We start from the raw sequence: 50,554 nt of genomic DNA, 5'->3' as shown, positions 1-50,554 counted from the left end.
GATGCTCAGGCCGAGATCCGCCGTCTCCAGAAAGAGCTGAAACGGGTTACCGACGAACGGGACATATTAAAAAAAGCCGCGGCGTACTTCGCAAAGCTGTCCGACTGAGGTACGCCTTTATCCGTGACAACTCCTGTTGCTGGCCTGTTCGCCTGCTCTGTCGGGTGCTGGATGTTCATCCCAGTGGTTTTTACGCCTGGCTTCAGCAGCCGCATTCACAACGCCATCAGGCAGACCTGAGACTGACAGGACAGATTAAACAGTTCTGGCTGGAGTCGGGATGCGTCTATGGTTATCGCAAAATCCATCTGGATCTGCGTGACAGCGGGCAACAGTGCGGAGTAAACAGAGTCTGGAGACTGATGAAACGTGTCGGAATAAAGGCTCAGGTCGGATACCGAAGCCCGCGGGCACGTAAAGGCGAGGCCAGTATCGTGTCACCCAACAGGCTCCAGCGACAGTTCAATCCGGATGCTCCTGATGAGCGTTGGGTAACGGACATAACCTACATCAGGACCCACGAAGGCTGGCTGTATCTTGCCGTTGTTGTTGATCTGTTCTCACGCAAAATTATCGGCTGGTCCATGCAATCCCGGATGACAAAGGACATTGTCCTGAACGCACTGCTGATGGCTGTATGGCGGCGTAATCCCGAAAAACAGGTGCTGGTTCATTCGGATCAGGGCAGTCAGTACACAAGCCATGAGTGGCAGTCGTTCCTGAAATCACACGGCCTGGAGGGTAGCATGAGCCGTCGCGGTAACTGCCATGATAATGCGGTTGCAGAAAGTTTTTTCCAGTTGTTGAAACGTGAACGGATAAAGAAAAAGATCTACGGAACGCGGGAAGAAGCCCGCAGTGATATTTTTGATTACATCGAAATGTTTTATAACAGTAAGCGTCGGCATGGTTCTAGCGAACAGATGTCACCGACAGAATATGAAAACCAGTATTATCAACGGCTCGGAAGTGTCTAGATTATCCGTGGCGATTCACCCTTTCCCTGTAATTGATACCTCGTAGTCTTCAGGGCTAGCTGTTGGAATGAAATCACCACCACTTAAAGCAACTCTTATTTCTTCTTTTAGTGCATTAACTTCAGGGTAATCATCTGAATGTATCCAGCCATATACGTAGAACTCAGCTTCATCTCCTCCATCCTGTGAAGGGCGATAAACTAACGTAATTCCTGTTTTACCTTGCCCCCAGCATCCAGGCATCAGATGAATTGCCTTATAGTAACCCTTCCAGTTATTAATACCTGTTGCAATATGAATATCAGGTAATACCTCTGAGACAACCGATTTAGCTTCCTCGGTGATAGCATTTTGGTACATTTCCAGCAATTGAACCGATTTTATCAAAGCCGTGAAATTTTCAGTGACAAACTCCACATTTTTACCAGATACCTTATCCATACTAACCTCACTCAATTTTTTAAGATGACTTAAAAACTCCTGATAAAAAACAGTCCACTTGCTGAACTCTTGATTCATCATCTCCAATCCCAGACGTCGGATGGCGGTTTCCAGCAGCAGTGAATAATTGATAAGTTGCCAACCGTCAACGCCTTTAGCGCAGTTACCATCAGGCTTTAATATACAACGAAATAGATTTTGATTGTTGCCGCCGTAACTATCAATGAGACTTACATAGCTGGGAAAAGGATTATATGTATCAGCCAAAACTTTATGCTCAATACCTATGATGAATTCATCATGTCTGATAAGAATATCAAGATATTTCCCATCCTCTGTTCTGGCTTCTCTCATTAATTCCAGAGAGGTGAAATCAATTTCATCAACATCGAGGGAATCATCCAGGCAACATAACAATGCTTTTAGCAACCATGGCGGCACCATTTTCTGGGCTCCCATAAACAAAGCCATCAAATCCGTTGTTGGGTTTTCGAGATATCCGGAACCTCCCAATTCAAAAAAATTGAATTCAACATCATCCTCAACCGAGATGCCTTTCAGTTGTTCAATAAATTCGATAGCCAACGCTTCAGAATGCAATTCAACCTCCCTTTAACAATCATGTTTACTATGCCATTTGTTTGATATTTTAGTTATTGAAAACTGTCACTGTTAATCAATATCCATGCAGAAAACTCAAACATTATTCATTAATCCTCTTGCGGGCAATATCTATCTCTATCGCCATTTTAATTTCATCTTTCTGGGATTCTATAATCCTGATATCTTTTTCCATACTTTCAATTAAAGCATTAAGTGTTTTTCTTTTTTCAGGGTCACTTTCATATTTTAACTTTACCTCCGGCTCAATCATTTTCATTCTTATTGCATGAATTTGTTCGTTAAGAGGTTTTGTTTTTTCATTTATGATTCTGTTTTTCTCATTGAACCAGTGCATGCCTTCATTAAAACGTTCCAGCCCGGCATTTGTATCATTTAGCACCCTGGCTACAACATTTGATACTTCTCCTGATTTACTCTTTCTTTTACCGAGAAGTTTCATTAATAATCCAGAAACAACAATCACCGGAATAGCCACATAAGTTAAATAGACACCAACATAGCTGACAGTTAGTAATGTCAGGACATAAAGAATCAGAGTGGTATAAAAAATATACTTTGATACTGAATACATAACTTCCCCGATTAGTTTCTAAATTAGAATAAGCCCCAAAATCACATATCAGCCAACAACATCCCCGCCATTCCGTCGAGCCGTTTCTTGACCTTTTCCCAGCCCGGCATAACCTGCCCCATCAGACGGTAAAACTCCTCGCTGTGGTTGTGCTCAGCCACATGGCATAACTCATGCAACAAAACATAATCGATGCATTCTGAGGACGCTTTCACCAACCATGGATTCAGGGTCAGACAGCCTTTTGCTGAACAGTTACCCCATTGCGTTTGCATCGCCCGCAGACGTATCGGCGGACGCTCACTAACCCAAAGGGTCTGCGGTATCAATAAATCAAGCCTGCGTTGAAAGACATCTCTGGCGCGTTCCCGATACCATTCGGCCAGCAACACTTTAACCTTTTCTGCCGATTTGTGTCTGACAGTCACTTCCAGACGCCCACGCAACATTTTCACTCGTTGCGGTACAGTAGCGTCTTCTGTCACTTTCAACTGATACTGCTTGCCAAGATAGTAATGGCTTTCTCCGCTGACATACTGACGCGGGACAATGTGTGTCTGTTGCTCCCTGAAATCACGCAGTTGCTGGTATATCCAGCGTCCTCGTTTTTTCAGCGCAGACAGCACTTCGTGCTCCGGTGTTTCTGGCGGTACAGAGGCTACAACCCGACAGTCCGGATGCACCTTGATGAGCACCCTGCCCTTAACAACCTGACGCGGAACACACTGTACGACGATGACCTCATCACCATAGACAATGCGTAACGCTTTCATTGCTGGCGATTCTTTTTCAATCATGATTTCATCAAACCAACGCGCAGGATCTGGATGATGGTTTCCACAATGCGGTTTACCTGAATCATTCCGGCACCAATATCCCGGCAGGCCGTAAACAGCAGTGGTAACAGACTTGTCTTAACGGCCTTCTCAATGTCCTGAGGGTTGAGGGAATTTTCTGCCACTGCTTTGACGATAATGCTGTCCACCTCAAAGGCTAGCTTCGTCCACTTCTCCTGCACCTGAACATCGTTTACCGCAAAAACCTCAGGTAGCTCTTTTTTAAATACACCGTAATACGCCTGAGCATGCTTGTTTGCCGCAAGGGCATCCGGGATATCGCTGAGCTTACGGGCTTCAACCCGTTCTTCAAACTCACGGAATAAGAGGTACTGTTTCAGTGGATGGTCGAACAGTTTTTCTGCTTCTTCGATAGCCATACGCAGGAGTTTGGAAAATGCCTCCTGAGCATACGGGTCATCACGCAGCTCCTGCTCAATCATCTTCGTCACGCGGGTTTTAATGATGTCGGTTTCATTGCGGGTTTTATTGTTGTCCCACTCTTCGGGCTTTTCACTCTTGCCCATTTTACCGACTTCATACACGCCATCCGGTTCACGAACCTCAACGCCGGTGACATGCTTATCCAGCAATTTTTTCACCTGCTCCGCGTAGTCGTCATAATTGACCTGCTCGCCGCTGACCTGCATTGCCCACTGGCGCAGGCTGGACATCTGTTTTACGGTTTCTTTATAGAGATTTCGGTCTTGTTCCGTAAAGCTCTTGTCGGTGAAGAAGGTAGCGGACTGCAGTGCCACTTTCAGGCATCCGGCAAAGGCCGTTAACGCCTCGAAGAAATCATCACGGGTTTTCTGATGGATATCGACCATCTCTCCGTCACGTTCTTCCATTTTAGGCACCAGTACCGCACGTAACTGCTCAGTATCATTTTTGTTTTTAACACCAGCAAATATGGCCCACAGCTGGTTATACAGATGCGGCAGGCGCTTGTATTCAGAGCTCATGGCGCTGTACAGCCCGTCAATATCCTTGATGTCGTATCCTCCCTGAGTTCGGGAGGCGAGATCCTGATATTTGCCGATAGTCGTGTCCAGTTCAGCCAGAATGCCGCGATAATCAATTAGCAGGCCAAACTTTTTCAGTGGATGCAGTCGGTTTACCCGGGCAATCGCCTGGATAAGGTTATGGGATTTAAGCGGTTTGTCGATATACAGCACGGTATTCTTCGGTTCATCAAATCCGGTGAGCAGTTTATCAACGACGATCAGCAATTTGAGCTTAGCATCTGTATCGAAACGGCTAATGATATTGCGGGTATACACAGACTCATCCTGCGTGCCGACATTATCCTTCCACCATTTCGTCACTTCTGGCAGTTTGCTTTCATCCACCTCGGTATTCCCTTCCCGGGTATCCGGAGGGCTGATCACCACCGCTGATTCAAACAACCCAGCCTCATCAAGATACTTTTTATATTTGATGGCGGAAATCTTGCTGTCGCAGGCAAGTTGTCCCTTCAGCCCGTCATTAATATTTTTCGAGAAGTGCGTGGCGATATCGAGTGCAATCAGTCGGATGCGGTCATCTGCGCTATAGACCTCGCCCTTACGGGCGTATTTACGCTTAAGGTCGGCTCTTTGCGCCTCGCTCAACCCATCAGTAATGCGGTCAAACCAGGCATCAATCGCCCGATCATTCACTTCCAGATCCGGAATACGTTCTTCATACAGCAGAGGCGTAACGGCTTTATCTTCGACAGCCCTCTGCATAGTGTAGGCGTGGACAATCGGGCCGAATTTATTGGTGGTCTTATCTTCTTTCAGCAATGGCGTACCGGTAAATGCCACAAAGGCGGCATTCGGCAGGGCCAGTTTCATACGTACATGGTTTTCACCGCCCTGACTGCGGTGTCCTTCATCAATCAGAACGATGATGTCGGGGCTGGTGTTGACGCATTCAGGAAGTTTTGTCGCTGAGTTAAATTTCTGGATAAGGGTAAAGATTATACGTTCTTTACCGGAGCCAATCTGCTGTGCCAGCTTCTGGCCTGAGGTCGCCATCGCTTTGACCTTATCATCCTTCCCTGCCAATTCGCCACCAGAAGCGAAAGTACCGCTGAGCTGCCCTTCAAGGTCGACACGGTCCGTCACCACCACAATACGACACTGCTTCAGGCTGTCATGAAGAATCAGCGCCTTGCTGAGGAACACCATGGTGTACGATTTACCTGACCCCGTGGTATGCCAGATCACCCCACCTTCCCTGCCCCCATCCGGTCTGCGGGTACTGATGCGCTCCAACAGCCTTTTAATCCCGAACACCTGCTGATAGCGGGCGACAATTTTCCCGGTCTTTTTATCAAACAGGGTGAAGAAACGGGTCATCTCCAGCAGACGTTCCGGCGAAAGCAGACTGATAAGCAGTTTATCCTGCCCGCTGACGGCCAGTTCACCAGCGGCTATTAACTGTTGGTACCAGTCGAGATCGGCTGGTGGACGATGCTCAAACAACGCATGAATTTGTTCAGAAGATAACTGATGGTTGCGCAGAGCATACATCTGCGCGTCAGTAATATCTTCTTCGCGCCATGCTGCCCAAAATTTCATTGGCGTATGGCAGGTACCGTAGCGCCCATCATGCCCGTTAATCGACAGTAATAGCTGGCTATACGCAAACAGCTGCGGGATTTCGTCATTAAGCTGGTTGCGGATACTCTGGGATATCCCTTCGTCAATGGTTGGTCCTTTCTTGCCGTGGCCTGCCGGGCTTTTCGCTTCAATAACAGCCAGCGGAATACCATTAACAAAACACACAATATCTGGCCTGCGGGTTTCGACACCGCCTGAGCGCAATACCGTAAACTCTTCAGTAAAGTGGAACTGGTTATTTTCCGGATGCTCCCAGTCAATCAGCGCTATGGTGGGGTTGACCTTCTTGCCATCGACAAATTCGGTGACGGCGATACCGTAGAGCAGATGGTTGTACATCCGCTCATTGGCTTTCAGCAGCCCTTCATTCAGCGCCGGAGAACAAACCTGCGATATCAGGTTATCCAGTGCCTTTTCCGATAACTGGCAAGTTTTACCGCTCGCCATAAAGGAACGCTTCGACAACGCCTCACGCAGCACCGGACGCAGCACCACCTCATCCTGTTTATAGCCCCGGTAATCCATAATCTGTTTCGGAGATAAAAACGACCAGCCAAGGCTGGACAGTAGCGTCAGCGCCGGGATTTTGGCGCTGTATTCTTCCTGGAATTTTGGTACGTACGTCTGGTTCATTAGCTTTCCTTGTTCTTCGCGTTAAGCGCTCACAGCTTCTTCAGCGTCTACTTTGACACGACGTTTCCCGGTCAGTAATTGCTGCATCAGAGCTTTTTTCTCATCTTTCAGGCAGGTGAGTTTTTTCTTCAGGATGGAGATTTCGGCGTCGGCAGCGGACAAGACGGCGGCGATCTTTTGTTGTTCTTCAAACGTTGGTGGGCATAAAAACTTGGTCTTCTTTGCATTCTGAATGGTATAAGTCCCGACAGTGGTTATAGATGCTTGGGCTTTAATTTGGTCTTGTATAAAATCAGACTGGAAACAATACTTAAAATAGTCTGAATCGATACCATCCTTGAGTTTAAACCAAAGCACATTTCCATCTTTAAAGTAGAATTTATCGCCACTCTTAACTTGATAATGTATACCTAAAGTACCAACACCACTGACTAAAAAATCGCCTGACTTAGGAGTTTGATATTTTTGAGAAATTTCAAAAAATAACTCGTCTGATATAAATATTTCACTTCGGAACGGTTCATTTCTACTTAGTGAGACTAACTCTCTGGTCCGATAGAATGGAACTCCTTCTGTTTGCCAATTTTCTTGTAGTACACGCTTACTTGAGCCAACATCAAAATAATCGCTTACAAGGCATGAATTCCACTTCCCACTAAACCTAACTTCATTCTCATCCAGCAAGCGTTTCTTCCCGGTAAGCAATTGCTGCATCAGGGCTTTTTTCTGCTGTTGACTGTTGGTGAGAAGCTTTTCCGTCACCGAAATCGCCTTATCCCAGGTTGATAGGATCTGGGCGATTTTCTTTTGTTCGAGGAAAGGCGGTAGATTGATCAATATCTCACCGCAATCTGGAACTCTCATATGAGCTACAGTACCGCCATTGCTAAAATCTTCAATTTGTTTCTGGCAGAAGGGACTTGATAACGAGTAGAACAAGAAATAGTTATCTGAAAGGCAGGTATCAGCTCGATACATCATCGTTCTTTGCCCGAGGAAAATACCTTCAGCATCTTGAAGGACACCAGCTTCTCCTACAGGTGCTTCACGTGTAAAGATGATATCACCTACTTGCGGTTTTCCGCGTCGAACCCATTGCAGGTAAGTGTCTTCAGTCACATATCTGACGTCTTCAGTATTAACCCTTCCATTACGTACATTCGTGGTACGAATCATCTTAAAAGGAGTTTCATATTCAACAACTGGAGCTGTTTTATTTACACAATCGATTATAGACTCGCACACATCCTTAATCGGTACTCGTTTCCACCCCTTAGGAACCATAACCCAGCTCCTTCAAATACCCTGCCATCTCCGTTTCTAGCTTTACCAGTTCCGCCTTCAGTTGCTCACGCTCAGCACGCACGGCCAGCAAATCAATCTCGTCCTCTTCCTCAAAGGTATCGACATAGCGTGGAATATTAAGGTTGTAATCGTTGTCCTGAATTTCCTTCAGGCTGGCAAGAGAAGCGTATTTCTCGACATTATCGCCATTGCGGTAGGTCTTAACGATTTTCTCAATGTTTTCTTCACTGAGCTGGTTCTGGTTTTTACCTGCCTTGAATTCGCGGCTGGCATCGATAAACAGCACCTTGTCATCCACTTTCTGCTTTTTGAAAATCAGAATCGCAGCCGGTATCCCCGTACCGTAGAACAGTTTTTCCGGCAGACCAATCACCGCATCCAGCAGATTTTCGTCGATTAGTTTCTGGCGAATTTTACCTTCGCTGGAGCCACGGAAAAGCACACCGTGTGGCACCACCACGCCCATACGACCTGTCCCCGGTTTCAGGGTTTCTATCATATGCGAGATAAAGGCGTAATCTCCTTTAGTCTTCGGCGGTAAACCCCGACGGAAACGACCAAACTTATCGTTTTCAGCCTCGTCATGGCCCCACTTATCCAGGCTGAACGGTGGGTTAGCGGTCACGATATCAAACAGCATCAGGTCGCCGTTTTTATCGAGCAGTTTCGGGTTACGAATGGTATCGCCCCACTCGATTTTGTGGTTGTCTTCGCCATGCAGGAACATGTTCATTTTCGCCAGCGACCACGTAGAACCGATCGCTTCCTGACCGAACAACGCATAGTTGCGGCTGTCATGCCCGGAGACAATTTTACGCCCGCACTTCATTAACAACGAACCAGAACCACAGGCAGGGTCACAGATAGTGTCACCCGGTTGCGGATCGAGCAGTTCAGCAATCAGGTCTGAGACTTCCGGCGGGGTATAGAATTCCCCGGCTTTCTGTCCTCCGCTGGCGGCAAAGTTTTTGATCAGGTATTCGTAAGCATTGCCGATAACGTCCAGCGTACCGACACGACTCGGCTTCAGGTTTAGATCTTCACCGGCGAAGTCTTCCAGCAGCTGTCGCAGGATGGTGTTCTTTTGTTTTTCTTCACCCAGACGATCAGTGTTAAACGAAATATCCTGGAACACGCTTTTCCCGGCATCTTTCAGTTTAGTGCCGTTGGCTTCTTCGATTGCATGCAGCGCCTGATCGATACGCTCACCGTTACCCGGCTCATGACGGCGTTCATACAGTGCATAGAAACTGGCGCTTTTCGGTAACACAAAACGCTCGTTTGCCATCATGGCTTCAATCAGCTCCGGCGCATCGCCATACTGTTCTTTATATTCATCATAGTGATCCTGCCAGACATCCGAAATGTACTTGAGGAACAGCATGGTAAGGATAAAGTCTTTATAGGTGTCAGCACTGATGGTGCCACGGAAAGTGTCACACGCGGCCCACAGGGCTTTGTTGATAGTATCCTGACTGATTTTATTATTCATGAATCATCCAATTACGAGAGTGATTGCACCAGCATGCAGCATTGGCAATTAATGGACTAATAATACCGGAAAACATATTGTGGGGCATGTCATACTCTGACCGAAATCAAAATGAAATAAGAAAATAAAGAGGAAAAAAAACAATGGGGCAGGATGATGAACGTAATAGACAAAAACAAAAAAACCACCCGTAGGTGGTTTCACGACACTGCTTATTGCTTTGATTATTCTGTTCTTTCCCATGGTACCCGGAGTGGGACTTGAACCCACACAGCGCGAACGCCGAGGGATTTTAAATCCCTTGTGTCTACCGATTCCACCATCCGGGCTCGGGAAGAAATTGGAGGCGCGTTCCGGAGTCGAACCGGACTAGACGGATTTGCAATCCGCTACATAACCGCTTTGCTAACGCGCCGAAATCTTCTGGCTTTACTGCCGACACCCGCTATTGCCGATGTCTTAAATTTGGAGCGGGAAACGAGACTCGAACTCGCGACCCCGACCTTGGCAAGGTCGTGCTCTACCAACTGAGCTATTCCCGCATCACCAAGTAACTTTGTTAATCACTTGATTTTGTTATCGTCTGGCAATCAGTGCTGCCGTTCGATGCGTTGCATTCTACTTACCTGACGCAATGAGTCAACGATATTTTTCACCACTGACGATCGTTTGCTGAAATTTGCGTCGAAACGATCACTGATCAAGCAAATCTCCACGTGCAGCGCTCAAATACTGGAACATTGACCACAAAGTCAGTATCGCGGCGACGAAGAAAAGTGCGATCCCAGCATACTCTACCCAGATATTTGGACGCCACAGCAGCCAGGCCAACGCGGCCATTTGCGAAGTGGTTTTCACTTTACCGATCCAGGATACGGCTACGCTGCTGCGTTTACCCAGTTCAGCCATCCATTCACGTAGTGCAGAGATGATGATTTCACGCGCAATCATTGTTGCGGCAGGGAGCGTCACCCACCAGCTGTGGTAATGCTCTGTCACCAGTACCATCGCGATAGCCACCAGCACCTTATCAGCGACCGGATCGAGGAAGGCGCCAAAACGCGTGCTTTGGTTCCAGCGGCGAGCCAGAAAACCGTCAAACCAGTCTGTGACCGCTGCGATACAGAAGATCAGCGCACAAACAAAGGGAGCCCAGGCGAATGGCAGGTAAAAAGCCAATACAAAGAATGGGATCAGGATGACGCGAAACAGCGTGAGCAACGTAGGGATATTAAATTGCATATGACGGATAACTATCTGTTGTCAGTGAAATTACCCCTATGTTGCTACAGAGGGCCTAATGTTTCAACGAGTAGAAGATCTTTTCTGCCAGAGCTTGCGAAATACCCGGCACTTTTGCAATTTCTTCGATACTTGCGTTACGAAGACCTTGCAAACCTCCCATATATTTCAACAACATCTGGCGACGCTTTGGCCCGACACCTTCGATGGTCTCAAGCGTGCTGGTGCTTTTCACTTTCGCCCGCTTTTTACGATGCCCGCTAATCGCATGATCGTGAGATTCATCGCGGATATGCTGGATAACGTGCAATGCAGGCGAATCCGGCGGCAGACTAAAGCCCTCACCTTCCGGCTCAAAGAACAACGTTTCCAGGCCTGCTTTACGATCGGCCCCTTTTGCCACCCCCAGCAAGAGTGGGTGCTGTTTGTCCCAGGGAACGTCCAGCTCAGCAAAAACGGCTTTCGCCTGCCCTAACTGCCCCTTACCGCCGTCGATCAATATGACGTCCGGAATCTTACTTTCTTCAATCGCCTTACCGTAACGCCGACGCAAAACCTGATTCATCGCCGCATAATCATCTCCCGGCGTAATGCCGGTAATATTGTAACGCCGATATTCTGCGCGCAGCGGGCCATTGGCATCAAAGACCACGCAGGAGGCTACCGTCTGTTCACCCATCGTATGGCTGATGTCGAAGCACTCCATACGCTTCACCGCAGGTAACTTCAACACCGATGCCAGCGCCGTCAGACGTTGCGTAATCGTCGACTGCTGAGAAAGTTTCGTGGTGAGCGCCACTGCCGCGTTGGTCCGCGCCAGCTTCAGATAACGCGCGCGATCCCCTCGCGGTTTCGTCTGCACGTTAATCTTCCTGCCGGCCAGTTCAGACAGAGAGTCTGCCAGCAGGGTTTTATCGCTAAGATTAAAATCGAGCAGGATTTCCCCGGGTAAGGTACGCATCTGGCTCCCCTGAAGATAAAACTGCCCGACAAAGGTTTCGACGACCTCGCCGAGTTCCGTGCCACCGGGTACTTTCGGGAAATAGCTGCGGCTGCCCAGCACTTTACCCTGGCGAATAAACAGAACGTGCACACAGGCCATACCGGCGTCAAACGCCACGCCAATGACGTCCAGATCGTCTCCGTTATTAGAGACAAACTGTTTTTCTGTCACGCGGCGTACGGCCTGGATTTGGTCACGAATGCGCGCAGCCTCTTCAAATTCGAGATTTTGGCTGGCCTTTTCCATGCGGGCGATCAGCTGCGTTAATACCTGATCGTCTTTTCCGGACAAGAACAGACGAACATACTCGACCTGCTGAGCATACTCTTCCTCACTCACCAGACCCGCGACACACGGGCCGAGACAGCGGCCAATCTGATATTGCAGACAAGGTCGAGAACGGTTGCGATAAACGCTGTTTTCGCACTGGCGGATAGGAAATATTTTCTGCAACAGCGCCAGCGTTTCACGCACCGCATAACCGTTAGGGAACGGTCCAAAGTACTCGCCTTTGGCATGCTTTGCCCCGCGATGCATCGCCAGACGCGGGTGGGTATCGCCGCTAAGGAATATAAAAGGGTAGGATTTATCATCGCGCAGCAATACGTTATAGCGCGGCTGATACAGCTTGATGTAGTTGTGCTCAAGCAATAACGCTTCGGTTTCAGTGTGCGTTACCGTGACATCAATCTGCTGGATTTGCGCGACCAGCGCTTCGGTCTTGCGTGACGCAAGATTGCTACGGAAGTAGCTGGAAAGCCTTTTTTTCAGGTCTTTCGCTTTCCCGACATAGATAACCGTCCCGGCGGTATCATACATACGATAGACGCCGGGCTGACTGGTCACGGTTTTCAGGAACGCTTTGGCATCAAACTCGGTCACTGGCTTGTTAATGTCTCCGCATTACACAGGCCATGGCGAATTGCCAGGTGAGTCAGCTCTACATCGCCGTGAATGTTTAATTTACTGAACATTCGATAGCGATAGCTGTTCACCGTTTTAGGACTAAGATTCAGTTGCTCTGAGATCTCATTGACCTTCTGACCTTTGGTGATCATCAGCATAATCTGCAACTCGCGTTCAGACAAACTGGCAAACGGGGTTTCCGTTTTCTCAGGCTCAATCTGGCTGAGCGCCATTTGCTGAGCGATATCGGAGGCAATATAACGCTGCCCGGAATAAACCGAACGAATCGCACTCACTACTTCCTGGGGGGCGGCGCCTTTGCTGAGATACCCTGCCGCCCCTGCCTGCATAACTTTTGCAGGTAATGGGTTTTCGGTGTGTACCGTCAGCATGATCACTTTAATGTCTGCCGTGGAACGCGCAATTTTGCGGGTTGCTTCCAGACCGCCAATACCGGGCATATTCATATCCATCAGCACAACGTCAACGGAATTTGAGCGGCACCATTTTACCGCATCTTCACCGCAGCACGCTTCGCCGACAACTTTTATGCCTTTTATATCTTCCAGAATGCGTCGTATCCCTGCGCGCACCAGTTCGTGGTCATCAACAAGAAAAACGTTGATCAAAGGAATATCTCCAGAATAGGGATAACGCTACCGATAGTTAATCGGTCCTATGTTAACGGGTTTTATCTCAACTTTGAAATGTAAAAAACGCCCGACTTTCGATTTTGCTCTCGTTTTTGGAAATTAGATTGTACGACGAGTGGAAACTTTCAGTCCTGACAGCCTTCTGCCACGGTTATATCTGCATAGCTGTTTCAGAATAGTGACAAAAAATTCATATTCCTCCGCTGAATGCAAAATAGGCAGTCAAAGTTGTAACAATAATTAACGAGGAAAATACTCGAAATAAACAACATGTGGAGAAAATATATGCACTGCAACATATTGTTTATTTTAATGTCCACAACATTAATCCGCGCAAAAAACAACCACAGATATTTTTAGCCTCGCTTATGGTATACTCCGCCGCCTTAAGATTTGACATCGCACTTTTTCATTGAAACATAACGAGGAAAATAAATGAGTACGCCTGACTTTTCCACTGCTGAGAATAACCAGGAACTGGCCAATGAAGTCACCTGCCTGAAAGCCATGTTAACGCTGATGCTGCAGGCAATGGGTCAAGCCGATGCAGGCCGCGTGATTCTTAAAATGGAAAAACAGCTCGCGCTGATTGAAGATCAATCACAGGCGGCGGTATTTTCCAACACGGTTAAGCAAATTAAACAAGCTTACCGCCAGTAAAAAGAAACCGGCTGATAGCAATGCTCTCAGCCGGTTTTGCGTCTGACACTCAGAACGATAATTTACTCAGATAAGCCCGGTTGCCGCGGCATAACAGGCTATCTGCGTTTTGTTTGGCGCATTGAATTTCTTTTGCATATTCTTCTGGTGGAAGTTCACTGTATTTTCGGAAATCGACAGAATGATGGCTATCTCTGAAGAGGTCTTGCCCTCGGCCGTCCATTTCAATATTTCCTTTTCCCGCTTGCTAAAGCGCATTTCTGGCGCCATAACCATGTCATCTTCCAGCCGCGTCAGTACAGACAGGCTTTCCCGTACCAGAAGCTGCATCCTGAGCTCCACTTCATCGTTTGCAAAGCGACTATTACGGATACTCGCCCGCGATACCGATAAAAAACCCAACGCCCGATTAGGCAACATTAAGCATTGCGTCATCCCTTTGCGTAAACCGTGATTGCGTGCGGCGTCCCACAAAGGTTGCGCATCGCGAAACAGAGTATCGTTCCAGGGTAAATGCCCCTGACTGAAGTTTTCAGGTTTCAGCACCGGATCAATGGCGAAATAATTTTCGGACTGATAATGCGCCACCCATGCTTTGGGATAGGTCGTATGAAGTGACGTTTTAGGTCGGGTAAAAGGTACCGGATGACGAACACAGAGCGCGTAAAAATCAAACTCTAAGTGCTGCGTCTGTTGCTGTAATTCATTATAGACATCCTCTGCCGCCGCCATTTCCTGAAAGCGTAACAGCATGCTCCGTCGCCAGGTGAAGAAATCATGATCCTGCATACTAAGTGGTAATGCCCCTGAGATTGATAATCATCCAAACATATGAAACAAGCTAACACATAAATGTATTTTATATATGCAAATTATCGGACAAATGAACAATTACTTGAGTATTACTCAACAGCGGAAGGAAGTAACAGAATCAAATGCTAATAATAAAGCAATAATTATAAATAGTTATGCGAAGAGCACTCACCAGAAACAATCCCGGCGAGCGCTCTTCGCACTATTTATTGCATCAAAAACTTTTCAAGAAACTGACGGGTACGCGGCTGCTGGGGATGCGTGAATAAGGATTTTGCGGGTCCCTGCTCAACTATCCGTCCTTGATCCATAAATATCGCTCTATCGGCAACATCGCGAGCAAAGCTCATTTCATGCGTCACAATCACCATGGTGCGTTTTTCCTGCGCCAGTTGGCGGATGGTATTAAGTACCTCGCCAACCAGTTCAGGATCAAGCGCAGAGGTCGGCTCATCAAAAAGAATAACCTCAGGTCGCATCGCCAGCGCTCGGGCAATCGCTACTCGCTGCTGCTGTCCGCCCGATAAACGCCGCGGATAGCTGGTTTCTTTACCTGCCAGCCCAACTTTCGCCAGCAATTCACGCGCACGAGCTGTCGCTTCAGCTTTTGGTTCACCTTTGACTATCACCGGCCCTTCAATAATGTTTTCCAGCACCGTCCGATGCGGGAACAAATTAAAGTTCTGGAAAACAAAACCGACGTGCTGACGTAACTGACGAATCAGGCCTTTCTGCTGGGCCAACGAACGCGCGGTATCTATGGTGATCTCACCCACTTTAATGGTGCCCGCCTCCGGTTGCTCCAGCAAATTAATGCTACGCAGCAGCGTGGTTTTGCCCGATCCGCTCGGCCCGATAATCGCGACTACTTCACCAGGTTTGACGTCAAGATCGATCCCATGCAGCACCGTTTGCCCATGAAATTTTTTGACCAGGTTTCTGACTTCGATAGCACTCATTTCGGCTCTCTCTCCTGGCGATTCAGTTGTTCTTCAAAATAGTTTTGCAGCGCAGAAAGCACCGTCGCCATCACCCAGTAAATCAACGAGGCCGCCAGATACATCGTAAAGACTTCCAGCGTACGCGAGGTAATCAGCTGCGCCTGACGGAACAGTTCCGGAACCTGAATAGTGGCGGCCAAAGAAGTATCTTTCACCAGACTGATAAAGCTGTTGCTCAGCGGCGGCAACGCAACGCGCGCAGCCTGCGGCAGGATTGCCCGGCGCATGGTCTGCCAGCGCGTCATACCAATACTGGCACCCGCCTCCCACTGTCCTTTGTCGATGGAAGAGATTGCCGCACGCAGGGTTTCCGCAGCGTAGGCAGCCGTATTCAGCGACAAGCCAATCATCGCCGCCGGGATGGGATCAAGCTCAATACCAAACTGCGGCAGACCGTAATAGATCATGAACAGCTGGGCAATCAGCGGTGTTCCGCGAAAAATAGAGATATAAAAACGCGCCAGCCAGCGCACAGGCAACAGCGGTGACAAACGCATCAGCGCCAGGATAAACCCCAGCACGAGGCCAAAAAACATCCCGCCGATACTCAGTTGCAGCGTAAAAACCGCGCCTTTGAGCAGATACGGTAGAGAATCAATTACCAGTTGGATACTTTCATGCATTAGCGTTTTCGACCTGGTTGTTACACATGAGGATGGTAGGCAAACAGTGCTGGAGCCCCACCGGTATGAATAAAGAGGATTGGCCCTTCGTCTTTAAAGCGTTTCTGGCTGATACCGTCAATCAAACCCGCCATCGCCTTACCGGTATACACCGGATCCAACAAAATGCCTTCCAGGCGCGCCAGCAATTTTACCGCCTCCATGCCCTCTTCGTTTGGCGTACCGTAGCCTGGCGCAAAATAATCGTCCCATAGCAGGATATCCGCGGAGGCCGTCAGTTCCAGTTCTCGGGCAATATCCTGCTGCAGCGTAACAACTTTGGGTTTTTGATCCGCCACGCTGCGCGAGACAGTCACGCCGATAAGTTCGACGTCTGGCATCAGTTGTTCCAGACCCACGGCCAGTCCGGCATGCGTTCCCGCACTACCCGATGCCACTACTACGGAAGAAAGCGCAACGGCCCCTTCACACTGCTGGGCGATTTCCAGCGCGCTTTCCACATATCCCAATGCGCCCAACGCGTTAGAGCCCCCAACGGGGATCACATACGGGCGGAACCCCTGTGCTTCAATGCGCGTTGCCAGTTCCTGAAGTTGCGCATTCGGGTCGGTCAGCGCATCGCACATTTCGATTTGCGTATTAAACAGGTCCAGCAGCAGACGGTTGCCGTTGGTGAGATAGTTTTCCGCAGTAGTGCCTATCGGATTTTCCAACAGCGCCACGCAGTGCAGGCCAAGTTTAGCTGCTACCGCCGCCGTCTGACGAACGTGGTTAGACTGGATGGCACCCGCGGTTATCAGCGTATCAGCACCTTCACGCAGCGCGTCTGCGGCAAGGAACTCCAGCTTACGCAGCTTATTGCCGCCCAAGGCCATCGGCGTGACGTCATCGCGTTTGATGAAAATATCGCGCCCAAGGTAGTCGGAGAAGCGTGGAAGATATTCGAGCGGCGTTGGCGCGCCAATAAATTCCAGACGTGGAAAGCGCGTTAAGTTATGCAGCGGCATACAGCCTCCGGTATTCGTTGTTGTGATGTTCTTTTTATTATGCACGCTCAGGCGCAATGAAATAAAAAAAGGCGCTGTTAAAGGCGCCTTTTTTCATCGGATGCCGATTATTTCGTCACATCCGCTCCAAACCATTTTTCAGAAAGGGCTTTCAGCGTACCGTCTTTCTGCATTTCAGCAATGGCCGCATCAACCGCTTTCAGCAGATCTTCATTGCCTTTGCGCAGCGCCACGCCGGACTCCTGGCGGGAGAATGCTTCACCGGTTACAGCCAGCGTATCCTTGGTTTTCTTGACCAGATCCAGCGCCGCCAGACGGTCAACCAGAATGGCGTCGATACGACCTACACGCAGATCCTGGTATTTGGTCGGGTCATCATCATAGGTACGAATATCCACGCCCTGCACGTTCTGGCGCAGCCACTCTTCATAGTTGGTGCCCAGACCAACGCCGACTTTTTTACCTTTCAGATCGGCAGCGGTCTTAATAACGCCTTCATTACCTTTCTTCACCAGCGCCTGAATACCAGAAACCGTATACGGGGTAGAGAAATCGTATTTTTTCTGACGTTCGTCAGAGATGGTCACCTGGTTGATGACCACATCAATGCGCTTGGAATCAAGAGAGGCCAGCATACCGTCCCACTTGGTCGGCTTCAGGTTAGCTTTCACCCCAAGGTGCTTGGCCAGTTCCTCAGCAAACTCCACTTCGAAACCGGTCAGCTTGCCGTCATCGCCCTGAAAACTAAACGGGGGATAGGTCCCTTCCAGGCCCACCAGCAGCGTGCCACGCTCTTTAACTTTATTTAACAGACCTTCATCTGCATAAGTCTTTACGCTCATTCCAGCGACAAGTGCAACAGCCATTACACCCATCAGAGCCTGACGTCCCAGAAGTGCTAATTTCATAGTTACCCCGAATATTGTCATTAGTGACTGCTATTTATGAGCATAGTGTAAAGCGTTTGCTGTGTTCCACAAACACGACTCTGTTACACCTTATTCGTTTTTAATATATATCAGAACTGGCTGTCCAGGAGGATTTCTGCATATGTCCCATATGGGTATGGGCTTTGAACTGCTCATACTTACGTAAGGCGATGCGGTAATTGTTGGTGCTGGTTTCCGGTAGCCACGGGGCAAGGTTTTCGTCGAGGAACCCTTCCTGCAGCAGGTCATGAGAGATATTTTGTTCTGTCAGGTGATTCCCGAGGCGACGCAGGCGGACAACGTATTCACGTACCGTGCCGTGACTCATTTCGGTCTGCTCAAATAAAAACTGTTTAAAACCGATAATGTCGAAAAAGTCGCTCTGCTCTTTGCAATGCAAATCACCGCAAAAACGACACAGTGCCACCCACTCTTTTTTCTCCTGCTCCCACTCGGCTTCATCCAACAAAGTGTCCAGCCGGGCGATGGCGATTTTATTCACAATTTGCCCGCGACGAACCAGCGTGATCCGGTCGAGCAACTTAAAGCAATGGGCGCAATGCGTCTGGCTGTGTTTGAAATCTTTGAGGTAGCGGCTTAGAGGCCGTCTTTTTGATTGCTGCACCGTCATGAGAACTCCTGGTAGTCAATTCGTAATGCGGCATTGTTCAGGGGTAATGATTACCCCTATAGCTTACCCAGCTTGGTGCGTAGACGTTTGATGGCCTGACTGTGCAACTGGCTGACCCGTGATTCCCCGACTTCCAGTACCGCGCCAATCTCTTTCAGATTCAGCTCTTCCTGGTAGTACAGCGTTAACACCAGCTTTTCGCGCTCCGGTAACGCCTCGATCGCGTCCATCACGCGCTGGCGGAGGTTACCCTCAAGAAGCTGTTGTAACGGGTTTTCCTGCTGATGTTCTTCCGTCACCAGCTCGATACTATCGCCATGCTCTTCCCGCCACTCGTCATAAGAGAAGAGTTGGCTGTTATTGGTATCGAGCAACATCTGACGATACTCTTGCACAGGAATAGCCAGACGCTCCGCCACTTCGGTTTCCGTCGCGTTGCGCCCTAATTCCTGCTCCAGTTGTCCCATCGCCTGTGCCACTTCGCGAGCATTGCGCCGAACGCTACGCGGCACCCAATCCCGGCTACGTAGTTCGTCCAGCATAGCTCCACGAATACGCTGCACTGCGTAAGTGGTAAATGCCGTTCCTTGCAAAGCGTCATATCGGTCAACGGCATTCAATAACCCGATGCCGCCCGCTTGTAGCAGGTCATCCAGTTCTACGCTCGCCGGCAAACGCACCTGAAGGCGCAATGCTTCGTGACGCACCAACGGTACATAACGCTGCCACAGCGAGTGTTTATCCATTACACCTTCAGCGGTATACAGTGAATTCACGATAAACAGCCCTGCGTTAAATGAGTTATCGGCATGATTATCCGTTTCTGCAGGGGTTTTAATCGGGTGAATAGTGGGTGAAATGGGGGGTTATTTAGGGGTTACGGGTAAAGCTAAATATAAAAAACCCCGCCGGAGCGGGGTTTGCGCGATAAGCGTAAATTAACGCAGCAGAGACAGAACGTTCTGCGTAGTCTGGTTAGCCTGCGCCAGAACAGAAGTACCCGCCTGTTGCAGGATCTGAGCACGAGACATGTTAGACACTTCGGTCGCGTAGTCAGCATCTTCGATACGGCTACGGGCAGAAGTCAGGTTGTTAACAGTGTTGCCCAAGTTGGTGATGGTAGAATCGAAACGGTTCTGTACCGCACCCAGGTCTGAACGCAGAGCGTCAACTTTAGCCAAAGCATTATCCAGCGCTTTCAGCGGATCCTCAGTCGCCTCAGATTTGGTTTTCGCTTCAGTCGTCATCTTCCCATCAGCAGTCTGGTAAATAGTTGAGCCAGTACCATTTGTTACTGCGCCATTTGCATGAGCAAAGTAGTTCACAATTTCTTTATCAGTGGTAGTAATTTTACCGTCCTGACCCACAAAGGCTGCCGCTGCCGCTGGTCCAGTAGTATTGTCATTGTCGTATGTAACAACACCACCAGCTACAGTAAACTCTTCTTTATCAGTAGTTAAAGTAAAGTCGTCTGTACCTACTGCTTTGGAAAGTTCTGCAGCACTAATAGTCGCTTTTTCAATATTTACTGAAGTAGTTGCTGCAGTAGGGGCACCACCAGCAATTTGGGTATTTGTAGCAGCGTCACCACCAGCAGATTTAATAACAACACCTGCATCAGTAGTAATAGTCGTTGCTACTTTCTTCAGGTTAGCAGCGTCACTTTTATCGCTGTTAGCAATCAATGCATCCCATGTAGCAGGCGTCTCTGTACCACTTGCTTTGGTCTGGGTGAGGTTACCTTGAAGATCAATAAAGAGGTCACTGCCATCTTTTGCTTTTACAACACCATCTTTACCAATTTGGACGTCTACAGTTTTGTTGCCAATAGAAACTTTTGCACTAAAAGAATCACCAGCTTTAGGGGCTAAGTAATTAAGAGCATTGGCATTTGTTACATTATCAGCATCGAAGCTATATGATTTTGTGTCTGCATTGTAGGCATATTGGGCTTTAGCAGCCACACCAAGACCAGTATTAGTTCCTGCGAAATCTACAGTGCTATCTTTTTTAGCTGTGGCTAATACATCAGCTGCTTTTGCTGCGTCATTAGGAACTTCTTTGCTATAGGTGGTACTGCCGTCTGCGTTAACAGCCCCCCCCTTAGTAAAGCCAGCCAGGGTCAGGCTGTCGGCAGTCGCCGCTTTGTTATCCACTTCACCTTTACCGTTCACGTTGAAACCAGTCAAACCCAACGTAGAGGAAGTAATTTCTTTCAGGTCGATGGTGATGGTTTCGCCGTCGTTCGCGCCAACCTGAATTTTCATGGAGCTGTCGGACGCCAGTACTTTCACGCCGTTAAACTGAGTCTGACCGGAAACACGGTCAATTTCGCTCAGACGTTGGGTGATTTCGTTCTGGATGGAGTCCAGGTCAGACTGGGAGTTGGTGCCGTTGGTTGCCTGAACGGACAGTTCACGTACACGCTGCAGGTTGTTGTTGATTTCGGACAGTGCACCTTCAGTGGTCTGCGCGATGGAGATACCGTCGTTGGCGTTACGGGAAGCCTGAGTCAGGCCTTTAACGTTGGCAGTGAAACGGTTAGCGATCGCCTGACCAGCAGCATCGTCTTTGGCGCTGTTGATACGCAGACCGGAAGACAGACGCTCGATAGCGGAGCTCAAGGAAGACTGAGATTTGTTCAGGTTGTTCTGGGTCAACAGCGACAGGCTGTTTGTATTGATGACTTGTGCCATGATCTTTTCCTTATCAATTACAACTTGATGTTATTGGGCTGTTGCCCACGGTTTCTCACCGTAACCCATGTATCGGCACCTTAATTTCGAACTTTAGAAAATTTTTACTTTCCGCCCTCTTTTTTCTTAGCCCCAGAAATACCCGCAATATGCCCCACTATTCTGCGCATTATTTTTACAAAACTATCATTAAACTTTGCGCGCAGATTGCCGATAACCCGCTTAGCTACTGTTTGCAATCAAAAGGAATTAGGCATGGCTTCATTTACTTCTCTTGGCGTCGGGTCAAATCTGCCGCTGGATACGTTGCTGAACAACCTGACTATCGCGGAAAAAAAACGCTTAAACCCAATCACTCAACAACAAAGCGATAATACCGCGCGTCTGACCGCCTACGGCACATTAAAAAGTGCACTGGAAAAATTTCAGACTGCGAACACAGCGTTAAATAAAGCCGATCTGTTCAAAAGCACAACAGTTACCAGCAGCAGTGAAGATCTGAAAGTGACCACCGAAGCGGGGGCGGCACCGGGTATCTATACCATTAGCGTCACCCAACTGGCACAAGCGCAATCTTTAAGAACCAATTCAGCAACTAAGATTGCGTCAACAAAAGACGCGCTGGGTGACAGTTCAGCAGAAACACGCACCATAAAAATTGCGCAGGACGGCCGTAAAGAGCCACTGGAAATTAAGCTGAATAAAGACCAGACCTCACTGGATGAGATCAGCAAAGCGATAAACGATGCCGATAGCGGAATTTCGGCCAGCATCGTTAAGGTTAAAGATGGCGACTACCAATTGGTACTGACTGCCAGTGAAGGCGAAGCCAATAAAATGACTATCTCCGTTGAGGGAGACAGCAAGCTAAATGACCTGCTGGCGTATGACAGCGAAACCGGTACCGGGAATATGAAGGAACAGGTTAACGCTCAAAATGCGAAGTTAACCGTAAATGGTATCGATATTGAACGTTCCAGTAATAAAATTACCGATGCTCCTCAGGGCGTAGTACTCGATCTGACCAAAAAAGTCACTGACGTTCGAGTCACGGTAACAAAGAATAACGACAAAGCAACCGAAGCCATTAAAGGCTGGGTCGATTCATATAATTCCCTTATCGACACCTTTAATACGCTGACCAAATATAAAGAAGTTGATCCGGGTGCTGAAGCGCAAGACAAAAATAACGGAGCGCTGCTTGGTGACAGTGTTGTTCGTACGATTCAAAGTGGAATTCGTGCACAATTTGCCAACGGTGCCAGTGATGGCGCTTTTAAAACATTAAATGAAATTGGTATTAAGCAGGACGGCGCAACCGGCAAGCTAAAAATTGACGATGATAAGCTGAAAAAAGTCCTGAACGAAAATACAGCCTCCGTGCGTGAACTGTTAGTTGGCGATGGTAAAGAAACCGGTATTACCACCAAAATTGCCACCGAAGTAAAAAGCTACCTGGCTGATGACGGTATTATCGACAGCGCACAAGACAGTATTAACTCAACGCTGAAAAAACTGACTAAACAGTATCTGTCTGTCAGCGCCAGTATTGATGACACCGTGGCGCGTTACACGGCACAGTTTACGCAGTTAGACACCATGATGAGCAAGCTCAACAACACCAGTAACTATCTGAGCCAACAATTTACGGCGATGAATAAATCCTGATAACACGAGGTAAGTATGTATACCGCGAGCGGTACCAAAGCCTATGCACAGGTCAGCATAGAGAGTGGCGTAATGAGCGCCAATCCGCATCAGCTGATTGAAATGTTGTTTGATGGCGCAAATAGCGCCCTCGTGCGCGCTCGCCTGTTTATGCAACAGGGTGATATCGTCGCCAAAGGCGAGGCCTTAAGCAAAGCCATTAACATTATCGACAATGGTCTGAAAGCAGGTCTGGATCAGGAGAATGGCGGTGAAATCGCCACCAACCTGTCCTCGCTGTATGACTATATGATCCGCCGTTTACTGCAAGCTAACTTGCGTAATGATTGTCAGGCCATTGAAGAAGTCGAAGAGTTACTCGGCAACATTGCAGATGCCTGGAAACAGATCTCACCGAAAGCGTCGTCCCAGGAGTCTCGTTAATGACCTCAGCCGTGGAGTTTATCAACCGTTGGCAGCGCATCGCGCTACTCAGTCACTCGCTGCTGGAACTGGCGCAGCGCGGTGAATGGGACCTTTTACTGGAACAGGAAGTTACCTATCTGCAAAGTATTGAAGTGGTCATGGAAGAGCAAACTCCACCGGGCATTACGCGAAGTATTCAGGACTTAGTGGCCGGGTATATTAAACAGACGCTGGATAACGAACAATTACTTAAAACGTTGTTGCAGCAGCGTCTGGATGAACTCAGTAATCTCATCGGTCAGTCGACACGCCAAAAGACGCTGAATAACGCCTATGGTCGTCTTTCCGGTATGCTGCTGGTACCCGACGCCCCCACCTCGCCACAATAATTTCCCGTCTCGTCTGAATTATCTTCCATACTCCAGAGGTCGGCCAAACGACTTCTGGAGCACGGAAGATGAAAAATCCCACGTTATTGCAGTACTTCCACTGGTATTACCCTGATGGCGGTCAACTCTGGCCCGAGCTTGCCGAACGCGCAGGTGGACTCAATGATATCGGCATCAATATGGTTTGGCTGCCCCCCGCCTATAAAGGCGCGTCCGGCGGCTATTCCGTTGGCTATGACTCCTACGATCTGTTTGACTTGGGCGAATTCGACCAAAAGGGAACCGTCGCCACCAAATACGGTGATAAAAACCAGCTGCTGGCGGCGATTGACGCACTGAAACACAATGATATTGCCGTGCTGCTCGACGTGGTGGTTAACCACAAAATGGGTGCTGATGAGAAAGAAAAGATCCGCGTCCAGCGCGTTAACGCCGAGGATCGCACGCAAATAGATGATGAGATTGTCGAGTGCGAGGGCTGGACGCGCTACACCTTCCCTGCCCGCGCTGGCCAGTACTCGCAATTCATTTGGGATTTTAAATGCTTCAGCGGCATTGACCATATCGAGAACCCAACCGAAGACGGCATTTTTAAAATCGTTAACGACTACACTGGCGAAGGCTGGAACGATCAGGTTGATGATGAGTTGGGTAATTTTGATTATTTGATGGGCGAAAACATCGATTTTCGCAATCACGCGGTGACTGAGGAGCTCAAATACTGGGCGCGTTGGGTAATGGAGCAAACCCAGTGCGACGGCTTTCGTTTAGATGCCGTGAAACATATTCCGGCATGGTTTTACAAAGAGTGGATTGAGCACGTGCAGGAGGTTGCACCCAAGCCGCTGTTTATTGTGGCGGAATACTGGTCCCATGAAGTCGACAAGCTGCAAACCTACATTAATCAGGTGGAGGGGAAAACCATGCTGTTCGACGCCCCTTTGCAGATGAAATTCCACGAGGCCTCCCGTCAGGGCCGCGATTACGACATGAGCCAAATTTTCACCGACACTCTGGTGGAGGCCGATCCTTTTCATGCCGTCACGCTGGTGGCCAATCACGACACCCAACCCTTGCAGGCTCTCGAAGCTCCCGTCGAGCCGTGGTTTAAGCCGCTGGCCTATGCGCTGATCCTGTTACGCGAAAACGGTGTACCGTCGGTGTTTTACCCTGACCTCTACGGAGCGCATTACGAAGACACCGGTGGCGATGGCGAAACCTATCCTATCGACATGCCGATCATTGAACAGCTTGATGAACTGATCCTCGCGCGCCAGCGCTTTGCGCACGGGGTACAGACGCTCTTTTTCGATCACCCCAACTGTATCGCTTTTAGCCGCAGCGGTACGGATGAGGATCCCGGCTGTGTGGTGGTGTTGTCAAACGGTGATGACGGGGAAAAGACCATCAATCTCGGCGCCAATTATGGCAATAAAACCTGGCGGGACTATCTGGGGAATCGTGAAGAAAGCGTGGTCACCGATGAAAACGGTGAAGCGACGTTTTTCTGTAACGGCGGGAGCGTCAGCGTGTGGGTGATTGAAGACGTGTTGTAAAGCTCAACCCCGGTGACCGATGGTTACCGGGGCGTACGGCTTATGGCAGCGGTGTGGCCAGCGGCGTTTTCTTTAACGCGTCAGCACATTCCTGCGTCGGGCGATCCACCCGCTGCAGCGTCATACCGTCATATTCCAGCGTATTGCCTTCGCGCTCAATCTCGTACAGCTCGCGTTTCACCGTCACGTTGGTGAGATCGCCAGAGAGCATCGTCAGTTTCCCCGGCAGCGCGATCACCCGCTGCCACTGGCGACAATCCAGCGTATCGCCCTCTTTCGTTATCACCAGGCTGGCAATCGCTTCCGGGCTGACCAGACTGCGTTGCGGACCTTTTGACTGCCAGTATCCTTCCAGACCGGCTGGCGCTGGCGTTTTCACCACGTCGTTATAATTTTCTACTTCGGCGCATCCGGTAAGCGCCAGAAATACACCAACGATTGCTAATTTTTTCATCATTCATCCTGCATGCGAAGAAAATGGGATTGTGGCATTAAAGGCCTGATGTCGCCAGCCTTTCGGCAGCGTTGAGAAAGATTGATCCAGACGGTGTTACCTCTTATTACTCATAGTCAAAAATTCTGAACGGTGTAGTATCCACACTTCTTGTTACATACCTTCTGAGTTCAGAGGCACAACGCATGTCATGGCAACACTTCAAACAGGCCTGGTTGATTAAATTTTGGGCCCCCGCCCCTGCGGTCATCGCAGCGGGTATTCTCTCCACTTACTATTTCGGCATTACGGGAACCTTCTGGGCCGTTACCGGCGAATTCACCCGTTGGGGTGGTCAAATCCTGCAACTGTTTGGTGTACACGCCGAAGAGTGGGGATACTACAAGCTGATCCATCTCGAAGGCTCGCCCCTGACCCGCATCGACGGCATGATGATCCTCGGTATGTTCGGCGGCTGTTTTGCTGCCGCACTGTGGGCCAACAACGTCAAGTTACGCATGCCGCGCAGTCGGGTGCGCATTATGCAGGCGATAGTCGGCGGGGCAATCGCCGGATTCGGCGCACGGCTGGCAATGGGCTGTAACCTGGCCGCATTCTTCACCGGCATTCCGCAGTTCTCACTACACGCCTGGTTTTTTGCGCTGGCCACGGCCATTGGCTCCTGGTTTGGTGCACGCTTTACCCTGCTGCCAATATTTCGTATTCCGGTCAAAATGCAGAAAGTCTCCGCCGCTTCGCCGTTGACGCAAAAGCCGGATCAGGCCCGTCGCCGTTTCCGCCTGGGCATGCTGGTGTTTATCGGCATGATCGGCTGGGCGCTACTCACCGCGATGGATAAACCCAAGCTCGGTCTGGCGATGCTGTTCGGCGTTGGGTTTGGTCTGCTGATTGAACGGGCGCAAATCTGCTTCACCTCCGCCTTCCGCGACCTGTGGATTTCCGGTCGCACCCATATGGCAAAAGCGATCATCTTCGGGATGGCGGTCAGCGCCATCGGTATCTTTAGCTACGTGCAACTGGGCGTCGAGCCTAAAATCATGTGGGCGGGTCCAAATGCGGTGATCGGCGGTTTGCTGTTCGGCTTTGGCATCGTTTTAGCGGGCGGATGTGAAACCGGCTGGATGTACCGCGCCGTTGAAGGCCAGGTGCATTACTGGTGGGTTGGTCTGGGCAACGTTATTGGCTCGACCATTCTGGCCTACTACTGGGATGATTTTGCTCCCGCGCTTGCCACCAACTGGGACAAAGTGAATCTGCTCAACACCTTCGGTCCGCTCGGCGGTCTGCTGGTGACCTATCTGCTGTTGTTTGCCGCGCTGATGCTGATTATTGGCTGGGAAAAACGTTTCTTCCGTCGCGCAGGGCTGACGCCTGCCAAGGAGTCTGTATGAAAAATATCGTGCCTGATTATCGCCTCGATATGGTCGGCGAACCGTGTCCATATCCGGCTGTAGCCACGCTGGAAGCGATGCCGCAATTAAAGAAAGGTGAAATTCTGGAAGTGGTGAGCGATTGCCCGCAGTCAATCAACAATATTCCACTGGATGCGCGTAATCACGGCTATACGGTGCTGGATATTCAGCAGGATGGCCCAACGATCCGCTATTTGATTCAGAAGTAACTGGTTGCCGGATGGCACTGCGCTTATCCGGCAAACATTCTCTGCACGTTGTCCCTACACCTGCATCGACATCACTTCCTGATAGGCCGACACCAGTTTATTACGCACCTGAATACCCATCTGCATCGATACCGACGCTTTTTGCATATCGGTCATCACATCATTTAACGCAATACCCGGCTCACCCAGGGTAAATTTCTCAGCCTGCGTACGGGACGCGGTTTGCACATCGCTGATCCTGTCTAACGCCGCATGCAGTTGTCCGGCAAAACTCACGGTCGGTTGTGGCTGCACATCCTGCATTTTTGCTGACATCGCCGTGGCCTGTAACTGGCTGATGACCCCTTCAATCCCCTGTATTGCCGACATTCTGATCCCCTGGATGATTTTTTACGTAGCTGAGATTACCAGTTAGTCAATAAGATAAAGGCGTTAAATAACGATAAAAAACCACGGTTTTTAACGCATAGAAAAATTCGAAACCGCAAATAATGAGACCGTCAATTTTTCGAGTTTGCTGACCCGGGAGTGAGTCTTGTTCCACTTTGCAAAAAACGCCGTCCACGATAAGCCACGAGGTGCGAGATGAGTGCGACAGCATCGACTGCAACCCAGCTTAAACCTCTCGAGTGGTTAAACCGCCTGCGCGCGAATCCCAGAATTCCTTTGATTGTGGCGGGAGCCGCTGCCGTCGCTATCATCGTGGCGATGGTCCTGTGGGCGAAAGCGCCTGACTATCGCACGCTGTTCAGCAATCTTTCCGATCAGGATGGTGGCGCGATTGTCACCCAACTGACGCAGATGAACGTTCCCTATCGTTTTACTGAGGGAAGCGGTGCTATAGAAGTTCCTGCCGATAAAGTCCACGAACTACGCTTACGTCTGGCGCAGCAAGGCCTGCCGAAAGGCGGCGCCGTTGGTTTTGAACTGCTGGATCAGGAAAAGTTTGGTATTAGCCAGTTTAGCGAGCAGGTCAACTACCAGCGTGCGCTGGAAGGTGAATTAGCCCGTACCATTGAAACGCTGGGACCGGTAAAACGCGCCCGCGTGCACCTGGCAATGCCGAAACCGTCGCTGTTTGTGCGTGAGCAAAAAGCGCCTTCAGCCTCCGTGACCGTGAATCTTGAACCGGGTCGCGCACTGGATGAAGGTCAAATCAGTGCGGTCACGCATCTGGTTTCCAGCGCTGTCGCCGGGTTACCGCCGGGCAACGTTACGCTGGTCGACCAGGCGGGTCATCTGCTAACTCAGTCGAATACCAGCAGCCGCGATCTTAACGATGCGCAGTTGAAATACGCCAGCGATGTCGAAGGCCGCGTTCAACGTCGTATCGAATCGATCCTGTCGCCGATTGTCGGCAACGGTAACGTACATGCGCAGGTCACCGCGCAGCTGGATTTTGCTAATAAAGAGCAAACCGAAGAACAGTACCGTCCAAACGGTGATGATTCCCAGGCCGTGCTACGTTCACGCCAGTTAAACGTCAGCGAGCAGATCGGAAGTGGAGCGCCAGGCGGCGTACCGGGCGCATTGTCCAATCAACCAGCACCGGCGAATACCGCGCCAATCGCCAACCCCCCGGCTAATCAGCAAAATGCGCAAACCACGCAGACGGCAAATAACAACAATAATGCCGGTCCACGCAGTACGCAGCGCAATGAAACCAGCAACTATGAAGTCGACCGTACCATTCGCCACACCAAAATGAACGTCGGCGATGTGCAGCGTCTCTCGGTTGCAGTGGTGGTCAACTATAAAACGTTGCCGGACGGTAAACCGCTGCCGTTAACCGCCGATCAGATGAAACAGATTGAGGACCTGACTCGCGAAGCGATGGGCTTTTCCGACAAACGTGGCGATACCCTGAACGTAGTGAACTCTCCGTTCACGGCGACCGACGATTCCATTGGCGAGCTGCCGTTCTGGAAACAGCCGTTCTTTATTGATCAGTTGATGACCGCAGGCCGTTGGTTGCTGGTTCTGCTAGTTGCCTGGATCCTGTGGCGCAAAGCTGTTCGCCCGCAGTTGGTTCGCCGCAGCGAAGAAGCAAAAGCGGTACAAGAACAAACGCGTATCCATCAGGAAACCGAAGAAGCGGTAGAAGTTCGCCTCAGCAAAGACGAACAGACCCAGCAGCGTCGTACGAATCAGCGTCTGGGTGCAGAAGTGATGAGCCAGCGTATTCGTGAAATGTCAGATAACGATCCGCGCGTCGTGGCGCTGGTCATTCGCCAGTGGATGAGTAACGATCATGAGTAATGCCCTTACCGGTACCGATAAAAGCGTCATCCTGCTGATGACCATTGGCGAAGATCGCGCGGCAGAGGTGTTTAAACACCTTTCCACGCGCGAGGTTCAGGCGCTGAGTACAGCGATGGCGAACGTACGCCAGATCTCCAACAAACAGTTGACGGAAGTGCTGGCCGAGTTTGAGCAAGAAGCAGAACAGTTTGCCGCGCTGAATATCAACGCCAACGAATATCTGCGCTCCGTGCTGGTGAAAGCGCTGGGCGAGGAACGCGCCTCCAGCCTGCTGGAAGATATTCTGGAAACCCGCGATACCACCAGCGGCATTGAAACGCTCAACTTTATGGAGCCGCAAAGCGCCGCCGACCTTATCCGCGACGAGCATCCGCAGATTATCGCCACCATTCTGGTACACCTCAAACGGGGCCAGGCCGCCGATATTCTGGCGCTGTTCGACGAGCGTTTACGTCACGACGTGATGCTGCGTATCGCCACCTTCGGCGGCGTGCAGCCTGCCGCGCTGGCAGAACTGACCGAGGTACTGAACGGTCTGCTCGATGGCCAGAACCTCAAGCGCAGCAAAATGGGCGGCGTGAGAACGGCGGCAGAAATTATCAACCTGATGAAAACCCAGCAGGAAGAAGCGGTTATTACCGCCGTACGCGAATTCGACGGCGAACTGGCGCAGAAAATTATCGACGAGATGTTCCTGTTCGAAAACCTGGTGGAAGTCGACGATCGCAGTATCCAGCGTCTGCTGCAGGAAGTGGATTCCGAATCGCTGCTGATTGCGCTGAAAGGTGCCGAACAGCCACTACGCGAGAAGTTCCTGCGCAACATGTCGCAACGTGCTGCCGATATTCTGCGCGACGACCTTGCCAACCGCGGTCCGGTGCGCTTGTCGCAGGTGGAAAACGAACAGAAAGCGATTCTGCTTATTGTGCGTCGTCTGGCGGAAACCGGCGAGATGGTGATCGGCAGCGGCGAGGATACCTATGTCTAACGAACTGCCGTGGAAAGTCTGGACTCCGGACGATCTCGCCCCACCAATGGCAGAGTTCGTGCTGGCTGACCACAGCGAAACGCCGCTGTCCGAAGAGACGGAAGAACCCGAGCTTTCAGCAGAGCAACAGCTTGAACAACAGCTCGCACAGCTGCAAATGCAGGCCCATGAGCAAGGGTATAACGCGGGGCTGGCAGAAGGTCGACAAAAAGGTCACGAGCAAGGTTATCAGGAAGGTCTGAGTCAGGGGCTGGAGCAAGGCCAGAACCAGGCGCGCGCGCAGCATGCGCCGATCCATGCCCGCATGCAGCAGTTAGTGAGCGAGTTTCAGAATACGCTGGACGCACTGGACAGCGTCATTGCCTCGCGCCTGATGCAAATGGCGCTGGAAGCTGCGCGTCAGGTGATTGGTCAGACGCCTATCGTGGATAACGCTGCGCTGATTAAGCAGATTCAACAGTTATTGCAACAGGAACCGCTGTTTAGCGGTAAACCGCAGCTGCGCGTCCATCCGGACGATCTCCAGCGTGTTGAGGAGATGCTCGGTGCCACGCTCAGCCTGCACGGCTGGCGGCTGCGCGGCGATCCCACGCTGCATCACGGCGGTTGTAAAGTCTCAGCCGACGAAGGCGATCTGGATGCCAGCGTCGCCACTCGCTGGCAAGAACTCTGCCGTCTGGCAGCGCCGGGAGTCGTGTAATGACCACTCGACTGACTCGCTGGCTCAATACGCTGGACAACTTCGAAGAGAAAATGTCGCTGCTGCCTGCGGTGCGTCGTTACGGTCGCCTGACCCGCGCCACCGGGCTGGTGCTGGAAGCCACGGGGTTACAGCTGCCGTTGGGTGCCACCTGCGTCATTGAACGCCAGGATGGCAACGAAACCCAGGAAGTTGAAAGCGAAGTCGTAGGCTTTAACGGTCAACGTCTGTTTCTGATGCCGCTCGAAGAGGTCGAAGGCGTTCTGCCCGGCGCGCGCGTCTACGCGAAGAACATTGCCGGAGAAGGTCTGCAAAGCGGGAAGCAATTACCGCTTGGCCCTGCTCTGCTGGGGCGTGTGCTGGACGGCAGCGGCAAACCGCTCGACGGACTGCCCGCCCCGGATACCACTGAAACCGGCGCGCTGATTACGCCGCCGTTTAACCCGCTGCAACGTACCGCAATTGAACACGTCCTGGATACCGGTGTACGCCCCATCAACGCGTTATTAACCGTTGGTCGCGGCCAGCGTATGGGGCTTTTCGCAGGTTCCGGCGTCGGTAAAAGTGTCCTGCTCGGCATGATGGCGCGTTATACCCAGGCCGACGTCATCGTCGTGGGCCTGATTGGCGAGCGTGGCCGCGAAGTTAAAGATTTTATTGAAAATATTCTCGGCGCTGACGGTCGCGCACGCTCGGTAGTGATTGCCGCTCCGGCGGATGTCTCGCCGCTGTTACGTATGCAAGGCGCGGCCTACGCCACGCGCATCGCCGAAGATTTCCGCGATCGTGGACAGCACGTATTGCTGATTATGGATTCCCTCACCCGCTATGCGATGGCGCAACGTGAGATAGCCCTGGCAATCGGCGAGCCGCCGGCAACCAAAGGTTATCCGCCGTCAGTATTCGCCAAATTACCGGCGCTGGTTGAACGGGCCGGGAACGGTATCCACGGCGGCGGTTCAGTTACCGCGTTTTATACAGTACTGACCGAGGGTGACGACCAGCAGGACCCGATTGCCGATTCCGCGCGCGCGATACTGGACGGGCACATCGTGCTGTCTCGTCATTTAGCCGAAGCGGGTCACTATCCGGCCATCGATATTGAAGCCTCGATCAGCCGCGCCATGACCGCGCTCATTAGTGAAAAACACTATGCACGGGTACGTAACTTTAAACAGCTGCTGTCCAGCTTCCAGCGTAACCGCGATCTGGTCAGCGTGGGGGCGTATGCCAAAGGCAGCGATCCAATGCTGGATAAAGCCATCGCCTTATGGCCACAGCTGGAAGCGTTCTTACAGCAAGGCATTTTTGAACGGGCTGACTGGGAAGATTCTCTGCAAGCTTTAGAACTGATTTTCCCTGGTGTGTGATTAAGCAGGAGAGCATAGGTCATGGCACAACATGGTGCGTTAGCAACACTGAAAGACCTGGCTGAAAAAGAGGTAGATGACGCCGCTGTCTTATTAGGAGAGATGCGTCGTGGCTGTCAGCAGGCGGAAGAACAGTTAAAAATGCTGATCGATTATCAGCATGAGTATCGCAACAATCTGAATACCGATATGGGCCAGGGTATTACCAGCAATCGCTGGATTAACTACCAGCAATTTATTCAGACGCTGGAAAAAGCGATTGAGCAACACCGCCAACAGCTCAATCAGTGGACGCAAAAAGTGGACATGGCTTTGAACAGTTGGCGCGACAAAAAACAACGATTACAGGCGTGGCAGACGTTGCAGGACAGACAAACCTCGGCAGCGTTACTGGCCGAAAACCGTCTGGATCAGAAAAAAATGGATGAATTTGCTCAGCGCGCAGCTATGAGGAAACCCGAATGATTACTTTACCCCAACTGATTACCACCGACACCGACGTAGCCGCAGGTCTTCAGTCAGGCAAAGCGGTAGATTCACCCGAGGATTTTTTAGCGCTGCTGGCTGGCGCATTAGGCGCGGGCGACGCGCAAGGTAAAGACGCACCTCTGTCGCTTGCCGACTTACAGGCGGCCAGCAGTAAGCTGCAAAAAGGGTTACTGCAAAAAAATGGCGATGCCGCGCAGTCAGTCAAATTAACCGATCTGTTGGCGCAACAGGAGCTACAAACCGAGGCTTCTCTTGCCGACATGACGGACGCTCAGCAACTGTTGTCTGCTCTCACACCTTCACTAAAAGCTAATGCCCTGACGACACTGGGCAAAGTTGCTCAGCAGGACGAAAAAAACACCACGCTGAGTGATGACGATCTCGCCAATCTGAGCGCGTTGTTCGCCATGCTGCCAGGACAACCGCTGGCTACGCCTGCCGTCGACAGCGCACCAGCCCCAGTTGATGCCACGCTTTCGGCGTTGTCACGTGGCGCTGCACACGGTGCTATCGCCGATAACGCTGGCGAATTGCTGGCGGGTGATGCCAAAAAAGGCAAAGCGGATGTCACGGTTGCTGGCGGTGGTGCAAATCAAGTAAACAATCCAACATTAACCCCGCTGACGGCGGCGGCGAACACCAGAGCTGAAATCGACAGCACCCCGTCACCAACCAGCATTGGCATGACTGCGGCCCCGCTAAGTGGTCCGCAAACACACGCACAACCGTTACCGACGGCCGCGCCGGTGTTAAGCGCTCCGTTAGGTAGCCATGAATGGCAGCAATCGCTGAGCCAGCACGTCACATTGTTCACGCGCCAGGGCCAGCAAAGCGCAGAGCTGCGTCTGCATCCGCAGGACCTGGGTCAGGTACATATTTCCCTCAAGATGGACGACAACCTCGCACAGTTGCAAATGGTTTCACCGCACAGTCACGTGCGCGCCGCACTGGAAGCCGCATTACCGATGCTGCGTACGCAGTTGGCTGAAAGCGGGATCCAACTGGGGCAAAGCAACATCAGCAGTGAAAGCTTCGCCGGACAACAGCAGTCTTCCGGGCAGCAACAGCAGGCGGGTCGCGCTCAGGGACAAGACATTTTTGCTGCTGAAGATGACGCAATACTGGCAACCCCAGCCTCACTGCAAGCCGCTGCCCGCGGCGATGGCGCAGTAGACATCTTCGCCTAACGCCAGAGGTAGCATGATTATCCGCGTCTTTTCCACGCTTTGTCGTGGACAGGACACGGGATAATCAGCCCATAAGCTGTACCGAAACAGGAAGCCCGTATCTGATGACTGACTCCGCGATTAACAAAAAAAGTAAACGCGCTATTTGGATCCCTCTGCTGGTATTAATTACCCTCGCCGCCTGCGCAACTGCGGGTTATAGCTACTGGCGCATGCAGCAGCAGCCGTCCGCCAGCGTCAAAGCGGAACCGCCTCCACCGCCAGCCCCGGTGTTCTTTGCGCTGGATACCTTTACCGTCAATCTGGGTGATGCAGACCGTGTGCTGTATATCGGTATCACGTTGCGCATGAAAGATGAGGCGACACGTTCACGTCTTAATGAATATCTGCCGGAAGTGCGCAGCCGCTTGCTGCTGCTGTTCTCTCGTCAGAATGCAGCCACACTCGCCACCGAGGAAGGTAAGCAACAGCTGATTACCGCCATCAAAGAGACGCTGGCGACTCCGCTCGTTGTTGGACAGCCGAAACAGGTTGTCACCGACGTTCTTTATACAGCTTTTATTCTGCGGTAAAGACATGGGCGACAGTATTCTTTCTCAGGCTGAAATCGACGCATTGCTCAACGGCGATAGCGAAACCAAAGACGAACCCATTTCAGGTATCGCAAAAGAAAGCGATATTCGTCCTTATGATCCCAACACTCAGCGTCGCGTGGTACGTGAGCGTTTACAGGCGTTGGAGATCATTAACGAACGCTTTGCGCGCCAGTTCCGTATGGGGTTATTTAACCTGTTGCGCCGTAGCCCAGATATTACCGTGGGTGCGATCCGTATCCAGCCATACCATGAATTTGCGCGCAACTTACCGGTTCCGACCAACCTGAACTTAATCCACCTGAAGCCGCTGCGCGGTACGGGTCTGGTGGTGTTCTCACCGAGTCTGGTATTTATCGCCGTAGACAACCTGTTTGGCGGTGACGGTCGTTTTCCGACGAAAGTCGAAGGTCGCGAATTTACACACACGGAACAGCGCGTTATCAACCGCATGCTGAAGCTGGCGCTGGAAAGCTATAGCGACGCGTGGAAGGCCATCAACCCGCTGGAAGTGGAATACGTTCGTTCCGAGATGCAGGTGAAATTTACCAATATCACCACCTCTCCGAACGACATCGTGGTGAATACCCCGTTCCACGTTGAAATTGGCAACCTGACCGGTGAATTTAACATCTGTCTGCCATTCAGCATGATTGAACCACTGCGTGAGCTGCTGGTGAATCCGCCGCTGGAAAACTCACGTAATGAAGATCAGAACTGGCGCAATAATCTGGTGCGTCAGGTTCAGCATTCTGAGCTGGAGCTGGTGGCAAACTTTGCCGACATTCCGCTGCGGCTATCCCAGATTTTAAAACTGAAACCCGGCGATGTACTGCCGATTGAAAAACCCGACCGCATTATTGCTCATGTGGACGGCGTGCCTGTGCTGACCAGCCAGTATGGCACCGTAAACGGTCAGTATGCGTTACGCGTAGAACATCTGATAAACCCGATTTTGAATTCGCTGAATGAGGAACAGCCCAAATGAGTGATATGAATAATCCGTCCGATGAGAACACTGGCGCATTGGACGATCTGTGGGCTGACGCGTTAAACGAGCAAAAAACCACGCCCACCAAAAGTGCGGCCGATGCGGTATTCCAGCAGTTAGGTGGCGGCGACGTCAGCGGTGCTTTGCAGGACATCGACCTGATCATGGACATTCCGGTCAAACTGACCGTCGAACTGGGCCGTACCCGCATGACCATCAAAGAACTGCTGCGTTTGACGCAAGGGTCGGTTGTCGCACTGGATGGTCTGGCAGGCGAACCGCTGGATATCCTGATCAACGGTTATCTGATTGCCCAGGGCGAAGTCGTCGTGGTAGCGGATAAATACGGTGTGCGTATCACTGACATTATCACCCCGTCTGAACGTATGCGCCGTCTGAGCCGTTAATCATGAATACCCAGGCTACCGTTTCTCAACCCGCCGCCGTTCCCGGCTCACCGCTGGTGCAGGTAAGCGGCGCGCTGCTCGGGATCATCGTCTTGATCCTGGCGGCGGCCTGGGTCATTAAACGTCTAGGGTTTGCCCCCAAAAGTGCCGGTACGCGCGGGTTGAAAGTTACGGCCAGCACCTCACTGGGTCCACGTGAGCGCGTGGTGATTGTCGAGGTCGAAGATGCCCGTCTGGTACTTGGCGTCACAGCCTCGCAGATTAACGTCCTGCACACCCTGCCCCCGGCACCTGCCGATGCAGAAGAAAAAACGGCCTCCCCTGCGGATTTCCAGGCCATGATGAAGAGTTTGCTGAAGCGTCCTGGGAGATCCTGATGCGCCGTTTGTTATCCCTTACGCTGGCAGGCTTGTGGCTTTTCAGCCCCGTTGCCCTCGCCCAACTCCCGGGTCTGGTCAGTCAGCCGTTGCCGGGCGGCGGACAAAACTGGACGTTGCCCGTGCAGACGCTGGTGTTCATCACCTCACTGACGTTCCTGCCTGCAATTTTACTGATGATGACCAGCTTCACCCGCATCATCATCGTTTTCGGTCTACTGCGAAATGCGCTGGGTACCCCCTCTGCACCGCCTAACCAGGTGCTCCTGGGCCTGGCGCTCTTTTTGACCTTTTTCATCATGTCGCCGGTGATCGATAAAATCTACGTTGACGCATACCAACCGTTCAGCGAAGAGAAGATCTCCATGCAGGAAGCAATGGAGAAAGGCGCCCAGCCGCTGCGTGAGTTTATGTTGCGCCAGACCCGTGAAGCCGATCTGGCACTCTTCGCGCGCTTAGCAAACAGCGGTCCGTTACAGGGACCAGAAGCCGTGCCGATGCGAATTTTGCTGCCTGCTTATGTCACCAGTGAGTTGAAAACAGCATTCCAGATAGGCTTTACCATTTTTATCCCGTTTCTGATTATCGACCTGGTGATTGCCAGCGTGCTGATGGCGCTCGGGATGATGATGGTACCGCCCGCCACAATCGCGTTGCCGTTCAAGCTGATGCTGTTTGTGTTGGTAGACGGTTGGCAGCTGCTTGTCGGCTCGCTGGCACAAAGCTTTTACAGTTAGAGGCGCGAAATGACTCCTGAATCGGTCATGATGATGGGCACAGAGGCGATGAAAGTCGCCCTGGCCCTTGCTGCGCCTTTGCTGTTGGTCGCTCTGGTCACAGGTCTTATCATCAGTATTCTGCAGGCGGCGACCCAGATTAACGAAATGACGCTGTCCTTCATCCCCAAAATTGTCGCGGTGTTTATTGCCATCATTGTTGCTGGCCCGTGGATGCTTAACCTGCTGCTCGACTACGTGCGTACGCTGTTCAGCAATATCCCCTATATCATCGGGTAGACAACGTTATGTTGCAGGTGTCCAGCGTTGAGTGGCTCCACTGGCTGAATTTATACTTCTGGCCTTTGCTGCGCATACTGGCGCTCATCTCAACGGCCCCCATCCTCAGTGAACGAGCCATCCCTAAACGGGTAAAGCTGGGGCTGGGATTGATGATTACCGTCGTTATTGCCCCGTCGATTCCCGCCGTTGACGTCCCCATCTTTTCTGTTGGCGCGCTTTGGCAGGCAATGCAACAAATCCTGATCGGTATCGCTTTAGGCTTCACCATGCAGTTTGCGTTTGCCGCAGTACGTACCGCCGGGGAATTAATTGGCCTGCAAATGGGCCTTTCCTTCGCGACGTTCTTCGATCCCGGTAGCCGTCTGAATATGCCGGTACTGGCTCGACTGATCGACATGCTCGCCATGCTGCTGTTCCTGACCTTTAACGGCCATTTATGGCTGATATCGCTGCTGGTAGATACTTTTCATACTCTGCCCATCGGCGGCAATCCGGTGAACAGCAATGCGTTTCTTGCACTGGCACGGGCGGGCAGCCTGATTTTCCTCAACGGGCTAATGCTGGCCCTACCGGTAATGACGCTGCTGCTCACGCTGAACCTCGCACTTGGTTTGTTAAATCGCATGGCGCCACAGCTGTCGGTTTTCGTCATCGGCTTTCCTCTCACTCTGACCGTAGGTATTTCACTAATGGCGGCGCTAATGCCATTAATTGCGCCATTCTGCGAACGATTATTCAGTGAAATTTTTAATTTACTGGCCGATATCGTCAGCGAAATGCCTGGAAAATAATAACCCTTATTTTTTATCCTGTTTTACTAAGGATTGTCCTAAATTTAAAAAGTGACAACATCCACCAGGATATCTCTGTCGCGGCTTATTTGTTTTTGCCTCACTCACATAACGCAACATTCACTTTACTTTAAGATGTTTCCTGGCAAATTATACGCAACTTTACGGGATAGTAAATTCGCCTGAAAAACAGCGAAAGCGTCATCTTGGGTCGTTATTATTCCGTTTAGTTGTGATGAAATAATCAGGTAAGGGGAATTATCGTTACGCATTGAGTGAGGGTATGCCATGTCAACGATTATTATGGATTTATGCAGTTACACCCGACTAGGGTTAACCGGATATCTGGTAAGTCGGGGAGTGAAAAAAAGGGAAATCAACAACATTTCCAACGTTGATGAACTCAGTCTCGCCTGTGTCTCTCAACAACCCGCTGTGGTGTTTATTAATGAGGACTGCTTTATCCACGATCCTGCTAATAGCCAGCAAATAAAGCAAATCATTAATCAGCATCCCAGCACATTATTTATTGTGTTTATGGCAATTGCCAACGTGCATTTTGATGAATATCTACTCGTCAGAAAAAACTTATTGATTAGTTCTAAATCAATTAAACCTGACTCACTGGATAAACTACTTGGCGATATTCTGAAAAAAGAAGTAGATATTGCTATTGATGTGAATCTGCCAACATTATCATTAAGTCGAACCGAATCCAGCATGCTGCGTATGTGGATGGAGGGTCAGGGAACAATACAGATATCAGATCAAATGAATATCAAAGCCAAGACGGTGTCATCCCATAAGGGGAATATAAAACGAAAGATTAAAACGCATAATAAGCAAGTTATCTATCACGTTGTGAGGCTTACGGATAACGTCACCAATGGTATCTTTGTGAATATGCGCTAAGACGTTCTGACTGGTGGCGACTCCACCAGTCAGAATCAAACAGCAGAACTCATGTCACTCCACTTTTTCCACAAAGATACCATCCTGATGACCTGATTCATTAAAGAACCAGATACCGAGCGGGTAGTCTTCCAGCGAAACCAGGTACATGGTGCCTTCACTAAACTCTTCGATTGCCAGTACCACGCCCGGTCGACGAGGACCGCCGTCCGTTTTGACTGTGACCCGATCATTCACCTTCATAGTTTTCCTCCTGTGGCTTTGTGCCAGTGTAGAACAAATTCCTTTTTCTGGCAGCGCTGTGCACGCGCGATTGCGGGTTTTATCGACGGTCTATACTTAAGTTGTGCGTATCTGATGTTTGGGTACGCTCCCCCGGTATCCTTAACGGTTGAGAGGTATGAGGATGAAAACCGCGAAAGAGTACAGCGATACGGCCAAACGTGAAGTCAGCGTCGATGTCGACGCGCTGCTAAAGGCAATCAACGAAATCTGCGAGAGTGAAATTCATCGCAGCCAGGATGACCCGGAGCGCGTCAGCGTTGACGGGCGTGATTACCATACATGGCATGAACTGGCCGATGCGTTCGAGCTTGATATCCATGACTTTAGCGTGTCGGAGATCAATCGCTGACTGAGGGCGAAAAAAATCCCGGCCCTTATCGGGTCGGGATCAAGCTTGCTTATGCAAGAAGCACTTGTAAATTCGTTACACCAGAAAATCTGATGTGAACCAAACCTTATCTGCAATTTTTTTGCCTGACAAGTAAATAATTCTCACCGGAATGATAAATATAACTAATGGGTGAGAGATCACCAGGTTACGGTCGAGCCAAATGTTCAGGCATCCTGGGAGAGCTGTCTTCGCTCGCCAGGCACCACCAGTTCATCTTCACGGAATGCTTCCCGTTTAACGCCAAAGCCGTCGTACCAGCGACACTCCACCATTCCGCTGGCATACCCGGTAACGATCATACGTGGGCCACCCTCTTTGGAGGTGACTTCCTCACTGACAGAAAAGACCATACCCGCCTCCTGTATCAAGAGAAACCTTTACACCTTAGATGACAAAGAGGCGTTTTGCGTAATCAGTCCTGTAACAATTAGTGCGAAACTCCGCGCACTCTGGCGGCAGCTTTTACCAGCAGAACGACAATCCCACCGATGATAAAGCCGAGCACCAGGTTAAGCAGGGTCGGAAGCATTAGCGAAATCAATGTACTTTGCTGCTGAGCAAAATGTTCAATCGCATGATGCAGCGGCGATATTCCGTGTACCACAATGCCGCCTCCCACTAAAAACATCGCCAGTGTGCCGACCACAGAAAGTGTTTTCATAAGCCAGGGGGCAACCACCAGCAACCCTTTGCCCAGCGACTGGGCAAGCAGGCTACGCTTTTCTGCCAACCAGTACCCAATGTCGTCAAGCTTAACGATAATCCCAACCAGGCCATACACGCCCACGGTCACCACTAACGCGATACCAGATAGTACCAACACCTGATTCAGCAAGGGCGCGTCCGCGACAATACCCAGCGTAATTGCGACAATCTCGGCAGACAAAATGAAGTCGGTACGTATTGCCCCTTTGATTTTATCTTTCTCAAAGGTGAGTGGATCCTGTGCGGCCAGAGCAGTCAGACGCTGCTGACGCTCTTCCGGGCTTTCTTTGTGCTTACGCGCCTCCAGGGTATGCAGAACCTTTTCCACCCCTTCAAAACAGAGAAACGCACCGCCTACCATTAATAAGGGGGTGATCGCCCAGGGAATAAATGCGCTTATCAATAATGCCAACGGCACCAGAATAACTTTGTTAACAAACGATCCTTTCGCCACGCTCCAGACTACCGGGAGTTCGCGGTTAGCCCGCACGCCCGACACCTGCTGCGCATTAAGCGACAGATCATCCCCCAGCACGCCCGCGGTTTTTTTCGCGGCCAGTTTTCCCATCACTGAAATATCATCCAGCAGCGTGGCGATATCATCGAGTAAGGTCAGTAAGCTACTTCCTGCCAAAATTTTCACCCTCAATATTATTTTTTTGCAGTCATAAGTATGAAGTAAAACACGCCATGCTGAAACTGACCTTTCTGGTCAACAAGTTTTTAACATCAACACGTAATTATAAATCTCGCCAGTAAGATAGTTTTGACGTTTACTATGTTGCACCTTTTTATTTCCACCGTGAGGGATTATGCGTTTCAGGCAATTGTTACCGCTTTTCAGTGCGCTATTCGCGCTGTACATCATTTGGGGTTCCACGTACTTCGTTATTCGCATTGGCGTTGAAAGCTGGCCGCCGTTAATGATGGCAGCCGTACGTTTTCTCTCCGCGGGAATTTTATTAACAAGTTTCTTACTTATTCGTGGGCATAAGCTGCCCCCCTTACGCCTAATCCTGAACGCCGCGCTAATTGGTATCCTGCTGCTGGCTGTGGGTAATGGGCTGGTCACCGTCGCAGAACATCAAAATGTCCCTTCTGGTATTGCCGCCGTGGTGGTCGCCACCGTCCCGCTATTTACGCTGTGTTTTAGCCACTTTTTTGGCATCAAAACGCGCAAGCTGGAATGGTTGGGGATAGCGATTGGGCTAGCAGGGATCATCATGCTAAACAGCGGAGGCAATTTAAGTGGCAATCCGTGGGGCGCTATTTTAATCCTGATCGGTTCGATAAGCTGGGCGTTTGGCTCGGTGTACGGTTCACGCATTACCCTACCCGTTGGCATGATGGCCGGAGCCATTGAAATGTTAGCCGCCGGTATAGTGCTGATGTGTGCATCGCTACTCTCCGGGGAAAAACTGACCACCATGCCAACATTTTCAGGCTTTATGGCGGTGGCTTACCTGGCCCTGTTTGGTTCCATTATTGCCATTAATGCGTATATGTTCCTGATCCGCAATGTCAGCCCGGCGCTAGCCACCAGCTATGCCTACGTCAATCCGGTTGTTGCCGTGTTGTTAGGTACCGGTCTGGGGGGAGAAAGACTGGCTCCTATCGAATGGCTGGCACTCGGCGTGATCGTGTTTGCTGTGGTGCTGGTGACGTTGGGGAAATACCTGTTCCCTGTTAAAGCGGATGCCGTTGCTACCCCGTCGGAAAAAACGTTACAGTAAATGAATACCGAGAGTGTCGATCTGCGCGGTGTCACCACCGCCGCAGATCCACTCGATGACACGTTCAGATAACGCTTCATCGTCCAGCTTTTCGCGACCACGCAGGGCACACTCCCAGACAATCAGTACGCGCCAGCCCAGAACCTGCAACTTTTCACAATCCCGCGCATCGCGCTGGACATTTTTGCCTATTTTTTCCAGCCAGAATTCCGTTCGTGTCGCGGGGACTTTAAACAAATAGCAATCGTGGTGGTGCCAGAAACAGCCGTGAGTAAAAATCACACAATGATAATCATCCACCACAAAATCGGGGCGACCGGGTAACGTCCCATCCTGCACGCGAAAAGTTACCCCCTGCTCTGTCAGCACGCTGGCAAGGCGTTTTTCAATTGCGGTATCGCGGGTAGCTATCGCCCGCATATTTTTACTGCGTGTTGCTTTATCGTGAACGTCTGCCACGCTGATTCTCTTTCTCGCGAATAGCAACTGCCTGCCTGATTTTCGGCTCCAGCAGCCTGGCCACCGCCGCAAATGCCGGAACGACCACCGAATTACCAAACTGGCGATAAGCCTGGGTATCCGACACGGGGATCCTGAACTGATAGCCCTGCGGAGATTCAAACCCCATCAGACGCGCGCACTCTCTGGGCGTAAGTCTGCGTGGGCGGTGGCGCTGATTCTGCGGATCGTCAAAATCTTTTTCACCCAGCGCCATATCCCAGCCACGGTCAATCAGGATCTCCGCCCCATCCTTATAATAACGCGCAGATAATGTGCGCGTTACGCTATCAGGGTTACCGGGATACACCATGCCATAGCCAAATCCATTGCCCCGCGCCTGATGCTTTTTCGCATAGCGATAGAGGTATTTCCACAGCACCGGCGTCAGCACATATTTCGCATCGACGGTCGGCTCAAGCAGTTCCGCCAGCGTGGTACGCCGCGGCGGATAACGCGTGACGATATCCCGCAGCGTGAAGTCTGATTTCAGATTTAGAACGCGTCGGAAGCCGACAAGCACGATACGTTCGCGATGCTGAGGCAAAAAATGTTGCCCATCGATAATTTTCGGATCGTCCGGACCGTTATCCGCCGCATCCGCCACGTCATAACCCAGCTCGTCCAGCGTTTGCATAATGATGCGAAACGTTTTGCCCTGATCGTGACTCTTCAGGTTTTTGACGTTTTCGAGCACAAATATGGCTGGCCGACGCGCATCGATAATGCGCACCACGTCAAAAAATAGCGTGCCTTGCGTATCACAGGCGAAACCATGGGCCCGCCCTAACGCGTTTTTCTTTGATACACCAGCCAGAGAAAATGGCTGGCAAGGGAATCCGGCCAACAGCACGTCGTGTTCAGGAACATGCTGGCGAATATGTTCTGCCGCCTGCTGGTCACTCACCCCGTCATGATGGCTGAGTGTGATATCACGAATATCTTCATTAAAGCGGTGTTGGAGCGGATCGCAGTAGTTGTTCGCTTTATAGGTGCGCACCGCATGCTTGTTCCACTCACTGGTAAACACGCACTGCCCGCCAATCGCTTCAAAGCCGCGACGAATACCGCCAATGCCAGCAAAAAGATCGATAAAGCGAAAGGCATAGTGCGGATGATGCGCAGGTGGTTTCGGCAACAAAGTATTCAGATGAATGAGCTCGCGGTCGCTGAGGCGATGCCATGTTTCATTAGCAACCACTCGCTTAAAGATGGCCGGGCTCCAGCGGTTCTCGCCAACGCCATTCAGATGAGCAACCAGCGTTTTCACGTCATATATTTCAAGCAACTTGGCCAACATCACCTGCACGTCGGTCTCGTTTTCATCTGTCATCGGGTTCATGGAGCCTGCTACTGAAAAATTATCCTGCATACATTTAACCGGCAGAAATGGATAACCGACAGATTAACATAAATTAGCACGGTTGACGTTTCAGCCGTATTGACGACTAGCGCGCTTTAAAGGGTTGAATCGCGTCAAGATCCAGCATTTCGTATTCTCCTTTTAACTCCGCACTCAGCTTCGCCATATACGTCAGTAAAAAATCCGCATTATGTTGTGCCAAATGCCGCCCTCGTTCGGTTTGCATCGTCAACGGCAACGTCAATAACTTGGTCTGGAAGTGATCGAGCGCGTACTGTTTATCGTCAAGGCTACGCTTGCGGGCAAACGGATCTTCCGCATCAAACAGCGCAACCCCTAACGCCCCTGAAACGGCAAATACGCGCGCTAAACCAATTGCACCCAGCGCCTCAAGCCGGTCTGCATCCTGCACGATTTTCGCTTCAAGGGTTTCTGGCGCGATTTTGGCGCTAAAACTGTGCGCCTCAATGGCATGACACACTGCCGATAACCGCTGTCGTGGAAAATCCGGAAAATCGCGCATCAAAACGCGACGTGTTTCCAGAGCTGCCAGTACCGACGAACGATAACGCTCAGGATGGTTCTTCGGCAGGCTGACGAGATCGTGGAAGTAGCATGCGGTCAGCACCACCAGCCAGTCCACGGGGGCATCTGTACCCAGCTTTTGCGCCGTCATCCACACACGTCGAAAGTGAAAGATGTCATGCGCAGCATCTTGTCCGGAATGGTTATCAGCTAACCAGGCTTCAAATCGCGACTGCCAGTCGTGCAGTTCCATGCTATCTCCCTTTGTAGAAAGAAAATCACCTTAGCAATAATTTTCATTGCAGACCACTGCCCGCCCTATTACATAATCATCTTTTATTATTGCACTAAAAATAAAATCCACATGAATTTATAAAGCCCACCACGCCAATATCGAAAAATAATTTATATGAATATTAAAAACAAACATCTAAAACAAATAAAATACACATAACAAATAAATAGATAAACACATATAACTAACTGATTAAAAACAATTCACATGGCGAATACCAATGTAATTAACACACACGCATAATTATATAAAGATGCAAAAGAAACATTTGGAAATATTTTAAATATATTTGTTACATGTTATATTTTAAATTAAATGAACTTCATAGATAGTATCCAAATGTAGTCACTCGGATAGTACTACATATTCATTTTAATTATCATGCAAAGGGAATACATAATGAAAAGAAAAGTATTGGCACTGCTTCTCCCTGCTTTATTAGCTGCAGGCGCAGCAAATGCGGCTGAAATCTATAATAAGAACGGCAATAAACTGGATCTGTACGGTAAAGTCGATGGTCTGCGTTATTTCTCTGATAACCCTGGCGACGATGGCGATCAGACCTATGCCCGTCTGGGTTTTAAGGGCGAAACCCAGATTAACGACATGCTGACTGGCTATGGCCAGTGGGAATATAACATTAAGGCCAACACAGCTGAAGGTGAAGGCGCAAATTCTGCGACCCGTCTGGCCTTTGCCGGTTTAGGTTTTGGCCAAAACGGTACTTTCGACTACGGTCGTAACTATGGCGTGGTCTACGACATTGAAGCCTGGACCGATATGCTGCCGGAATTCGGTGGCGATAGCTACACCCAGACCGACGTCTATATGACTGGTCGTACCAACGGCGTGGCCACCTACCGCAATAATGGTTTCTTTGGCCAGGCTGATGGCCTGAACTTCGCCCTGCAATACCAGGGTAATAATGAAAGTGCAGGAGCAGGCGAAGGTACTGGTAACGGTGAGAACCGTAAATTATCTAGAGAGAACGGCGACGGTTTCGGCCTGTCAACCTCCTATGATTTCGACTTCGGTTTAAGCCTCGGGGCAGCATACTCCAGCTCTGACCGTTCAAATAACCAGGTTGCTAAAGGTTATCAAGATGGAATTAATCATCGCAACAGCTATGCAGGCGGTGAAACAGCAGATGCATGGACTGTTGGTGCGAAGTATGACGCGAACAACGTGTACCTGGCTGCTATGTACGCAGAAACCCGTAACATGACAGCATACGGTAGCGGAAAAAATGATGATGGCTCCGCGAAAGGCGGTATTGCCAACAAAACGCAGAATTTTGAAGTTGTTGCACAGTATCAGTTCGACTTCGGTCTGCGCCCTTCCATCGCTTACCTGCAATCTAAAGGTAGCGATTTAGGTGGTCAGGAAGTCAGTCGTGGTAACTGGCGTTATGTCGACAAAGACCTGGTAAAATATGTTGATGTGGGCATGACGTACTATTTCAACAAAAACATGTCCACCTATGTCGATTATAAAATCAACCTGCTGGACGAAGACGACAGCTTCTATGAAAGCAATGGTATCGCAACTGACGACATCGTTGCCGTTGGTTTAGTCTACCAGTTCTAATTGACGCAAAAACAAGCAAGCCCGCTTCATATGAAGCGGGCTTTTTATTTATACGAAACGTATTTTTTTATCACACGGGCATTACAACGATAAACTTGTGAGGATACTCAAAGAAAAAAACATCCATGAGAACTGTCGTTGAAAGCGAGGCGTGCAAGTGCTTGAATAGTGGCGGAGAGAGGGGGATTTGAACCCCCGGTAGAGTTGCCCCTACTCCGGTTTTCGAGACCGATTTCATTGGTAATATTTTCAATAACTTAACTTTTCTTGCTGGTATATCCACAATATTTCCACTTCATAAAATTCAACTAGTTACGCGTTTATCCATACTTAATATACCAACACTTTCTGAGCTAAAACCTATACTTCAAAGTACAACCTAGAGGTGAGACTGTGTGGAAGATATTCCCAGTCAATGACGCGTGAAGCCTAACTCGGCCAGCTCTCTGATGAAGCCGAACATGACATTACATACAATTTTGAACCAACTCGCAGATTGAATGCGGCAAGATATCAAAATCCTTCTGCAGTTAAATTTATATAGCTCGCGGTTACACGTGTTATATAGAATGCGAAAACAATGAAAATAAAGTGTTAAATGTTAAGGCAAATTGGCATCCTCGACTAATTTTGTCAATTTATCTATAGATAGTGGCTTTGAGTAATACCACCCTTGGACACCGCACTCAGGGAACATTTCAGTTAAATATTTCACCTGAGTTGATGTTTCTACACCTTCGAAAACAACTTTGTGAGTTATATCTTTAAAAATCTCCACCAACCCTGACAATACATTATTATTTATAGAGCATTCATCGATAGAATCTGTAATTGATTTATCAATTTTAATTTCATCTATTTGTAAATTTGATAGCCAGTTTAAATTTGAATGACCAGTCCCGAAATCATCAATAGCTATTGATATACCTTTATTATTAAATAAAGAAATAACCTTTTGGAGGGAATTTATTTCCGCGCTCTGCCTTTCTGTTAACTCCATCATTATCATACCAGGTTTTATATTTGATTCATCAATCATCTGAAACACTTTTTCTTGAAATGATTCCGACAGAAGGTCTTGAGAACTAACATTAATGCTTATAAAAATATCAAATTCCTCAGAAAGAGACATGGTTTGCTTTACTGCCATTCGAAATACAAAATCACTTATTTCCTGGATTAAACCATGCTTCTCTGCAATAGGGATAAAAATATCAGGAGGAATGCTACCAATATCATGATCATCCCATCTAATTAGTGCTTCCACACCAATAATTTTTCCGGTTTTTATTTTATAAATAGGTTGATACACAAGATATAATGATTCGCTTCTTATCGCATTTTTTAATCTTGAAACTAATGATTGCTTACGTGCAACTCTTTGATTATAAAAACCACCCAGAAGAACACCGGTTACAATAGATGTAAAGGAAATCAACAACATCGTTAGCCAACTATCGAAACTCATCCACGGAAATTTAACTCCCCCCATGACACAGACATTATTATTTTTATTACAGCTTTGCGTGGTAATAAGTCCTAGTTGGTAGGATTTATCATGCTGAGCCTCTTCAAGAAGATCGACCTGCTCACCAAGTTTGAACAAATGAAGCGAATGATCTCTGTCACCTACAATTGCAGAAAACCCCTTCTCTTCACGGTCTGTAACAAATCTATTAAATGCAAATGGTGAAATCGTTATGGCTAATTTTTGATTGCTTAGCAAATCAGCTTTTACATTATTATCCAGTAACACACCAAAAAACCAAGTTACATTGTCCTTTTCAACTTTTCTATCATAGATATTGAGAAGCAATGGTGCTGGCAACACTCCCCATAAAGCACTACATATGACTGCACCATTTGAAATAAATGATATATCTTTTATAAGAGCATAGGGCCATAAGGCCACTCTTAGAGCATGAAGTTGTAGTTCACTACAAGGACTATAAGCATTAAATATTTCATAACTATCATTTATTTTATCAATCTGTTGAATGAGACTAACGCTTCTATTCAAAACTCGTTCTGTATATGATGCAATCCTCTCCTTGTATATATAATACATTGAAATCTCAGACAATGAGAAAAAAATAAAAAATGAAAACGTGATTGATATCACATAAGGCTTAATTCGTTTTAAATTGTGGTTATTCTTCACACCGACCTCTTTATATGCCTGACCCTATGTAACAACATACATTCTACTATCTTTCGTGAATCAAATAGATACAGTTAAAACAGATTATCGGCTAAAACAAATATTTCTTTATGTTTTTTATTAGAAAAGAACGTTATAAAATAACGCAAAACCACATCCAAGTTAGATTTATGTTTGCATTTTAGCCAAATAAGTGGCACTTCATCTTGTATTCATAGGTCTAATGTAAAGGATGTAATTCTAAGGGAAATAAGTGTGAAACCGCGCCTTTTCCCGATACTGGTACTTGGGTAAAACCGATGATGACGCTGCCGGCGATCGACACTGACGCCAGCAAGCATGAGAAGGAACAGATAAGCCGTACTGTTCAGGAAATGTTTGAAGAGGCTGATATGTGGCTGGTTTCAGATTAAACACCTTGAACCGTTATATTGCTTAAGTACAATCCGCCGTGACTGGCAATCGTTCAATACTCGCACTAACGAACGTTCGCCAGTCCGCCGCCGCCCGTTCTTGCATACGACGACGCGGTGGCGTCTTCTCAACATCTCGCAGGGAATTTTTTGTACAGCGTCGACACCCCTATATCATAAATTATAGCCACACGTTTTCTTGACTCACCTGCAGCAATCAACCTTCCAGCCTGAGCCCACTCTTCTGTAGTTAACTTTGGTCGTCTGCCACCAATCCGCCCATCTTCGCGCGCAGCAGCTAAGCCAGCCCGTGTTCGCTCAACAATAAGCTCTCTCTCCATCTCGGCAAGCGCCCCCATGACATGAAAAAAAAAGCGCCCCATTGGTGTGGATGTATCTATGCTGTCGGTCAGGCTGCGGAAGTTTATCCCTCGCTCCCTCATTTCTTCGACCAGCACGACAAGATGCCGCATACTACGACCGAGACGATCCAGCTTCCAGACCACCAGCGTGTCACCTTCTGATAATGTTCTGAGCACCTTTTTTAAGCCTGGTCGGTCAGACGTTTTTCCACTTATCTTGTCTTCGTATATCAGCTCACATCCTGCACACTCGAGCGCGTTTCTCTGCAATGCTGTGTTCTGGTCATTTGTTGACACCCGTACATAGCCTATCAGCATGATCAATCCCTTCGCTAAAAGCCGGGATCATGCCATTTGCACCTGAAATATTCATTTTCGTAAACGTTGGTTTAGTAGAAACCATAA

At 49.7% G+C, this 50,554-nt stretch carries 51 protein-coding genes, 4 tRNA genes and 3 pseudogenes; 27 read left to right on the top strand and 31 right to left on the bottom strand.

The window, feature by feature from the left end:
* A pseudogene (locus tag OGY37_RS08890) lies at window positions 1-977 on the top strand (IS3 family transposase); the annotation flags it as partial.
* 15 nt (window positions 978-992) lie between these two features.
* On the opposite strand, the gene OGY37_RS08885 reads toward OGY37_RS08890, so the two are convergent.
* From OGY37_RS08885 to uvrY, 12 genes are all read right to left on the bottom strand, one after another.
* Window positions 993-2,018: a PD-(D/E)XK nuclease family protein gene (locus tag OGY37_RS08885; RefSeq protein WP_286620605.1), complete on the bottom strand. Its 1,026-nt coding sequence runs from the start codon at window positions 2,016-2,018 to the stop codon at window positions 993-995.
* A gap of 103 nt (window positions 2,019-2,121) precedes the next feature.
* Window positions 2,122-2,613, bottom strand: coding sequence for a hypothetical protein (locus OGY37_RS08880; protein WP_286620602.1), 492 nt, complete (start codon window positions 2,611-2,613; stop codon window positions 2,122-2,124).
* Between the two features lie 41 nt (window positions 2,614-2,654).
* Window positions 2,655-3,410, bottom strand: a complete 756-nt coding sequence (locus OGY37_RS08875; RefSeq protein WP_286620600.1) for a M48 family metallopeptidase — start codon at window positions 3,408-3,410, stop codon at window positions 2,655-2,657.
* Window positions 3,407-6,691 carry a type I restriction endonuclease subunit R gene (locus OGY37_RS08870; RefSeq protein ID WP_286620598.1) on the bottom strand — a complete coding sequence of 1,095 codons (3,285 nt, stop codon included), beginning with the start codon at window positions 6,689-6,691 and terminating at the stop codon, window positions 3,407-3,409. Before OGY37_RS08870 ends, OGY37_RS08875 begins: the two co-directional genes overlap by 4 nt.
* A 21-nt stretch (window positions 6,692-6,712) precedes the next feature.
* The gene (locus OGY37_RS08865; protein ID WP_286620596.1) at window positions 6,713-7,975 is read right to left on the bottom strand and encodes a restriction endonuclease subunit S; all 1,263 of its coding nucleotides are present in this window, start codon (window positions 7,973-7,975) and stop codon (window positions 6,713-6,715) included.
* The gene (locus OGY37_RS08860) at window positions 7,965-9,488 is read right to left on the bottom strand and encodes a type I restriction-modification system subunit M (RefSeq protein ID WP_286620595.1); all 1,524 of its coding nucleotides are present in this window, start codon (window positions 9,486-9,488) and stop codon (window positions 7,965-7,967) included. Before OGY37_RS08860 ends, OGY37_RS08865 begins: the two co-directional genes overlap by 11 nt.
* 242 nt (window positions 9,489-9,730) lie before the next feature.
* Window positions 9,731-9,817, bottom strand: a tRNA-Leu gene (locus OGY37_RS08855).
* Window positions 9,818-9,829: 12 nt separating this feature from the next.
* Window positions 9,830-9,903: transfer RNA gene (locus tag OGY37_RS08850), tRNA-Cys, on the bottom strand.
* A 51-nt stretch (window positions 9,904-9,954) separates the two neighbouring features.
* Window positions 9,955-10,030, bottom strand: a tRNA-Gly gene (locus OGY37_RS08845).
* Between the two features lie 151 nt (window positions 10,031-10,181).
* Entirely contained in the window at window positions 10,182-10,730 is a 549-nt protein-coding gene (gene pgsA, locus OGY37_RS08840; RefSeq protein WP_286620593.1) for a CDP-diacylglycerol--glycerol-3-phosphate 3-phosphatidyltransferase, read from the bottom strand.
* A 55-nt stretch (window positions 10,731-10,785) separates the two neighbouring features.
* Entirely contained in the window at window positions 10,786-12,615 is a 1,830-nt protein-coding gene (gene uvrC, locus OGY37_RS08835; RefSeq protein WP_149282115.1) for an excinuclease ABC subunit UvrC, read from the bottom strand.
* Window positions 12,612-13,268 carry a UvrY/SirA/GacA family response regulator transcription factor gene (uvrY, locus tag OGY37_RS08830; RefSeq protein WP_006684079.1) on the bottom strand — a complete coding sequence of 219 codons (657 nt, stop codon included), beginning with the start codon at window positions 13,266-13,268 and terminating at the stop codon, window positions 12,612-12,614. Before uvrY ends, uvrC begins: the two co-directional genes overlap by 4 nt.
* Window positions 13,269-13,564: 296 nt before the next feature.
* Here uvrY and OGY37_RS23490 point away from each other — a divergent pair, with 296 nt between their 5' ends.
* Both OGY37_RS23490 and OGY37_RS08825 read left to right on the top strand, forming a co-directional pair.
* Window positions 13,565-13,708, top strand: a complete 144-nt coding sequence (locus tag OGY37_RS23490; protein WP_420269641.1) for a hypothetical protein — start codon at window positions 13,565-13,567, stop codon at window positions 13,706-13,708.
* A 19-nt stretch (window positions 13,709-13,727) separates the two neighbouring features.
* On the top strand, window positions 13,728-13,952 hold the full coding sequence (locus OGY37_RS08825; protein ID WP_003030482.1) for a DUF2594 family protein: 225 nt from the start codon (window positions 13,728-13,730) through the stop codon (window positions 13,950-13,952).
* Window positions 13,953-14,018: 66 nt separating this feature from the next.
* Here OGY37_RS08825 and sdiA read toward each other — a convergent pair whose 3' ends face one another.
* The 8 genes from sdiA to OGY37_RS08785 all read right to left on the bottom strand — a co-directional run bounded on the left by sdiA (window position 14,019) and on the right by OGY37_RS08785 (window position 21,652).
* Complete coding sequence (gene sdiA / locus OGY37_RS08820; protein WP_032934487.1) at window positions 14,019-14,741, bottom strand: quorum-sensing transcriptional regulator SdiA; 723 nt, start codon at window positions 14,739-14,741, stop codon at window positions 14,019-14,021.
* A 230-nt stretch (window positions 14,742-14,971) separates the two neighbouring features.
* Complete coding sequence (gene tcyN / locus OGY37_RS08815; RefSeq protein ID WP_286620590.1) at window positions 14,972-15,724, bottom strand: L-cystine ABC transporter ATP-binding protein TcyN; 753 nt, start codon at window positions 15,722-15,724, stop codon at window positions 14,972-14,974.
* A complete protein-coding gene (tcyL, locus tag OGY37_RS08810) occupies window positions 15,721-16,389 on the bottom strand; it encodes a cystine ABC transporter permease (RefSeq protein ID WP_003030474.1) in 669 nt (222 codons plus the stop codon). The genes tcyN and tcyL overlap by 4 nt, the downstream gene beginning before the upstream one ends.
* Window positions 16,390-16,409: 20 nt before the next feature.
* Complete coding sequence (dcyD, locus tag OGY37_RS08805) at window positions 16,410-17,396, bottom strand: D-cysteine desulfhydrase (protein ID WP_149282116.1); 987 nt, start codon at window positions 17,394-17,396, stop codon at window positions 16,410-16,412.
* 107 nt (window positions 17,397-17,503) lie between these two features.
* On the bottom strand, window positions 17,504-18,304 hold the full coding sequence (tcyJ, locus tag OGY37_RS08800) for a cystine ABC transporter substrate-binding protein (protein ID WP_149282117.1): 801 nt from the start codon (window positions 18,302-18,304) through the stop codon (window positions 17,504-17,506).
* A gap of 100 nt (window positions 18,305-18,404) precedes the next feature.
* Complete coding sequence (gene fliZ / locus OGY37_RS08795; protein WP_003030467.1) at window positions 18,405-18,956, bottom strand: flagella biosynthesis regulatory protein FliZ; 552 nt, start codon at window positions 18,954-18,956, stop codon at window positions 18,405-18,407.
* Window positions 18,957-19,012: 56 nt separating this feature from the next.
* Complete coding sequence (gene fliA / locus OGY37_RS08790) at window positions 19,013-19,732, bottom strand: RNA polymerase sigma factor FliA (RefSeq protein ID WP_016153479.1); 720 nt, start codon at window positions 19,730-19,732, stop codon at window positions 19,013-19,015.
* A gap of 162 nt (window positions 19,733-19,894) precedes the next feature.
* The gene (locus OGY37_RS08785) at window positions 19,895-21,652 is read right to left on the bottom strand and encodes a FliC/FljB family flagellin (protein ID WP_286620587.1); all 1,758 of its coding nucleotides are present in this window, start codon (window positions 21,650-21,652) and stop codon (window positions 19,895-19,897) included.
* A 255-nt stretch (window positions 21,653-21,907) separates the two neighbouring features.
* Here OGY37_RS08785 and fliD point away from each other — a divergent pair, with 255 nt between their 5' ends.
* The 4 genes from fliD (at window position 21,908) to amyA (ending at window position 25,670) form a co-directional block, all read left to right on the top strand.
* Window positions 21,908-23,320: a flagellar filament capping protein FliD gene (gene fliD, locus OGY37_RS08780; protein ID WP_149282119.1), complete on the top strand. Its 1,413-nt coding sequence runs from the start codon at window positions 21,908-21,910 to the stop codon at window positions 23,318-23,320.
* A 15-nt stretch (window positions 23,321-23,335) separates the two neighbouring features.
* A complete protein-coding gene (fliS, locus tag OGY37_RS08775) occupies window positions 23,336-23,743 on the top strand; it encodes a flagellar export chaperone FliS (protein ID WP_137397250.1) in 408 nt (135 codons plus the stop codon).
* The gene (gene fliT, locus OGY37_RS08770) at window positions 23,743-24,114 is read left to right on the top strand and encodes a flagella biosynthesis regulatory protein FliT (RefSeq protein WP_008785101.1); all 372 of its coding nucleotides are present in this window, start codon (window positions 23,743-23,745) and stop codon (window positions 24,112-24,114) included. Before fliS ends, fliT begins: the two co-directional genes overlap by 1 nt.
* Before the next feature lie 68 nt (window positions 24,115-24,182).
* On the top strand, window positions 24,183-25,670 hold the full coding sequence (gene amyA / locus OGY37_RS08765; RefSeq protein WP_048216064.1) for an alpha-amylase: 1,488 nt from the start codon (window positions 24,183-24,185) through the stop codon (window positions 25,668-25,670).
* Between the two features lie 40 nt (window positions 25,671-25,710).
* Here the strand turns inward: amyA and yedD are convergent, their stop codons facing one another.
* Window positions 25,711-26,124 (bottom strand): lipoprotein YedD, encoded by a 414-nt coding sequence (yedD, locus tag OGY37_RS08760; RefSeq protein WP_003030454.1) that lies wholly within the window; start codon window positions 26,122-26,124, stop codon window positions 25,711-25,713.
* A 185-nt stretch (window positions 26,125-26,309) separates the two neighbouring features.
* Here yedD and yedE point away from each other — a divergent pair, with 185 nt between their 5' ends.
* The gene (gene yedE / locus OGY37_RS08755; RefSeq protein ID WP_063940428.1) at window positions 26,310-27,515 is read left to right on the top strand and encodes a selenium metabolism membrane protein YedE/FdhT; all 1,206 of its coding nucleotides are present in this window, start codon (window positions 26,310-26,312) and stop codon (window positions 27,513-27,515) included.
* A complete protein-coding gene (gene yedF / locus OGY37_RS08750) occupies window positions 27,512-27,745 on the top strand; it encodes a sulfurtransferase-like selenium metabolism protein YedF (RefSeq protein ID WP_000790504.1) in 234 nt (77 codons plus the stop codon). Before yedE ends, yedF begins: the two co-directional genes overlap by 4 nt.
* Window positions 27,746-27,799: 54 nt before the next feature.
* Here the strand turns inward: yedF and fliE are convergent, their stop codons facing one another.
* The gene (gene fliE / locus OGY37_RS08745) at window positions 27,800-28,114 is read right to left on the bottom strand and encodes a flagellar hook-basal body complex protein FliE (RefSeq protein ID WP_125112510.1); all 315 of its coding nucleotides are present in this window, start codon (window positions 28,112-28,114) and stop codon (window positions 27,800-27,802) included.
* Window positions 28,115-28,330: 216 nt separating this feature from the next.
* On the opposite strand from fliE, the gene fliF reads away from it, so the two are divergent.
* The 14 genes and pseudogenes from fliF (at window position 28,331) to rcsA (ending at window position 39,831) form a co-directional block, all read left to right on the top strand.
* Window positions 28,331-30,004 (top strand): flagellar basal-body MS-ring/collar protein FliF, encoded by a 1,674-nt coding sequence (fliF, locus tag OGY37_RS08740; RefSeq protein ID WP_286620582.1) that lies wholly within the window; start codon window positions 28,331-28,333, stop codon window positions 30,002-30,004.
* A complete protein-coding gene (gene fliG / locus OGY37_RS08735) occupies window positions 29,997-30,995 on the top strand; it encodes a flagellar motor switch protein FliG (RefSeq protein ID WP_003834047.1) in 999 nt (332 codons plus the stop codon). Before fliF ends, fliG begins: the two co-directional genes overlap by 8 nt.
* Complete coding sequence (fliH, locus tag OGY37_RS08730; protein ID WP_003834049.1) at window positions 30,988-31,695, top strand: flagellar assembly protein FliH; 708 nt, start codon at window positions 30,988-30,990, stop codon at window positions 31,693-31,695. Before fliG ends, fliH begins: the two co-directional genes overlap by 8 nt.
* Window positions 31,695-33,065, top strand: coding sequence for a flagellar protein export ATPase FliI (fliI, locus tag OGY37_RS08725; RefSeq protein ID WP_003030440.1), 1,371 nt, complete (start codon window positions 31,695-31,697; stop codon window positions 33,063-33,065). The genes fliH and fliI overlap by 1 nt, the downstream gene beginning before the upstream one ends.
* A gap of 21 nt (window positions 33,066-33,086) precedes the next feature.
* The gene (gene fliJ / locus OGY37_RS08720; protein ID WP_003834052.1) at window positions 33,087-33,530 is read left to right on the top strand and encodes a flagellar export protein FliJ; all 444 of its coding nucleotides are present in this window, start codon (window positions 33,087-33,089) and stop codon (window positions 33,528-33,530) included.
* Window positions 33,527-34,741 (top strand): flagellar hook length control protein FliK, encoded by a 1,215-nt coding sequence (fliK, locus tag OGY37_RS08715; protein ID WP_286620580.1) that lies wholly within the window; start codon window positions 33,527-33,529, stop codon window positions 34,739-34,741. The genes fliJ and fliK overlap by 4 nt, the downstream gene beginning before the upstream one ends.
* Before the next feature lie 104 nt (window positions 34,742-34,845).
* Window positions 34,846-35,313: a flagellar basal body-associated protein FliL gene (fliL, locus tag OGY37_RS08710; RefSeq protein ID WP_003834054.1), complete on the top strand. Its 468-nt coding sequence runs from the start codon at window positions 34,846-34,848 to the stop codon at window positions 35,311-35,313.
* Window positions 35,314-35,317: 4 nt separating this feature from the next.
* Window positions 35,318-36,322: a flagellar motor switch protein FliM gene (fliM, locus tag OGY37_RS08705; RefSeq protein ID WP_003030434.1), complete on the top strand. Its 1,005-nt coding sequence runs from the start codon at window positions 35,318-35,320 to the stop codon at window positions 36,320-36,322.
* Window positions 36,319-36,732, top strand: a complete 414-nt coding sequence (gene fliN, locus OGY37_RS08700) for a flagellar motor switch protein FliN (RefSeq protein WP_003030433.1) — start codon at window positions 36,319-36,321, stop codon at window positions 36,730-36,732. Before fliM ends, fliN begins: the two co-directional genes overlap by 4 nt.
* Window positions 36,732-37,109, top strand: coding sequence for a flagellar biosynthetic protein FliO (fliO, locus tag OGY37_RS08695; protein WP_103014243.1), 378 nt, complete (start codon window positions 36,732-36,734; stop codon window positions 37,107-37,109). Before fliN ends, fliO begins: the two co-directional genes overlap by 1 nt.
* Window positions 37,109-37,846, top strand: a complete 738-nt coding sequence (gene fliP / locus OGY37_RS08690; RefSeq protein ID WP_003834056.1) for a flagellar type III secretion system pore protein FliP — start codon at window positions 37,109-37,111, stop codon at window positions 37,844-37,846. Before fliO ends, fliP begins: the two co-directional genes overlap by 1 nt.
* 9 nt (window positions 37,847-37,855) lie before the next feature.
* Window positions 37,856-38,125, top strand: coding sequence for a flagellar biosynthesis protein FliQ (fliQ, locus tag OGY37_RS08685; RefSeq protein WP_003030425.1), 270 nt, complete (start codon window positions 37,856-37,858; stop codon window positions 38,123-38,125).
* Window positions 38,126-38,133: 8 nt separating this feature from the next.
* A pseudogene (gene fliR, locus OGY37_RS08680) lies at window positions 38,134-38,974 on the top strand (flagellar biosynthetic protein FliR).
* Between the two features lie 233 nt (window positions 38,975-39,207).
* A complete protein-coding gene (gene rcsA, locus OGY37_RS08675) occupies window positions 39,208-39,831 on the top strand; it encodes a transcriptional regulator RcsA (protein WP_003030421.1) in 624 nt (207 codons plus the stop codon).
* 54 nt (window positions 39,832-39,885) lie between these two features.
* Here the strand turns inward: rcsA and dsrB are convergent, their stop codons facing one another.
* Window positions 39,886-40,074: a protein DsrB gene (gene dsrB / locus OGY37_RS08670; RefSeq protein WP_003030419.1), complete on the bottom strand. Its 189-nt coding sequence runs from the start codon at window positions 40,072-40,074 to the stop codon at window positions 39,886-39,888.
* A gap of 163 nt (window positions 40,075-40,237) precedes the next feature.
* On the opposite strand from dsrB, the gene yodD reads away from it, so the two are divergent.
* On the top strand, window positions 40,238-40,465 hold the full coding sequence (gene yodD / locus OGY37_RS08665; RefSeq protein ID WP_003030417.1) for a YodD family peroxide/acid resistance protein: 228 nt from the start codon (window positions 40,238-40,240) through the stop codon (window positions 40,463-40,465).
* Window positions 40,466-40,671: 206 nt separating this feature from the next.
* Here the strand turns inward: yodD and OGY37_RS08660 are convergent, their stop codons facing one another.
* Complete coding sequence (locus tag OGY37_RS08660) at window positions 40,672-40,857, bottom strand: YodC family protein (RefSeq protein WP_003834060.1); 186 nt, start codon at window positions 40,855-40,857, stop codon at window positions 40,672-40,674.
* Window positions 40,858-40,934: 77 nt separating this feature from the next.
* The gene (locus OGY37_RS08655; protein ID WP_286620578.1) at window positions 40,935-41,846 is read right to left on the bottom strand and encodes a DUF808 domain-containing protein; all 912 of its coding nucleotides are present in this window, start codon (window positions 41,844-41,846) and stop codon (window positions 40,935-40,937) included.
* Between the two features lie 178 nt (window positions 41,847-42,024).
* On the opposite strand from OGY37_RS08655, the gene yedA reads away from it, so the two are divergent.
* Entirely contained in the window at window positions 42,025-42,945 is a 921-nt protein-coding gene (yedA, locus tag OGY37_RS08650; protein WP_003834062.1) for a drug/metabolite exporter YedA, read from the top strand.
* Here yedA and OGY37_RS08645 read toward each other — a convergent pair.
* The 3 genes from OGY37_RS08645 to OGY37_RS08635 all read right to left on the bottom strand — a co-directional run bounded on the left by OGY37_RS08645 (window position 42,937) and on the right by OGY37_RS08635 (window position 45,584).
* The gene (locus tag OGY37_RS08645; RefSeq protein WP_003834064.1) at window positions 42,937-43,404 is read right to left on the bottom strand and encodes a very short patch repair endonuclease; all 468 of its coding nucleotides are present in this window, start codon (window positions 43,402-43,404) and stop codon (window positions 42,937-42,939) included. The two genes, yedA and OGY37_RS08645, sit on opposite strands and share 9 nt — an antisense overlap.
* Window positions 43,385-44,815, bottom strand: coding sequence for a DNA cytosine methyltransferase (locus OGY37_RS08640; protein WP_410743301.1), 1,431 nt, complete (start codon window positions 44,813-44,815; stop codon window positions 43,385-43,387). The genes OGY37_RS08645 and OGY37_RS08640 overlap by 20 nt, the downstream gene beginning before the upstream one ends.
* A gap of 76 nt (window positions 44,816-44,891) precedes the next feature.
* Window positions 44,892-45,584: a phosphohydrolase gene (locus OGY37_RS08635; RefSeq protein ID WP_148361819.1), complete on the bottom strand. Its 693-nt coding sequence runs from the start codon at window positions 45,582-45,584 to the stop codon at window positions 44,892-44,894.
* A gap of 441 nt (window positions 45,585-46,025) precedes the next feature.
* Here OGY37_RS08635 and ompC point away from each other — a divergent pair, with 441 nt between their 5' ends.
* A complete protein-coding gene (gene ompC / locus OGY37_RS08630; RefSeq protein WP_286620576.1) occupies window positions 46,026-47,213 on the top strand; it encodes a porin OmpC in 1,188 nt (395 codons plus the stop codon).
* 169 nt (window positions 47,214-47,382) lie between these two features.
* Here ompC and OGY37_RS08625 read toward each other — a convergent pair.
* Both OGY37_RS08625 and OGY37_RS08620 read right to left on the bottom strand, forming a co-directional pair.
* A tRNA-OTHER gene (locus OGY37_RS08625) sits at window positions 47,383-47,505 on the bottom strand.
* A 309-nt stretch (window positions 47,506-47,814) separates the two neighbouring features.
* On the bottom strand, window positions 47,815-49,374 hold the full coding sequence (locus tag OGY37_RS08620) for an EAL domain-containing protein (protein ID WP_286620575.1): 1,560 nt from the start codon (window positions 49,372-49,374) through the stop codon (window positions 47,815-47,817).
* A 269-nt stretch (window positions 49,375-49,643) separates the two neighbouring features.
* Between OGY37_RS08620 and OGY37_RS08615 the strand changes: the two are divergent.
* Window positions 49,644-49,787 (top strand): annotated as a pseudogene (locus tag OGY37_RS08615) (DinI-like family protein); the annotation flags it as partial.
* A gap of 128 nt (window positions 49,788-49,915) precedes the next feature.
* On the opposite strand, the gene OGY37_RS08610 reads toward OGY37_RS08615, so the two are convergent.
* Window positions 49,916-50,467, bottom strand: a complete 552-nt coding sequence (locus OGY37_RS08610; protein ID WP_057068788.1) for a recombinase family protein — start codon at window positions 50,465-50,467, stop codon at window positions 49,916-49,918.
* Between the last annotated feature and the right edge of the window lie 87 nt (window positions 50,468-50,554).

The organism is Citrobacter sp. Cpo030 (genome assembly GCF_030333005.1).
GTDB lineage: Bacteria > Pseudomonadota > Gammaproteobacteria > Enterobacterales > Enterobacteriaceae > Citrobacter > Citrobacter portucalensis.
The sequence above is the reverse complement of the archived record's forward strand: the minus strand, read 5'-3'. Positions and strand labels throughout refer to the sequence as shown.

Excerpts from the sequence above, each read along its gene's own strand:
- OGY37_RS08860 (WP_286620595.1), bottom strand. The coding sequence starts at position 9,488 with ATGAATAATAAAATCAGTCAGGATACTATCAACAAAGCCCTGTGGGCC.
- fliK (WP_286620580.1), top strand. The coding sequence starts at position 33,527 with ATGATTACTTTACCCCAACTGATTACCACCGACACCGACGTAGCCGCA.
- pgsA (WP_286620593.1), bottom strand. The coding sequence starts at position 10,730 with ATGCAATTTAATATCCCTACGTTGCTCACGCTGTTTCGCGTCATCCTG.
- fliF (WP_286620582.1), top strand. The coding sequence starts at position 28,331 with ATGAGTGCGACAGCATCGACTGCAACCCAGCTTAAACCTCTCGAGTGG.
- dsrB (WP_003030419.1), bottom strand. The coding sequence starts at position 40,074 with ATGAAGGTGAATGATCGGGTCACAGTCAAAACGGACGGCGGTCCTCGT.
- fliT (WP_008785101.1), top strand. The coding sequence starts at position 23,743 with ATGACCTCAGCCGTGGAGTTTATCAACCGTTGGCAGCGCATCGCGCTA.
- OGY37_RS08635 (WP_148361819.1), bottom strand. The coding sequence starts at position 45,584 with ATGGAACTGCACGACTGGCAGTCGCGATTTGAAGCCTGGTTAGCTGAT.
- OGY37_RS08660 (WP_003834060.1), bottom strand. The coding sequence starts at position 40,857 with ATGGTCTTTTCTGTCAGTGAGGAAGTCACCTCCAAAGAGGGTGGCCCA.
- OGY37_RS08875 (WP_286620600.1), bottom strand. The coding sequence starts at position 3,410 with ATGATTGAAAAAGAATCGCCAGCAATGAAAGCGTTACGCATTGTCTAT.
- yedA (WP_003834062.1), top strand. The coding sequence starts at position 42,025 with ATGCGTTTCAGGCAATTGTTACCGCTTTTCAGTGCGCTATTCGCGCTG.
- OGY37_RS08785 (WP_286620587.1), bottom strand. The coding sequence starts at position 21,652 with ATGGCACAAGTCATCAATACAAACAGCCTGTCGCTGTTGACCCAGAAC.
- OGY37_RS08870 (WP_286620598.1), bottom strand. The coding sequence starts at position 6,691 with ATGAACCAGACGTACGTACCAAAATTCCAGGAAGAATACAGCGCCAAA.
- OGY37_RS08865 (WP_286620596.1), bottom strand. The coding sequence starts at position 7,975 with ATGGTTCCTAAGGGGTGGAAACGAGTACCGATTAAGGATGTGTGCGAG.
- tcyN (WP_286620590.1), bottom strand. The coding sequence starts at position 15,724 with ATGAGTGCTATCGAAGTCAGAAACCTGGTCAAAAAATTTCATGGGCAA.
- tcyL (WP_003030474.1), bottom strand. The coding sequence starts at position 16,389 with ATGCATGAAAGTATCCAACTGGTAATTGATTCTCTACCGTATCTGCTC.
- fliP (WP_003834056.1), top strand. The coding sequence starts at position 37,109 with ATGCGCCGTTTGTTATCCCTTACGCTGGCAGGCTTGTGGCTTTTCAGC.
- fliN (WP_003030433.1), top strand. The coding sequence starts at position 36,319 with ATGAGTGATATGAATAATCCGTCCGATGAGAACACTGGCGCATTGGAC.
- fliE (WP_125112510.1), bottom strand. The coding sequence starts at position 28,114 with ATGTCGGCAATACAGGGGATTGAAGGGGTCATCAGCCAGTTACAGGCC.
- fliG (WP_003834047.1), top strand. The coding sequence starts at position 29,997 with ATGAGTAATGCCCTTACCGGTACCGATAAAAGCGTCATCCTGCTGATG.
- sdiA (WP_032934487.1), bottom strand. The coding sequence starts at position 14,741 with ATGCAGGATCATGATTTCTTCACCTGGCGACGGAGCATGCTGTTACGC.
- fliL (WP_003834054.1), top strand. The coding sequence starts at position 34,846 with ATGACTGACTCCGCGATTAACAAAAAAAGTAAACGCGCTATTTGGATC.
- OGY37_RS08610 (WP_057068788.1), bottom strand. The coding sequence starts at position 50,467 with ATGCTGATAGGCTATGTACGGGTGTCAACAAATGACCAGAACACAGCA.
- OGY37_RS08640 (WP_410743301.1), bottom strand. The coding sequence starts at position 44,815 with ATGCAGGATAATTTTTCAGTAGCAGGCTCCATGAACCCGATGACAGAT.
- rcsA (WP_003030421.1), top strand. The coding sequence starts at position 39,208 with ATGTCAACGATTATTATGGATTTATGCAGTTACACCCGACTAGGGTTA.
- amyA (WP_048216064.1), top strand. The coding sequence starts at position 24,183 with ATGAAAAATCCCACGTTATTGCAGTACTTCCACTGGTATTACCCTGAT.
- fliQ (WP_003030425.1), top strand. The coding sequence starts at position 37,856 with ATGACTCCTGAATCGGTCATGATGATGGGCACAGAGGCGATGAAAGTC.
- fliZ (WP_003030467.1), bottom strand. The coding sequence starts at position 18,956 with ATGACGGTGCAGCAATCAAAAAGACGGCCTCTAAGCCGCTACCTCAAA.
- tcyJ (WP_149282117.1), bottom strand. The coding sequence starts at position 18,304 with ATGAAATTAGCACTTCTGGGACGTCAGGCTCTGATGGGTGTAATGGCT.
- yedF (WP_000790504.1), top strand. The coding sequence starts at position 27,512 with ATGAAAAATATCGTGCCTGATTATCGCCTCGATATGGTCGGCGAACCG.
- fliM (WP_003030434.1), top strand. The coding sequence starts at position 35,318 with ATGGGCGACAGTATTCTTTCTCAGGCTGAAATCGACGCATTGCTCAAC.
- fliJ (WP_003834052.1), top strand. The coding sequence starts at position 33,087 with ATGGCACAACATGGTGCGTTAGCAACACTGAAAGACCTGGCTGAAAAA.
- fliS (WP_137397250.1), top strand. The coding sequence starts at position 23,336 with ATGTATACCGCGAGCGGTACCAAAGCCTATGCACAGGTCAGCATAGAG.
- yodD (WP_003030417.1), top strand. The coding sequence starts at position 40,238 with ATGAAAACCGCGAAAGAGTACAGCGATACGGCCAAACGTGAAGTCAGC.
- OGY37_RS08880 (WP_286620602.1), bottom strand. The coding sequence starts at position 2,613 with ATGTATTCAGTATCAAAGTATATTTTTTATACCACTCTGATTCTTTAT.
- dcyD (WP_149282116.1), bottom strand. The coding sequence starts at position 17,396 with ATGCCGCTGCATAACTTAACGCGCTTTCCACGTCTGGAATTTATTGGC.
- yedD (WP_003030454.1), bottom strand. The coding sequence starts at position 26,124 with ATGAAAAAATTAGCAATCGTTGGTGTATTTCTGGCGCTTACCGGATGC.
- OGY37_RS08825 (WP_003030482.1), top strand. The coding sequence starts at position 13,728 with ATGAGTACGCCTGACTTTTCCACTGCTGAGAATAACCAGGAACTGGCC.
- fliI (WP_003030440.1), top strand. The coding sequence starts at position 31,695 with ATGACCACTCGACTGACTCGCTGGCTCAATACGCTGGACAACTTCGAA.
- fliD (WP_149282119.1), top strand. The coding sequence starts at position 21,908 with ATGGCTTCATTTACTTCTCTTGGCGTCGGGTCAAATCTGCCGCTGGAT.
- yedE (WP_063940428.1), top strand. The coding sequence starts at position 26,310 with ATGTCATGGCAACACTTCAAACAGGCCTGGTTGATTAAATTTTGGGCC.
- ompC (WP_286620576.1), top strand. The coding sequence starts at position 46,026 with ATGAAAAGAAAAGTATTGGCACTGCTTCTCCCTGCTTTATTAGCTGCA.
- fliH (WP_003834049.1), top strand. The coding sequence starts at position 30,988 with ATGTCTAACGAACTGCCGTGGAAAGTCTGGACTCCGGACGATCTCGCC.